Annotated in this window: 47 protein-coding genes, 1 tRNA gene and 1 riboswitch (1 of these 49 cut by a window edge); of the genes, 6 read left to right on the forward strand and 42 right to left on the reverse strand. The window is 28.9% G+C overall.

What is annotated here, in order from left to right:
- Positions 1 to 57: 57 nt before the first annotated feature.
- The 8 genes from grpE to gpr all read right to left on the reverse strand — a co-directional run bounded on the left by grpE (position 58) and on the right by gpr (position 8,850).
- Positions 58 to 681: a nucleotide exchange factor GrpE gene (gene grpE, locus L3B96_RS09265; protein ID WP_011968173.1), complete on the reverse strand. Its 624-nt coding sequence runs from the start codon at positions 679 to 681 to the stop codon at positions 58 to 60.
- A 37-nt stretch (positions 682 to 718) separates the two neighbouring features.
- The gene (gene hrcA / locus L3B96_RS09270; RefSeq protein ID WP_011968172.1) at positions 719 to 1,747 is read right to left on the reverse strand and encodes a heat-inducible transcriptional repressor HrcA; all 1,029 of its coding nucleotides are present in this window, start codon (positions 1,745 to 1,747) and stop codon (positions 719 to 721) included.
- Between the two features lie 238 nt (positions 1,748 to 1,985).
- Complete coding sequence (hemW, locus tag L3B96_RS09275; protein ID WP_238860508.1) at positions 1,986 to 3,113, reverse strand: radical SAM family heme chaperone HemW; 1,128 nt, start codon at positions 3,111 to 3,113, stop codon at positions 1,986 to 1,988.
- A gap of 216 nt (positions 3,114 to 3,329) precedes the next feature.
- Positions 3,330 to 3,770, reverse strand: a complete 441-nt coding sequence (locus tag L3B96_RS09280) for a hypothetical protein (RefSeq protein WP_023974010.1) — start codon at positions 3,768 to 3,770, stop codon at positions 3,330 to 3,332.
- Between the two features lie 171 nt (positions 3,771 to 3,941).
- On the reverse strand, positions 3,942 to 5,747 hold the full coding sequence (gene lepA, locus L3B96_RS09285; protein ID WP_023974011.1) for a translation elongation factor 4: 1,806 nt from the start codon (positions 5,745 to 5,747) through the stop codon (positions 3,942 to 3,944).
- A gap of 171 nt (positions 5,748 to 5,918) precedes the next feature.
- Positions 5,919 to 6,248, reverse strand: coding sequence for a hypothetical protein (locus L3B96_RS09290; RefSeq protein WP_011968168.1), 330 nt, complete (start codon positions 6,246 to 6,248; stop codon positions 5,919 to 5,921).
- A 338-nt stretch (positions 6,249 to 6,586) separates the two neighbouring features.
- Complete coding sequence (locus tag L3B96_RS09295; protein WP_038457171.1) at positions 6,587 to 7,660, reverse strand: stage II sporulation protein P; 1,074 nt, start codon at positions 7,658 to 7,660, stop codon at positions 6,587 to 6,589.
- A gap of 206 nt (positions 7,661 to 7,866) precedes the next feature.
- A complete protein-coding gene (gene gpr / locus L3B96_RS09300) occupies positions 7,867 to 8,850 on the reverse strand; it encodes a GPR endopeptidase (protein WP_023974013.1) in 984 nt (327 codons plus the stop codon).
- 172 nt (positions 8,851 to 9,022) lie between these two features.
- Between gpr and rpsT the strand changes: the two genes are divergently transcribed.
- On the forward strand, positions 9,023 to 9,286 hold the full coding sequence (gene rpsT / locus L3B96_RS09305; protein ID WP_011968165.1) for a 30S ribosomal protein S20: 264 nt from the start codon (positions 9,023 to 9,025) through the stop codon (positions 9,284 to 9,286).
- A gap of 52 nt (positions 9,287 to 9,338) precedes the next feature.
- Here the strand turns inward: rpsT and holA are convergent, their stop codons facing one another.
- From holA to polA, 20 genes are all read right to left on the reverse strand, one after another.
- Positions 9,339 to 10,373, reverse strand: a complete 1,035-nt coding sequence (gene holA, locus L3B96_RS09310; protein ID WP_011968164.1) for a DNA polymerase III subunit delta — start codon at positions 10,371 to 10,373, stop codon at positions 9,339 to 9,341.
- 60 nt (positions 10,374 to 10,433) lie between these two features.
- The gene (locus tag L3B96_RS09315) at positions 10,434 to 12,125 is read right to left on the reverse strand and encodes a ComEC/Rec2 family competence protein (protein WP_238860510.1); all 1,692 of its coding nucleotides are present in this window, start codon (positions 12,123 to 12,125) and stop codon (positions 10,434 to 10,436) included.
- Positions 12,126 to 12,129: 4 nt separating this feature from the next.
- On the reverse strand, positions 12,130 to 14,649 hold the full coding sequence (locus L3B96_RS09320) for a cation-transporting P-type ATPase (protein WP_171788797.1): 2,520 nt from the start codon (positions 14,647 to 14,649) through the stop codon (positions 12,130 to 12,132).
- Positions 14,650 to 14,883: 234 nt separating this feature from the next.
- On the reverse strand, positions 14,884 to 15,240 hold the full coding sequence (spoVAE, locus tag L3B96_RS09325; protein ID WP_011968161.1) for a stage V sporulation protein AE: 357 nt from the start codon (positions 15,238 to 15,240) through the stop codon (positions 14,884 to 14,886).
- Positions 15,241 to 15,312: 72 nt separating this feature from the next.
- The gene (gene spoVAD / locus L3B96_RS09330; protein WP_238860512.1) at positions 15,313 to 16,338 is read right to left on the reverse strand and encodes a stage V sporulation protein AD; all 1,026 of its coding nucleotides are present in this window, start codon (positions 16,336 to 16,338) and stop codon (positions 15,313 to 15,315) included.
- A gap of 96 nt (positions 16,339 to 16,434) precedes the next feature.
- Positions 16,435 to 16,902, reverse strand: coding sequence for a stage V sporulation protein AC (gene spoVAC / locus L3B96_RS09335; protein ID WP_023974018.1), 468 nt, complete (start codon positions 16,900 to 16,902; stop codon positions 16,435 to 16,437).
- 201 nt (positions 16,903 to 17,103) lie between these two features.
- Positions 17,104 to 17,859 carry an RNA polymerase sporulation sigma factor SigF gene (gene sigF, locus L3B96_RS09340; RefSeq protein WP_011968158.1) on the reverse strand — a complete coding sequence of 252 codons (756 nt, stop codon included), beginning with the start codon at positions 17,857 to 17,859 and terminating at the stop codon, positions 17,104 to 17,106.
- Positions 17,860 to 17,869: 10 nt separating this feature from the next.
- Complete coding sequence (gene spoIIAB / locus L3B96_RS09345; RefSeq protein WP_077838065.1) at positions 17,870 to 18,301, reverse strand: anti-sigma F factor; 432 nt, start codon at positions 18,299 to 18,301, stop codon at positions 17,870 to 17,872.
- Between the two features lie 14 nt (positions 18,302 to 18,315).
- Complete coding sequence (spoIIAA, locus tag L3B96_RS09350) at positions 18,316 to 18,651, reverse strand: anti-sigma F factor antagonist (protein WP_011968156.1); 336 nt, start codon at positions 18,649 to 18,651, stop codon at positions 18,316 to 18,318.
- 480 nt (positions 18,652 to 19,131) lie between these two features.
- Complete coding sequence (locus L3B96_RS09355; RefSeq protein WP_077829358.1) at positions 19,132 to 21,438, reverse strand: AAA family ATPase; 2,307 nt, start codon at positions 21,436 to 21,438, stop codon at positions 19,132 to 19,134.
- A 311-nt stretch (positions 21,439 to 21,749) separates the two neighbouring features.
- Complete coding sequence (locus L3B96_RS09360) at positions 21,750 to 22,250, reverse strand: TspO/MBR family protein (protein WP_077829357.1); 501 nt, start codon at positions 22,248 to 22,250, stop codon at positions 21,750 to 21,752.
- Between the two features lie 178 nt (positions 22,251 to 22,428).
- Positions 22,429 to 24,444 (reverse strand): HAMP domain-containing sensor histidine kinase, encoded by a 2,016-nt coding sequence (locus L3B96_RS09365; protein ID WP_238860514.1) that lies wholly within the window; start codon positions 24,442 to 24,444, stop codon positions 22,429 to 22,431.
- 2 nt (positions 24,445 to 24,446) lie between these two features.
- A complete protein-coding gene (locus L3B96_RS09370; RefSeq protein WP_238860516.1) occupies positions 24,447 to 26,357 on the reverse strand; it encodes a PAS domain-containing sensor histidine kinase in 1,911 nt (636 codons plus the stop codon).
- Positions 26,358 to 26,527: 170 nt separating this feature from the next.
- On the reverse strand, positions 26,528 to 28,819 hold the full coding sequence (locus L3B96_RS09375) for a YhgE/Pip domain-containing protein (RefSeq protein WP_238860518.1): 2,292 nt from the start codon (positions 28,817 to 28,819) through the stop codon (positions 26,528 to 26,530).
- Between the two features lie 34 nt (positions 28,820 to 28,853).
- Complete coding sequence (locus L3B96_RS09380; protein WP_238860520.1) at positions 28,854 to 31,151, reverse strand: YhgE/Pip domain-containing protein; 2,298 nt, start codon at positions 31,149 to 31,151, stop codon at positions 28,854 to 28,856.
- 287 nt (positions 31,152 to 31,438) lie between these two features.
- On the reverse strand, positions 31,439 to 33,148 hold the full coding sequence (locus L3B96_RS09385) for a methyl-accepting chemotaxis protein (protein ID WP_238860522.1): 1,710 nt from the start codon (positions 33,146 to 33,148) through the stop codon (positions 31,439 to 31,441).
- A gap of 397 nt (positions 33,149 to 33,545) precedes the next feature.
- Positions 33,546 to 33,631, reverse strand: a tRNA-Leu gene (locus L3B96_RS09390).
- A gap of 97 nt (positions 33,632 to 33,728) precedes the next feature.
- Positions 33,729 to 34,364 (reverse strand): lytic transglycosylase domain-containing protein, encoded by a 636-nt coding sequence (locus tag L3B96_RS09395; RefSeq protein WP_077829351.1) that lies wholly within the window; start codon positions 34,362 to 34,364, stop codon positions 33,729 to 33,731.
- A gap of 14 nt (positions 34,365 to 34,378) precedes the next feature.
- Positions 34,379 to 34,978 carry a dephospho-CoA kinase gene (gene coaE / locus L3B96_RS09400; protein WP_077829350.1) on the reverse strand — a complete coding sequence of 200 codons (600 nt, stop codon included), beginning with the start codon at positions 34,976 to 34,978 and terminating at the stop codon, positions 34,379 to 34,381.
- 36 nt (positions 34,979 to 35,014) lie between these two features.
- On the reverse strand, positions 35,015 to 37,618 hold the full coding sequence (polA, locus tag L3B96_RS09405; protein ID WP_238860524.1) for a DNA polymerase I: 2,604 nt from the start codon (positions 37,616 to 37,618) through the stop codon (positions 35,015 to 35,017).
- Between the two features lie 313 nt (positions 37,619 to 37,931).
- On the opposite strand from polA, the gene L3B96_RS09410 reads away from it, so the two are divergent.
- Positions 37,932 to 39,158: an aminopeptidase gene (locus L3B96_RS09410; protein WP_077829348.1), complete on the forward strand. Its 1,227-nt coding sequence runs from the start codon at positions 37,932 to 37,934 to the stop codon at positions 39,156 to 39,158.
- Positions 39,159 to 39,215: 57 nt separating this feature from the next.
- Here the strand turns inward: L3B96_RS09410 and L3B96_RS09415 are convergent, their stop codons facing one another.
- The 8 genes from L3B96_RS09415 to nadA form a co-directional block, all read right to left on the reverse strand.
- Positions 39,216 to 39,668, reverse strand: coding sequence for a DUF3284 domain-containing protein (locus L3B96_RS09415; protein WP_238860526.1), 453 nt, complete (start codon positions 39,666 to 39,668; stop codon positions 39,216 to 39,218).
- A 31-nt stretch (positions 39,669 to 39,699) separates the two neighbouring features.
- Positions 39,700 to 40,719, reverse strand: coding sequence for a tryptophan--tRNA ligase (gene trpS / locus L3B96_RS09420; RefSeq protein ID WP_023974030.1), 1,020 nt, complete (start codon positions 40,717 to 40,719; stop codon positions 39,700 to 39,702).
- Positions 40,720 to 40,749: 30 nt separating this feature from the next.
- Positions 40,750 to 40,995 (reverse strand): TIGR04540 family protein, encoded by a 246-nt coding sequence (locus L3B96_RS09425; protein WP_238860528.1) that lies wholly within the window; start codon positions 40,993 to 40,995, stop codon positions 40,750 to 40,752.
- 314 nt (positions 40,996 to 41,309) lie between these two features.
- On the reverse strand, positions 41,310 to 41,744 hold the full coding sequence (locus L3B96_RS09430; protein ID WP_011968140.1) for a universal stress protein: 435 nt from the start codon (positions 41,742 to 41,744) through the stop codon (positions 41,310 to 41,312).
- A 220-nt stretch (positions 41,745 to 41,964) separates the two neighbouring features.
- On the reverse strand, positions 41,965 to 42,699 hold the full coding sequence (locus L3B96_RS09435) for a 4Fe-4S binding protein (protein ID WP_023974031.1): 735 nt from the start codon (positions 42,697 to 42,699) through the stop codon (positions 41,965 to 41,967).
- Positions 42,700 to 42,874: 175 nt separating this feature from the next.
- Positions 42,875 to 43,720, reverse strand: coding sequence for a carboxylating nicotinate-nucleotide diphosphorylase (gene nadC / locus L3B96_RS09440; RefSeq protein ID WP_238860530.1), 846 nt, complete (start codon positions 43,718 to 43,720; stop codon positions 42,875 to 42,877).
- Positions 43,695 to 45,002 carry an L-aspartate oxidase gene (locus L3B96_RS09445; RefSeq protein ID WP_238860532.1) on the reverse strand — a complete coding sequence of 436 codons (1,308 nt, stop codon included), beginning with the start codon at positions 45,000 to 45,002 and terminating at the stop codon, positions 43,695 to 43,697. Before L3B96_RS09445 ends, nadC begins: the two co-directional genes overlap by 26 nt.
- 7 nt (positions 45,003 to 45,009) lie before the next feature.
- Positions 45,010 to 45,933: a quinolinate synthase NadA gene (nadA, locus tag L3B96_RS09450; RefSeq protein WP_343073083.1), complete on the reverse strand. Its 924-nt coding sequence runs from the start codon at positions 45,931 to 45,933 to the stop codon at positions 45,010 to 45,012.
- 223 nt (positions 45,934 to 46,156) lie between these two features.
- Here nadA and L3B96_RS09455 point away from each other — a divergent pair, with 223 nt between their 5' ends.
- The 4 genes from L3B96_RS09455 (at position 46,157) to L3B96_RS09470 (ending at position 50,108) form a co-directional block, all read left to right on the forward strand.
- Positions 46,157 to 46,525: a GntR family transcriptional regulator gene (locus tag L3B96_RS09455; protein WP_011968135.1), complete on the forward strand. Its 369-nt coding sequence runs from the start codon at positions 46,157 to 46,159 to the stop codon at positions 46,523 to 46,525.
- 74 nt (positions 46,526 to 46,599) lie between these two features.
- Positions 46,600 to 47,304, forward strand: coding sequence for an ABC transporter ATP-binding protein (locus L3B96_RS09460; RefSeq protein WP_238860555.1), 705 nt, complete (start codon positions 46,600 to 46,602; stop codon positions 47,302 to 47,304).
- Entirely contained in the window at positions 47,298 to 48,101 is an 804-nt protein-coding gene (locus L3B96_RS09465) for a hypothetical protein (RefSeq protein ID WP_017211749.1), read from the forward strand. The genes L3B96_RS09460 and L3B96_RS09465 overlap by 7 nt, the downstream gene beginning before the upstream one ends.
- Positions 48,102 to 48,357: 256 nt before the next feature.
- A riboswitch (Lysine riboswitch) is annotated at positions 48,358 to 48,532 on the forward strand.
- 151 nt (positions 48,533 to 48,683) lie between these two features.
- Positions 48,684 to 50,108, forward strand: a complete 1,425-nt coding sequence (locus tag L3B96_RS09470; protein ID WP_077829341.1) for an amino acid permease — start codon at positions 48,684 to 48,686, stop codon at positions 50,106 to 50,108.
- 135 nt (positions 50,109 to 50,243) lie between these two features.
- On the opposite strand, the gene L3B96_RS09475 is transcribed toward L3B96_RS09470, so the two are convergent.
- The 6 genes from L3B96_RS09475 to L3B96_RS09500 all read right to left on the reverse strand — a co-directional run.
- Entirely contained in the window at positions 50,244 to 52,082 is a 1,839-nt protein-coding gene (locus tag L3B96_RS09475; protein ID WP_011968131.1) for an APC family permease, read from the reverse strand.
- A gap of 297 nt (positions 52,083 to 52,379) precedes the next feature.
- Positions 52,380 to 54,017: a hydroxylamine reductase gene (hcp, locus tag L3B96_RS09480; RefSeq protein ID WP_238860536.1), complete on the reverse strand. Its 1,638-nt coding sequence runs from the start codon at positions 54,015 to 54,017 to the stop codon at positions 52,380 to 52,382.
- A gap of 491 nt (positions 54,018 to 54,508) precedes the next feature.
- Positions 54,509 to 55,474 (reverse strand): sulfite reductase subunit C, encoded by a 966-nt coding sequence (gene asrC, locus L3B96_RS09485; protein WP_017211747.1) that lies wholly within the window; start codon positions 55,472 to 55,474, stop codon positions 54,509 to 54,511.
- A 12-nt stretch (positions 55,475 to 55,486) separates the two neighbouring features.
- A complete protein-coding gene (gene asrB / locus L3B96_RS09490; RefSeq protein ID WP_171780064.1) occupies positions 55,487 to 56,281 on the reverse strand; it encodes an anaerobic sulfite reductase subunit AsrB in 795 nt (264 codons plus the stop codon).
- Positions 56,274 to 57,284 carry an anaerobic sulfite reductase subunit AsrA gene (asrA, locus tag L3B96_RS09495; RefSeq protein WP_238860539.1) on the reverse strand — a complete coding sequence of 337 codons (1,011 nt, stop codon included), beginning with the start codon at positions 57,282 to 57,284 and terminating at the stop codon, positions 56,274 to 56,276. Before asrA ends, asrB begins: the two co-directional genes overlap by 8 nt.
- A 12-nt stretch (positions 57,285 to 57,296) precedes the next feature.
- Positions 57,297 to 57,671 carry the end of a formate/nitrite transporter family protein gene (locus L3B96_RS09500; RefSeq protein WP_011968126.1) on the reverse strand. It continues 393 nt past the right edge of the window, so 375 of the gene's 768 nt are visible here — the last part of the coding sequence; its start codon lies off the right edge, out of view; the stop codon is at positions 57,297 to 57,299.

Below are 57,671 nucleotides of genomic sequence, written 5' to 3' on the forward strand. Positions count from 1 at the left end.
CAGTTTATTATTTTTGAATTCTATTTATATATCTTAATAAGAAACTTGTTCCTATTTCTAATTAGCAACTTTAACCATAGTATGTCTTATTATCTTATCATCTTTCTTATATCCCTTTTGGAAAACTTCTGCTACTACATTTTTACCTAATTCTTCATCTTCTATATGCATTACTGCATTATGAAGATTAGGATCAAATTCTCCAGTAGCATCTATTTCTTCAACACCAAGTTTTGCAAATGAATCTTTGCATCCCTTTATTGTCATTTCAATTCCTTTTTTCAAATCTTCAATACTACCATCAGCTGCAACAGCTCTTTCTAAATTGTCAAGAATAGGAACAATCTCTTTTAATACATCTACATATGCATCGCTATATATTCCTTCTTTTTCTTTAGCTGTTCTTTTTCTATAGTTATCATATTCAGCTGTTAATCTTAAAAGTCTATCTTTTGTCGCATCTAATTCTTCTCTCAATTTCTTATTTTCCTCTTCTTGATTTTTTACTAAATCTTCTTGATCTTCCTCTGCAGCTTCTATATTTTCTGAAGCCTCTTTGCTAGCTTCATTTGTTTCTGCTGCATCATTACTTTCTTGAGTCTCATTATCCTTTTCTGCTACTTCATCTGCAATTTCTTCTTTTTCTAGTTCTTCATTTTTAACATCTCTATTTTCTTCCATGTATCTAACACACACCTCTTCTCTTTAAATCTAACATCTATTTTGGATTGCTCAATATATTATTAAGCTCTTTTATAACTTCTGACATAATCATTATTACCTTTGAGTAATTAATCCTTCTAGGTCCAATTAATCCAATTTTCCCAATAGGCCTATCCTTAAAGGAATATTCAGCTGATATTATACTACAATCTCTAGCTTGTGGCTTGTAGTTTTCATCCCCTATACTGACTGTTATATTGTCTTGAGGATTAAACAGCTCCATCAAAGCTTCTTTATCATTCAAAAGCGATAGCATTTCTTTAGCTTTATCAATATCGTTATATTCAGGATAATTAAATATGTTGGTAGTTCCCTCCATGAATACTTCTGTAGAATCCGCCGAGTTTAGAGTCTCATATAAAATAGGCAATAAAGCATTGAATATTTCTTCATAGGCTCCTAGATCCTTTTTTAAGTTATTAATTACTTCTAAATTAATTTCTTGTATAGAAAGATTCACCAATCTATTATTTATAACTTCATTTATTCGTGTTAAAGTTTCAACTTCAGGAACTCTATTATTTAGCTTCATTATATGATTCTTTATGACACCAGTATCTGTTAAAAAAACTGATACTAAATTATGATCATCAACTTTAATCAGCTGAATTGACTTTATAAAGCTCCTTTTTACTGATGGTGTCTCAATTACACAAGTTAATTTAGTAAGTTCTGACAATAAGGCGCTAGTTTGCTTAACTATTTTATCTACTTCAAGCATTGCCGAATCGATTATATATTGTTTTATCCTTAGATCTTCTTCAACTGTTAGCATCTGATTATCCATGAGCTGATCAACATATAATCTATATCCCTTACTAGAAGGAATTCTTCCTGCAGAAGCATGAGGTTGTTCTAAGTATCCCATATCTTCAAGGTCAGCCATCTCATTCCTTATTGTTGCGGACCCAATACCTAAGTTATAGTTTTTAGCAATAGTTCTTGATCCTACAGGATCTCCTGTTCGAATATAGTCATTGATAATAGCTTGAAGTATTCTTATTTTTCTGTCATCAATACTCATAACCTCACCTCTTTTTGTTAGCACTCATTAACCTCGAGTGCTAATGACTATGTTTTTAATATATTATTTATGATGTTTTTTGTCAATTCTATTTATATTTATTATAGCTACCTAACGTTAATAATAAAGCAATTTTGTTAACTTAGCTCTTTATATCTCCTATTTTCTCCATTTTTATATGTAATATATTTTTATAATTGCGCTTAATCTTTCTTTAAACTTTTCATAAGAGAATCCATTAAGATAAAATGAAATCACTCATTACATAGTTTGATATTTCTATTCCATGCGAAGTTAGATATAGATTTCCCGAATTATTAATTAATAATCCTTTTTTAATATTTTTTTCAATAATTTCTCCATACACTTCATATATATCTTTATTAAATCGCTCTTTAAATTTCTCTACTTTTATCCCTTCAATCATCCTAAGCCCCATAAATAAAAATTCTTCCATATCATCTTTAATATCATTTACGTGAATTTCTTCAATTACACTTTCTTTATTATTTATTCTTTTAATATATTCCTTAATATTGTCTATATTTTTACTTCTTTTTTTATCTATAAATGAACTAGCAGACACCCCCATCCCTAAGTATTCATCACATTTCCAATAAACTTTATTATGAAAGCACTCTTTGCCTTTCTTTGAATAATTAGATATTTCATATTGATGATATCCATACCCGTTCAATATGTCTTTAGTTGTCAAATACATAATTCGTTCTTTATCCTCTTCAGGTAAATTCAACTTATCTTCTTCATATAATTTATAAAACCGAGTTCCTTCTTCTATAATCAAGCTATATGCAGATATGTGATCTAGTTCAAGTTCTGCTACTTTTCGCAAAGAACATTCCCAATCTTCAATAGTTTGATTAGGCAATCCAAACATCAAGTCTGCATTTATATTATTAAATCCTAGCTTTCTAGCAAGAAAATAATTTTCTTCAAATTCTTCATAGCTATGTATTCTTCCAATATCTTTTAATAAAGAGTTTTTTGTTGATTGTAATCCCATGCTAATTCTATTAACATTGTGTTCCTTCATAATATTTAGATTTTTTTCATTTAATGTACCTGGATTACACTCCACTGTGAACTCCAAATCATCCTTTAAATTCAATTTATTTAAAGTACCTAGTAGTTTTTCTAGACTTAAGTCATTCAAGTAGGATGGCGTTCCTCCTCCAATAAATATGCTACTTATTCTGTATTCTTTTCCTTTTTGTAATATTTCATTACTTAACGCTTCTATATATTCGTTCATTAATCCTTCTTTTCCTGAATAAGATGGAAAATCACAATAAAAACATTTCTGTTTACAAAAAGGAATATGTATATATAAAGATATATCCCTCATTAATTTTTCCTCCAATACATTATTAAATATTTTACTTGATAAAATAAAGCAAAAATAAAGAATGAATAACTAGAGGAGCATTTACCCTTCATTTAAACCTATAAGGTGTGTACACCTTTAATTTAAATTTCAATAGATATTCTCGCTTTTATCATTCATTCTTTATTATTTATTTTTAGATAATATACATCATACTTTTTTCATATCAAAAACTATCTATACTAATAATTTTTCTGCCTGTTCTTTTAATAAGGCAATTTTACTTTCTGCATCTACAACAGAGAAACCATACACATCAACAAAATTGTAAAAATAATTAGCAAATGCTATTCTCTTACTACGTGTTATACCCAATGCTTCACCTAGCTTTTCTAAAAGTTCAACTTCTTCTTCATTATATTCTCCATCAATAAGAGCAAGGCCTATTAATTCAAAATAAATAATATTTTTGCATCTATTAGACGAACCTTTTAGAGTTTCACATACAGAATTTAGATCTGATTCTGATATTTCACTTTCATTTATATTTAGCTCTTCTAGATAGTCATTGTAAAGATTTTTTTCTTCTTTCGCAAAAACATTGTCTGAATTTGCAAGGATTTTAACCAATTGCATAAATGCAATTCCTTCATTTTTCTTTAACTCATTTAAAAACATTCAAACCCCTCCCAAACCGGCATTAAAATAATTATTTGTATAATACTAATTAATATTATACAAATAATTCCTCAAAAATAATATATTTTTATTTTATACTTTTAGAATTACTATTTAAATAAATATAATTTACATGTATAAAGTATTCTATATTTATATTACTTATACTAACTAATCTACCTTTAATACCGCCATGAATGCTTCTTGTGGAACTTCAACAGAACCAACCTGTCTCATTCTCTTCTTTCCTTCTTTTTGCTTTTCAAGTAGTTTCTTCTTTCTTGAGATATCTCCACCATAACATTTAGCTAATACATCTTTTCTCATAGCTTTTACGGTTTCCCTTGCTATAATTTTAGATCCTACTGCTGCTTGAATTGGAATTTCAAATAATTGTCTTGGGATAATTTCTTTTAGCTTTTCAGCTATTCCTCTTCCTTTATGGTAAGCTCTCTCCTCTGGAACTATCATTGATAATGCATCAACTACATCCCCATTTAATAATATATCTAACTTAACTAATTTAGTTCTAATATATCCTTTAAATTCATAGTCTAAAGACGCATATCCTCTAGTTCTAGATTTTAATGTATCAAAGAAATCATATATAATTTCGTTCAATGGTATATCATAATTTACAACAGCTCTGGTTTCTTCTATATATTGCATATCTATGTATATACCTCTCCTATCTTGACACAGCTCCATAACTGCTCCAACATAGTCTTTTGGGGTTATTATAGATGCCTTAACTACTGGTTCCTCCATATAATCCACTTCTGTCAAAGGTGGTAGGTTAGTTGGATTTGTTATTTCTAATGTTTCTCCATCAGTTTTGATTACTTTATATATAACAGATGGTGCAGTAGTAATTATATCTAAATTAAATTCTCTTTCAACTCTTTCTTGAATTATTTCCATATGTAATAATCCTAAGAATCCACATCTAAATCCAAAACCTAAAGCAATAGATGTTTCTGGCTCAAAGCTTAATGCCGCATCATTTATTTGTAGCTTTTCAAGAGCTTCTCGTAATTCATCATACTTTGCTCCGTCAACTGGGTATATTCCTGAATAAACCATTGGTATAGCAGGTTTATAACCTGGAAGTGCTGTTTCGGTTGGCCTATTAGCTTCAGTTATAGTATCCCCAACTCTTGCGTCTCTAACATTCTTTATGGATGCTGTTACATATCCAACATCACCAGCACTTAACTCACTGATTGGAAGCACTCCTGGAGTAAACACTCCGACTTCAGTAACGTCATAAACTTTATTAGTAGCCATCAATTTAATTTTAGTTCCAATCTTTACTCTTCCGTCCATCACTCTAACTATACATACAACACCTTTATAACTATCGTAGTAAGAATCAAAAATTAATGCTTTTAAAGGAGCTTCTTCATCGCCATCAGGTGACGGTATAGTTTTAACAACACACTCTAATACATCACCTATATTAAGCCCTGTTTTAGCAGATATAGTAGGAGCTTCTTCTGCTGGAATTCCTATTACATCTTCAATTTCTTTCTTAACTTCATCGGGTCTTGCAGAAGGCAGATCAACTTTATTTATTACTGGTGCAATTTCCAAATCATTATCTAATGCTAAATAGCAATTAGCTAAAGTTTGGGCTTGAATACCTTGTGTTGCATCAACAACTAATATCGCTCCTTCGCAAGCTGCTAAACTTCTTGAAACTTCATAATTAAAATCTACATGTCCTGGAGTGTCAATTAAATTAAGAATGTATTCTTCACCATCGTCTCTTCTATATACAAGCCTCGCTGCTTGAGACTTTATTGTAATTCCTCTTTCTTTTTCTATCTCCATATTATCTAGAACTTGCTCTTCCATTTCCCTTTTAGTTAAGGTTCCTGTAGTTTCAAGTAATCTATCCGCAAGGGTTGATTTACCATGATCAATATGTGCTACAATTGAAAAATTTCTGATATGTTTTTGTCTTTCACTTTTCATACGCATAACTGTTATCCTTAACGAAAAACAGTCCTTTCACCCCCGTTATAATTAAATCAGCTAAATTATAACATATATCCATAAAGAAAGGCTATCAAAACTTTCCCTCAATGCTCTATGTCTAATATGCCTTATATATATTTTAAAATCAACTAAATAATTTAACTAATATTATGGTTTTATTCTTTCAATTATATCCTCTATTTTTTTAATAAAAGAAGATTGATTATTTATCCTAAAATCATTACTTCCTATCTTAACTAAAACATCTTTTTCAGATTCTTTATAAATTTTAAGAAATGAATTATCCTTGATAAAATTCGAGAAATCTTCTCCAAATTCATTGCTTACAAGTTTATAATTTTCATTAGTATTTCCAAGAGGAGATAATGCTTTAGTATTAATCATATCTATTTTAATTATTCCAATAAAAATAATGAATAATATAAAAATCATTGGTGATATTCTTCTTAAAATGTTACTTTTAATAATTTTCTTCAATGTCGAAACACCCTTTTTAATTTATTTTTTGATTTTTATTTAGATTCTTTCCATATAGCAAAACTATTATTCACCCTCAACTTTCTCATTCAAACAATCTACTCACCAATTATCTCAATATTATGTATTAATAAATTAAAATAAAGAAAAGACTAGGGATCTAAATTCTAGCTTTAGACTCCTAATCTTTCCTTTAATTTTTATCATCAAGATTATATTTAAATCTCAACTTGAAATATCTATTTAAATACTTAGTGCTAAAACTCAAACTTGCATGTTATCTAACTTTTCCTATGCACTCAATATAACTTCCAACCCTTTTCCATGTAACTTTATACTTATTTCTTATTTAAAACTTCCGCAATTACTCTAGCCATACATTCTGCCGTAACTTTTGACTCGTCTGGTGTATTAGTATGAGATCCTATTTCAAAAAGTAAACATCCATCGCTTTTACTTTGATTAAATGCATTTTTCCCTCTATGATATGTTAATATTTTTATAGGCAATCCTGGGAATAATTCAGATGTTTTATTAAATACTTTCTCTGTAAGCTCTTTATTTTTAGGATATCTCGTACTATTTTCAGCATTTACAAACATTATTTTAGATGCGCTCATTCCATCAACTTCTGTTGTTGTCGCAGCTTTATCTTCTACGGAATCTCTATGCAGATCTATAACCATTTTGAAATCTCCATATTGTTTTAAATATTTATCAACCACTTCTCCAGATCTTGTATAACTATCATTATAAGAAATACAATTATTGGTTTTATCATGTATAACTGAAATCCCATAATTCTCTTCTAATTCATTAGCAAGAACATCGCCTACTCCCACTACATTGGTATCTTCATTTAAACTATCTGGTTCTGATGCATTATAATTTTCTGTAGTATGACTATGATATATTAATACTTCTGGCTTAGATTTATCCAATGTCTTCTTTAAGCTAGGATCATATATTGGGGTATTCTTACTATCAGTGTTTACTTGTACTTTTGATATACTGTCTTCGCTTATTTGAAACGGATTAAAACTAAAATTAGTTTCAGTATTGCTAGAACTTTCTCCATCACCAAAGAAACTAAGTTCATTTTGAATTATTCCTTTATAGCTAAGATTATTTAATCCTAATACTTGAAAACAAACATTCTTTAATGAAAGTTTATTTTCAGCATAGGTTCCTTCATCATAAACTTGGGATTCTATTATCGGCATTCCTAAATTTAACAATTGAACATAGGCAAATGCTCCTCTTTCTTTGTTATTTTTTAAAACATTACCTAATCTTATGAAAAATACACCTATAATTAAAATGAGGATTATTAAGCCTATATTAATGTTAGGTTTTGCTTTTATCCTTTTATTAATTTCACCTTTTTTTCCTCTTCTGCTCATATATATCACGGTAATCCCCCCCTTGCCCTTTTTTATATTTATATTAACGGATTTACATAATTATTCTAATAAATATCATTCCATCTATTTAAAAATTAGAATAGATTAAAATATACATTGATAATCAATCTAAAATAAAAAGATCCCAAAATAATTCAAATTACTTTGAGATCTTTTCTTCTTATTCTAAATTTCAAGAAATAAATTATTAATAATCAACCCATAAACTTATTAATCTCATCCATATCCATATTAGGTTGGACTGCCATGTTTATCCCATTGGCTATTATTCTTGATAAAGAATTAACCATTAAATCAATGTCCTTAGGTGTAACTATCATATCCATACTTGCTTTTGATGACATCACTTCCTTAATGAGTCTTTCCTTCTCATTTTTATCAAGAGATTTTAACATTTTATAAAATTCATTTCCACTTGATGAATTATTTATTAATGAATCTATTACAGAGTCTATAGTATCATTAGCAATTGTTGTTGCATCTACAACTGTTGGAATTCCTACCGCAATAACCTTAACTCCTAAATTTTCTTCATTTATTTGTTTTCTATTATTGCCTACTCCTGCACCCGGCGATATTCCAGTATCTCCAATTTGAATTGTTGTGTTGACTCTTTCAACTCTTCTTGCAGCTAGAGCATCTATACATATCACTAGGTCTGGTTTAATTTTTTCCACAACGCCTTTAATTATTTCCACAGTTTCGATTCCTGTAACTCCAAGTACTCCAGGCGCTATAGAGCAAACAGGTCTTACAGACTCATCAATTGCTTCTGGCATAACTGTTTGTAAATGCCTAGTTACCATAATCTTTTCTGTCACTTTAGGACCTAAAGCATCTGGTGTCACTTGCCAGTTTCCAAGTCCTACAACTAATACTGTTTTCTCTGTATCAATCTTAATTAATCTTTGCAAAATCTCTGATACTACTTGTGAAACTCTATCCATAGTTTCACCATCATATGCTGTAAAGTCTGGCATTCCTATAGTTATATAATTTCCCTTTGGCTTTCCAATTTTTTTAGCACCTTCATCATTTTTTACCTTTACTGTAGTTACCTTAATATCATCATCACTTTCTTCTATAACTTCTATTCCATCTATATCTACTTCATCCTTGTGACTTTCTTTATAAATTTCTCTCGCTTCAAGTACTAAATCCGTTCTTACATTTATCATACCAACACCTCTTTATAAATTTACTCAGTCTTATTTTTCCTTTTTCTTTGAATTTAATACTTGAATTACATAACTTCTGATGCTATAATAAGGTTTGTTGAATATGAACTCGTACGCAGATTTCCCCAAAAACTGCAGAGACCCTATAAAAATTTAAGGGGGTGAATTAAGAATGGCAAATATAAAATCAGCAAAAAAGAGAATTAAAGTTACTGAAACTAAGACTTTAAAGAACAGAATGATTAAGTCTGCTTTAAAGACTACTATAAAGAAATTTGAAGCTGCTATAGAAGCTAAGAATAATGAAGAAGCTAAAGCTTTATTTACATCAGTTGTTAAGTCATTAGATATGGCTGCTACTAAGGGAGTTGTTCATAAAAATATGGCTGCTAGAAAGAAATCAAGATTAGCTGCTAAGTTAAACTCTATGGCATAATCTTAAAACCCATCTAAGTAGATGGGTTATTTTTTTATATTCTTAATAAATATTATTTTTTAACTGTAAGTGTATTTATTAAAAGGAATTCCATTTCCATATTCTTATCTATTCCAGTTGATTTTAACTTTGTTTCTGTATTAACGCAAAGCTTAATTAACTCTGATAACTGCTTTTCTGTGAATTTATTTGTCTGCATTATTAATTTTTCACAAACAAACTGCGGCAACCTATAGTCTGACATAAAATCATCTACTTTTTTTCCATTGCTAAGTTTTATCTTTATCTCATATAATCTCAAGAAATGCTTTTGAATAGCACTTATTATCAGCATATGCTGGTCTGATTTATATAAAATTTCCTTCATAGTATCTATAGCTTTATCAATTTTTTTTGTAGCTATTAATTCAACTAAATCAAAAGTATCATCCTCACTGGATTTTGAAATAAGTATATCAATATCCTCTTTTTTTATCTCTCTTTCACCACAATACGATATAAGCTTGTCAGCTTCTCTTTTTATAATGTCAAAATTATTATAGACTTTCTCACAGAAATAAGATAACTCAGTTCTTCCAATTTGTTTTCCCTTCTCTTTAAATACTTCCGATACTTTCTTTAAATATTTGTCCCTTTTTAATTTATCACAATATACTATTGTTAAGGATTTACCAATAGTAGCTAATTTCTTATTTTTATTTGGTCTATCTCTCTTATCATTCAATAAATAATACATTATTAATACTGTATATGGAGGTAAATTTGATATATAGCTCTTAATATCATTGTATATTTTAGTTCCTGACGAATCAGTTTTGTCCTGTAAAAAATTAGACCTATAAACAACCACAACTTTTTTTTCTCCCATGAATGGCATTGTTTCACACGCATTCATGATAGCATCAAAACTTGTATTCATTCCATCTATCCTTATTAAATTAAGATCCATAAATTCTTCAGCTATATTCTTTTTTATAATCAGACTTATTCCATCTTTAATAAATTCTTCATCTAACCCACAAAATATATATCCATTTTTTATATTTCCTTTTTCGATCTCTTGCTCATAAACTTCGTAATTAATCACTTTAATTTTCCTTTCGTATAAAATGTGCTTCTAATTTAATTCTAATATAAATCTATAAAACTATACTAATCTTCCATCTATTATAAATATGTTATTAGTGATCCTATCATTAAAATTTATTATATCATACTCTTCATGTTGAGTTTTATCACTTGTAACTTTTAATAGATATTTTTTAGTACCAGTATCTAGAACGTAATCTTTTCCTTTGAAACTTATTTTATAAATTCCATTCATAATAATCGTACTTCTCTGTCTAAAATATTTTGTTGCAAGTGCTGATTTAGAAAGTCTATTTAAATCAATTTGATTTTTATTGGACATTAGTATTCTATCACCTTTATAAGAAAATAAAATGGCACCTTCTTTATAATACCTTATACTTGGAATTGGACTATATATCTGAATTGTAATTATAAAAATAGCTATAAGAGGAAGATAAACAAACTTTTTATATCCTTTATTCACAAAGTAAGCACTAAACATTAAAAATAGATAGAAGAAAACTACATTTTCATTTCCATAAAACATTGGCAATGAAAAGTTCTCCATATAATTTAGAATACAATCAAACATATTTATTATTTTCAAGTTTATATAACTGCAAAAATCAAATAATTGAGTATAAGTATATGTCAATACCAATGCATTTCCTGTAATAACCATAAGATCTACAAATGGAGCCAAAATTAAGTTTCCAATAATAAAATTTGCTGAAAAATCCCTAAAAATTAAAATTAGATATGGTAACGTAAATATCTGAGCGCTTAATGTTAAACTTAATGCTTCTCTTAATTTAATGTTCAATTTATATAATGTATTGTTAAACTTCTTATTAAACATTGCTATTCCCAAAGTAGCTAAATAAGATAAGTGAAAAGATATATTAAAAATACTATAAGGTTCATAAAGAACCAAAAATGTTGCAGAGAAACACAGAGCAGAAATTGAATTATTATTTCTTTTTAAAATACGTCCACCTTCTACACATGCAAGCATTAAAAAAGACCTTATACTAGAATAATTGAGTCCTGTAAATACAACATATATCATAGTTACCAAAATTCCTAAATTTCTCCCAACAAAAATTCTTATAAAACCATATACTATAGCTACATGTAACCCTGAAACGCTTATGCTATGTATGATTCCAAAGTTTTTCATGTCATCTTTGTCTTCAAAATCTAAATAATCGCAATAACCAAAAGCAATTGATGATATTAGCCCTGCCTTTCTTGTTCCTAAATTTTCTTCTAACCGCAAATATATATTTCTTTTAATCTCATAAAGCTTTGTTATCAAGTCTCCATTAATCTTATACAATACTTTAGGCTCTACTTCCCCAACTATCCCATTATATCTATCTTGTATGTCATCAACTTTTCCTATAATTTCATATTTTTCACCTACGCTTAAATTCTTATCATTAGTTCTTATCGTAATACTCTTACCTTCATAGCTTCCTATAACACCATAATTGCTTATTTTTATTATCCTTACTTCGCCGTCTATTTTGCTTGGAATTTTATAATAGGAACAATTAATTAAAATTCCAACAACAAAAAAGATAATCATAATAACAAAGAAACTGAAACCACAATAATAAAATATGCATATAAAAAAGAAGGCTACAATGAATATTGTAAGCCCCCTAAATTCCTTATTCATTCCATAGAAAATACAACTAATTGCAAGCGTCAAAAATATGTATATTAGTGGATTTCCTACATCTCCTATTTTTTTAGAAAACATCAACTCACCTCATTAATGAGTTTTGCCACTTTCTAGCTAAAATTTCAAAGATTAATAAAAATATTATCGATGCTGCTATTTCTATTCCTATTATATCTCTAATTAATATTCCATTAATTAGAATCATACTAATTACGGCAATAATAATTACTAACAATGATATAACAGGCATAATCAATTCGTTAGAAAATTTTCTTATAGAAATATTGCTATTAAACAATGTAAATAATAAAATTCCAATTGATAATATAGTTAATGTCACTATCGCTGCTTCCTTATCACCAAGTTTGTAAATTGAAACCATTGTAATTATGCTTAGAACAAATGATCTAACTATCATTTCATTTCTAGTAATATCTCGCCCTTTTTTAAGTAATATTATTAATGATAATGGAATGAATAAAACTCCATTTATCGTTACCACATTTCCAAATTCTAAACTTCCAGTTTGTCCCATTATAATACTTCCTACTAAAGTTAGAAGTTCTGAGAATAGAGCAATGAAATATACTTTGAATCCTCTATCTATATTGCCATCAAATACTCTGGAAAAATCTCTTATTTTAAAGAACCCATCTAGGTAATTTTCTTTAATATATACATCTGATACCTTTTTTACAATTGTAGATGCTTTTCCCTTACCTATTCCTACGTTTGATAAGTTGAGTGCTGGAAGATCGCCTAACGTTTCACCAGTAGTTGCAACTTTATGGCCATCTTTTATAAATAATGAAACAATCTTTGATTTAATTTCTGGATTTACTCTGCAAAAAACCCTTACCCTACAAAGCAAATCCTTTAATTCTTGATGATTTAAAGAATCCAGTTCTATTCCTGCTACTACCTGATTATTATTCTTTATTATATTAGCCATTTTTGCATTTGTTATAGCACTTAATTTACTTTCTTCTGTAAATAATATTGGTACTATTGCTTTATCCTTAATTCGATTTATTGTATTTTCGAGATTCTCTTCAAGTGGATTTTCCAATCCAATTATTCCAACAAAGACCATGTTGCTTTCTATATTTTCAGATTTAGATGGTTCATAAGTAAAGTTTCTATACGCAAAACCTTCTGTTATTAACCCTTCTATAGATAAATTCATATCAACTTCCTTTATTTTTGCTTTGTATTCATCCGTAATCTCTTTCTCAATACCTTCTATCATGACATGTGTACATTGTTCTAAAACATCATCTACGTTTCCTCTAGTATTAGCTCTATATCTGTTATTAAATTTACTTACAACTGTAGAGAATCTTTTATCAGAATCCATAGGTATATCTAAAATTTTAGAATTCCTACTATCTATAGCAGCTTTGTAGATTTTTTTTCTAGCAGCATAACTTAGAAAAGCAAGCTCATCTAACTCTCCTTTTCCACTATCATCACTTGGATTATAAATAGCGTTATTACATACTAATGATATTTCAACTATCCTATCAAAGGTTGTCTCTTTTACATACGGATCTTCAGTTGATATCAAATTATCGTTAATAAATAGTTTTTTGACTATCATTTCTTTTTTGCTTATTGCACCAACTTTATCTAAAAATAAAATATTAACATCTTTAATTAAATTAAATACTGAAAAATTTATTATTTCTATATTTTCATTCCTAAAGCTTTTAATTATATTTTTAAAAACTAATTTCGCGATTATAGTAACTGGAAAACAACCAAGGGCAAATAAAGCTGTGCATATGTAATTTTTGTTTGCATCTTGTCCTGTATATACAAAATATGATCCTATAATTATAATTCCTAGGAAATAAATTAATAAATATCTTTCTAAAATTTTAGATATCATTGTCCCAAAATTATGTTTTCTATTACTTGCATACGTAAGCATGGTAAGCATTCTACCTAACTGAGTAGAATTACCAGTGGATATTACTATACCTAGTCCGCTACCTGATTTTATTATAGACCCTTTAAACAATATATTTTTCATATCTGTTAAAGAAAATATATTTCCTACTATCTTACTTTCAAATTTCTCCTTATAAAATGCTTCTCCTGTTATACTCTTTTCGTCAACTTTAATTTCATTAGCACTTATTATTCTTATATCTGCTGGAATAACAGAGTCTTTATTAATTTTTACTATATCGCCCATTACTAATTCTTCAGATTTTATAATTTTCTGGGCCCCATCTCTAATAACTACTGTATCTGCAGAATTCAGCCTTTCTAAAGCTCCAATTTCTTTATCTCTTTTTATAGTATGCATTACTATTAAAATTAAATTTAATAATAATATCAAGGCTGTTATTATACCAAATAAATAATGTTCAAATACGAATAAAATTATTGTAATTATCCAATTTATAATTATAGATTTTTGCTTTAAAGCATTTAGTATATGTTTATAAATTTTATTTCCACTTGGTAAATCAATCTTATTGGTCCCATATTTTAATCTTAATGCTTCACAATCATTTTCACTAAGTCCACTTTGAACATTACTATTTAGTAATTCAACTATTTGAGCCCAAGAGTTATTGCAGTATTTTTCCAAAAAAACCCCACCATTCTAATTACTTCATTAATAACTTCTTTATTATACTATATTTTTCATTTTTATATATATACATTCATTTATAGTATAATTATACGTTTAAAGACATTAAAAGGCAAAACTTTAATATCTTATATATATTTTCGATACATATTTATAAAAGTTAATTTTATTTAAGCATTTCTACTATAATAATCTTCATTGGGCTCAATTATTTTTCCATATTAAATTTATTTATTTTTTGGTTTTTGGATTAAAGATTAGTGCCATAAGATATCCAAAGAATATTGATGCTGTAATCCCTGCTGCAGCTCCTTTAATTCCACCTGTAAAAGCTCCTAATAATCCTATTTCATCTACCTCTTTTATTGCAGCTTTAGCTAATGCATTTCCAAAGCTCGGTAACGGAACTGTAGCTCCCGCTCCGCCAATAGAAACTAATTTATCATACCATCCAAAAGCACCTACTATAGCTCCAAGCACAACAAACACTACTAAGATTCTTCCTGGAGTTAATTTTGTGACGTCTATTAATATTTGACCTATAACGCAAATAATGCCACCAACTATGAATGCACTTATATAATTCATTCAATTTTCATTCCTTTCAAACAAAAGATTTTTATAATCTAATATCTCGTTTATTTATAAGTTTCCTCTTCCTTAATTTGAATTCATTTCAACAGCGACTGCATGTGCTATTCCTGGAATTGTCTCACCTTGAAGAGAAGACGTAGTGCTCATAAGTGCACCTGTAGAAACTAATAATACTCTTTTAATTTCCTTTTTCATAAGTTTTTTATATAAATAACCTGTAAAAACAACTGCTGAACATCCACAACCACTTCCACCTGACAATGTATTCTGCTTTTCATTATCAAATATAATTTCGCCGCAATCTATATGTTGATTTCTAATATTATATCCAAAGTCTTCAATTAATTTATCAGCAAGTTCTCTTCCTATTACACCTAAATCTCCTGTAGCTATAACATCATAATCTTCCGGTTTTCTTCCTGTATCCTTAAAATGATTTACAATTGTATCTGCCGCTGCTGGCGCCATAGCTGCTCCCATATTATTAGCATCTTTTTGCCCATAATCTTTAACTTTTCCTGTTGTCACATATGTTATTTCCGGATAATTCCCCTCATGTCCTAAAACCAATGCTCCTGATCCAGTCACTGTCCACTGAGCTGTGGCCGGTCTCTGAGATCCATATTCAAGCGGAAATCTGAACTGCCTTTCGGCTGAACTAAAATGTGAAGATGTAGCTGCAACCACGTATTTAGCAAATCCTCCATCCATAATTATTGACGCTAAACTCAAAGATTCTGACATAGTAGAACAAGCACCGTATAATCCAAAGAATGGAATACTGAATTCTCTAGCTGCAAAGCTTGATGAAATAATTTGGTTTAATAGGTCTCCTGAAAATAAATAATCTATATCTGTTTCTTTAAGGTTCCCTTTTTTTAAAGCTTGCGATATAGCTGTAAACATCATCTCGCTTTCGGCTTTTTCAAAACTTTCCTTTCCTAACATGTCATCGTTTAATATATCATCAAAATATTCACTTAGCGGTCCTTCCCCTTCTTTAGGGCCTACTATAGAATGCGTCGATATTATTTTGGGTGGATTATCTAATTTTACAGTTTGATTTCCTATCTTTTTATTCTTCATTTGCAAATTAATCACTCCTCTACATTTTTGAATTAAAAGCAACTCGATTATTTATCAAAAAAATACATATCCCCATCTTAAAATTCCAATTCCTTTTTTGATTTAAATTATTGCAATTATATAATAAATTATTCCTATTATTACTGATGTACCAATACCATATACCAATACTGGTCCCGCAATTGTAAACATTTTGGCTGCGACTCCAAATATAAATCCTTCTTTTTTAAACTCTATTGCTGGAGAAACTACAGCATTAGAAAACCCAGTTATCGGAACAACAGTACCAGCTCCACCAAAATTAGCCAATTTTGCATATACTCCAGTACCTGTTAACAAAGCTCCTAAAAATACCATTATAATAGGAACCATATTCATTATTTGTTCTTCTGCAATTCCAAATCCTGCTGCAATATTGTAAATCAATTGACCCACATCGCATATTAATCCTCCAACTAAAAACGCTTTTAAGCAATCTTTAAGTATCTTTGATTTTGGAATGGCTTCATTGGCCATATCATTATATTTTTGCTTTATGCTTTCTTCACTTACTTCTTTATTATTAGTCAAGATGATCACTCTCCTTTTTTACCTGTATATCTATCATTTGCAAAATTATTAAGATTAATCGTGTTATTTTTTGGCATATATTTTATAAAAAAATAGAATATATATTTGATCTAATTTAATAAAAAATTATACAAATACATATTCTATAATAACTCTTTTTTATGTTTATCATTTTTCTTACCAATGTGTAATTAGCAAATTTTATTCTTCTAATTTTTTCCGCATTTCAGCTAAAACCTTCTTTTCAATTCTCGATACCTGCACTTGGCTTATACCTAACATTTTAGCTACTTGAACTTGTGTTTTATCTTTAAAATAACGTAACATTATAATCTGCTTAGCTTTATTATCTAAACTATTTAATGCTTCTTTAAGAGCTATCTTTTCAATAAGATTTTCATCATCTGCACTTTTCTCACTTAGTTTATCTATTAAAAGAACTGGAGCTCCATCATCCTGATGTATTGTATCATATAAATATTGTAAGCTATTAGAAGATTCAATTGCAAATAAAATCTCCTCCTTATCAACATTTGCATAATCTGCAAGCTCTTCTATAGTAGGTGATCTCTTGAGCTTTTTTGTTAAAATCTCTTTCTGAAAATGTATCTTTCTAGCAAGGCTTTTAACATTACGACTTACCTTTATCATCCCATCATCTCTTAAAAATCTCTTTATTTCTCCTATAATCATAGGGACTGCATAAGTAGAGAACTTAACATTATAATTTAAGTCGAAATTATTAATAGCTTTAACTAACCCAATAGATCCTATTTGAAATATATCTTCATAATCATATCCTCTATTTAGAAATTTCTTACTTATAGATGACACCAATGGCAAATTCATTTCTATTAATGTATTCATAGCATCAGTATCGCCACTTCTTGCTAGAGCTAATAGCTTGGGATTCTTATCATAATTATAATCCTCTCGTTTTAAATCCTCTTTTTCCATCTTATTTCACCTAACTTACCACGTTAAATTTCTTCTTAATTACCACCTTTGTACCATTACCTTTTTCACTGTCAACCTCTAACGCATCCATAAATGTCTCCATTACAGTGAATCCCATACCAGATCTTTCCAAATCAGGTCTTGATGTATATAATGGCTCCATAGCTTGCTCTATGTTATCAATTCCAATTCCTTTATCAATAATCGCTATAGTTACTTGATCTTCATTAATTTCTGCTTCAATTCTAACTAATCCATCTTCTCTATTTTCATATCCATGTATTATAGAATTAGTAACTGCCTCAGACACTGCTGTTTTTACATCATTTATTTCATCAATTGTTGGATCTAATTGAGCAACAAAAGCTGCAACTGCAACTCTTGCAAAAGCTTCATTTTGAGATTTGCTTACAAATTCTATGCTCATTTTATTGTCAGACATGATAACCCCTCCATCTAAATGCACCTTACTGCTTCATCTACAGTATTATAATTTTTAATTAACTTGTACAATCCGGCCAGTTCAAAAATTCTATTAACATTCTTATTAGGTTCTGCAATACAAAGCATCCCCCCTTTGTTCGATAGTTTTTTATATCTACCCAAGACAGCTCCAATTCCTGAACTATCCATAAAAGTAACTCCTGAAAAATTTAAAATGACTTTTTCTATATTATCTCTATCTATCCTATCATCAATTTTTACTCTAACTTCCTCTGCACTATTATGATCTAGTTCACCACTAAGAGTAGTTATTAGAATATTTTTTTGTTTCTCAAATTTTAAATACATATTAATTAAGAATATCTCACATTGTAGTTTTAAACTTATATATTTAAGTTTTAAGATATTCTACATTCACCTCCTCTTTTCCCTCATTTCACCTTTTACCATATTTTAACATACTATTTTATTCAACGTCAAACTATTTATTACATTTTTTTCTATTTATTATAACTCATTATCTTAATTATCCGCCTATATCACACATATTAACGATATATAAAATAAAGATACCGATAATTAACTACACTACATAATTATCAAATATTAAATGAATATATTATTTTTGCTTAATGCATAAAAAATAGAAGATAATCCCGATATACTCATATAAATATATATCATAAGATCATCTTCTATTTTATTTTCTTATAGATAACCAAACTATAAGTTAGATTTATACTATGAAATATATCCCAACTAGAAATAAGTTCATATCTTAGTTGTGATATCTAACTTAAAGATTTGACTTATTAGATAAGCCAATAATTACTTTTTCTTTTTTCCACCCTTATATTTTAAAATTTCATTTTCTATTTCCTTAAAGAAACTTTTTACTGATTCTCCTTCATCAAGTATTAATACTTCAATAGCATCCTCTAAAGTTTCCATGGTATATATATGAAATTTTCCATTTCTAACATCATCTTCAACTTCATATCTTAATATTAATTCATCGGCATTTGTACTTGGAATTAAGACACCTTTTCCATCTGTTTTATCAATAATGCTGCAAACTCTATGGAATCCTTCAATTTTTTCATTGGCCCCACCAATTGCCTGAATTTCTCCAAACTGATTTATAGATCCAGTGACAGCAATATTTTGTCTTATTGGCCTCTTACTTAAAGCTGATAAAATACATATTATCTCTGCCACAGAAGCACTATCTCCTTCAAGCATTCCATAAGTCTGTTCAAAACTTAATTGAAAATCTACTGGCAATTTTTCATAAGGACTTATTAAATTACTTAATAATCCTCGCAATATTCCAATCGACTTTTCATGGATATTTCCACTCATTTTGCATTCTTTATGAACATCTATTATCCTTCCATCTCCTATATTTGATAAGCATGTTATCCTCATAGGCTTACCAAAACTATAGGATCCATTTCCAACTACAGAAAGCCCATTGATTATTCCTGTTTTTCTTCCGTTTACTGTTATCAATATTTTTTTACTTTTATAATTATCCATTATATCTTCCAAAATCTTTTCATCTTCATATGCTACATCAATTATATCTTGCTTTTCTATATTTTTTCTTTTATCTTCTTTTGCATTATTATTGGATAGATGCAGTAATTTATTTATATAATAATCATCTATAGATATTTTATTTCTTTGACCTGCGACCCTAGCAAGAAATTTAATCATTTCCTTAAGAGCATCATCTGTTATATTCAATAAGTTATCTTTTTTTATCTTTTCTTTTATTAATCCTTCAATAGAATTTTTAGTAATATCATTATATTTTAATTCGGTATCCGCTTCTATCCTGATTGGGAATATTTGTTTAAAATCTTCATCATTATCATATAATATCTGAAAACTCTCATAGTCTCCTATTAAAATAACCTTCAAATTAATAGGAATTGACTCTGGCTTTAATCCTGCGAGAGATATCATTTCTAAATAGCTCTTCGTATAATTATAGTTTATTTTGCCATGAATTAATGATTTCTTTAGATAGTAGTAGCTTACACCACTACTTATTAACGAACTTAATCTTAATATAAGACATCCTTCATTAGCCTTTAACAAACTACCAGCAGAAATCAAAGATATATCTGTACTATATCCCCCGTTATTGTTTCTATATTCAATGGTACCAATTAAGTTTCCAATAGTAGGATCTTCATCATAGATAACTCTCGGATGATCTATGGCGGAATTATCAACAATTACATTTACATTATAATTAGAGAATATATCTTTTAGACAATCTTCATCATCTTCCAAATTAATAGTATAACACTCAACTACTCTTTCTTCTATATCATCATACATTTGAAGAAGATATTTATAAACATCATCCTGGGAAATAAATTGTAATAATAAATCATCCTTATGACTCTGCATATTCTTTTTCAAAAAATCTTTGTATATACTTTTAAGTTTCTTAATCGATTTTATTTCAATATCTTTTAATGTCTCTAGAATTTCTTCTGCTTCTTTTTTTAATTTTGATGCTTGTTTTTCGATACTTTCTTGAGTGTTACTTTCGAGACTGTCATATTCATTTTGAGTCATCTCATTGCCTTCATCTTTCAAAGGAATAAACACAAATCCTCCGCTAGTTGCTTTAACATCAAAATTCTTATTTTTTGCTGAATCCATAAGTTTTGTTATATAATTATTCCTTTTTTCACTTATTTCTTCAATAATATCTTCCTTTTCCTCATCTGAAGAACTACTATAAAACTCTACTATGCATTCAAAGTATTTCTCTTTTATATCATCAATCATTTCTTTTAATATATTTCCTTTACCATTTGGTAAAAACAATGCAGTAGGATTTAGTTGTTCTTGTGATGTTACATAGCAAATGTCTTTTGGTGCAGGAAGCTTTTCATATATATTTTCAACACACTCTATTAGATTCTCTAGTTTCTCTTTTGAAAATGAATCTACGTAATATATATTGTATCCTTCTTTTTCAACACTCAAGCTCTTTTTAATTTTATTTAAAGTAGATGTAAATTCAGGTACTCTATTAATATTACTTTTTTTAATGCTATCTGTACACGAAGTACAAAAAATAATTTCATTTGGAGTTAATTCTTTCTTCATATCTTATCCCACTTTGAATCTATTATATACTTAATTAAAATATTTCAAAGCAGACCCCTCCCTAAATTGATAGTATATAATATTAATATTCTTTAAATGGCAAAATAGATATATTTTTTTATAAACTAAAACATAAATAATATTAAAAATCAGAATAAAATCACAGGCAACTGTGGAGCTAGAAGTTTTTTACACATCTGTCCCTTTCAAATCATGCAATAAAAATATAGCAGTAAATAAAAAAAATGATTACCTAGATATTAATCTTAGCAACCATCTTAAAAGTATTAATTACATGGAATATAAGCTCCTTACATTTCATTTAACATCCAAATAAAAAAATTCAACACTCCCGCATATATTAACCAAGCCAAATAAGGAATTAATAGAAATGCCTTATTTCCAATCTTTTCATAAAACCTCTTTATAGTTAAAATTACAAAGATAATCAAAATAATAAGTTCTAGAAATGCTAACGCATAAAGCTTAAACCCAAAGAAAATTATAGTCCATAAAAAATTTAATAATAGTTGTATAGCGTAAACAAATATTGCAGAGCTTACATCTACATTCTCATATTTCAAAATATATACTTTATATGAGCATATTCCCATAATTATATAAAGTATAGTCCACACAATCGGAAAAACCATTGCAGGTGGTGAAAAAGGTGGCTTAATTAAGCTTTCATATATTGATCTCATATTAGGAACTAATAATGTTGAAAGCCACCCTATTAAAAGTGGAATAATTATTGATGCAAACAATGGAATAATTCTTATCTTTTTTTTATTCCCTGACTTTTCTGACATAAATTATACACCTCAAATTTAAGTAATTAGTTTAACATAACTAATTTAATATATGTTTATTTATGTAAAACTATGATTAATTAATAAAACTATTTATTCAAATTGTAATTATTTTTAGTACCTACAAATTTATTAAATTCATGTCTACTTACTTCTTTAATTTCCTATTAAGTTAATTCTACTCAATATATATATCTGAAAACTCTATATCTATCTTTTCTTCTAATAAATTTGTTTCCCAATCTTCATTATTGAATTTATCTTCATACGATTGCTCAGCCATAGGCATAATTATGGTGAATTCATTTCCTCTATTATTTGATGTGAGCCGTATAGTTCCTTCTTGAAGTTCAACTAAGGCTTTAGTTAAAAATAAACCTAAACCGCTTCCTTCTTTTAGTCTATTAAAAGTTTTATTCAGTTTAGTGAATTTATCAAAAATATACGGAATGGTTTCTTTATCAATTTTCAAGCCATCATTTTTAACTTTTATAGCAATTTTGTTATACTTATCAAGCTCTACACTCACATTTATTCTCCCCCCTTGCTTTCCATATTTAACAGAATTAGAAAGAATATTCAACATAATTCTTGTTATCATTTCCTTATCACACTTAACATAGATTTCTTCTTCCTGTGCATCAAATGTCAAAGTATTATTTATTAATTTTATGTACTTATTAGACGCCATCGAAACCTCTTCTACGATGTTAACTATATTATGTATTTTTAAATTTGGAATTAGATATCCCTCTGAAATTTTATTAGCATCTATAAAATTATTAATAGTCCTTATTAGCCTTAAACAATTTTGTTTTATGATCTTTCTATTCTTATTTACTCCATCTAGATTATTTTCATTAAAATAAATTTGATTGACCTGCAATGCAGAAAATATAAGATTTATAGGCGTTTTTAGTTCATGAGAAATATTAGAGAAAAATTCTTTTTTTATTTCATCCTCTTGCAAATATTCTTCAAGAATTTCTCTCATCTTTTTATTTTCTTTAATTTCACTTATATCATGTATGTAAAGAATCTTGCTTATCTCATCTATGGAAGCCAAAAATATTTCAACTTCGAAATCAGTATGTTTCATTTTTATGCATGGGATATAATTGCCCGCTTTCTTAATATCTTCAAGTGTTATATCAAAATACATTTTTATAAAATCATTTATTTCTATTCCTAAGATCTCATCATTAGTTATGTTTAAAGTTTTTAATGTCCTCTTATTTATGTGTCGAAGTCTATCTAAGTAAAATAGAAATACACCTCCATAAATAGAATCAATTAGTTCATTATTCCTATCTCCACTCTTTTTGATCATTACACTTATTTCATTTAATATAGAATTCCTTTTCCTTAATATAGAGTTAAGTTCTTTCTTTGTTTTAGTTGCATTGCCTATATTATTATTAAGTTCTTTTAATGAACTATCCACTACTTTACTTATTATGTAATCATAAAATTTATATAAAGTAATACATTTAACAATTAATATAAATTCAGAAACTTTCACATAGCTCATATAAAGACATATAAATCCCAAATAATTAAATAATATAGAAAAAATATAAAATATTATTTGTCTAAATTCAGCAATGGTAAATTGTTTTCTTTTAGATAACATATCTTGTGCTGTAGATATGCACAAACCTATGCTTAACAAAACACTTATAGTAATGCTCCATATAAAAAATGATAGTTCATAAGGATTATGTATTCCATTTCCTCCATTAAAGCCAATACCAAGCATTATGATAATTACTATTTCGGATATACATATTACAAGACTCTTTCTATTATTATTTTTAACCAGGAGTCCTATTTTTATTATGCAATATTCTAAAGTAGCGTGCATGCTATAAAAAAGTATGAAGTAACTTTTAGGAATATCCTTAAATAACATTATTATCTCAGTAACATTTATAGCTAGTATCATAATAAGTATTAAATATATCACTTTGAATCTTGCTACAAAACCTTTACCGACAAACTTCCCCCTTATTATATACACATAAATAAACGCCAAAATCATAGATATTGCAATTATATTATTCAATAGCAAATAAAAATTAACATTATCAGTAAGAATAGAGCATAAAATTATTAGTACCGTTAAAAATGCATACTTCTGAATGTTTCTAATTTTTATCTTTATTTTGTCCAATGCTAAGAAACCATTATACATCTCTATATCCCTTTCCTAAATTCAATACTTACAGTTGTCCCTAAATTATTATTTCTTTTTATTTCGATTTTTCCGCCTTGTAGTTCAATTAATTGTTTTACTACAAAAAGCCCTATGCCTGTCCCACTTTTTCGGTCAGGATTACAATTTCCTCCAATTGAATATCTATTAAATGCTTCGTATATAAATTCTTCATCTATTCCAATTCCATTATCTTTTACAGATATATTGACCTTATCATCAAATTCGTTTACCACCACGCATATTTGTCCACCATCTTTAGTAAATTTCACAGCATTAGAAACTAAATTTAGAATTATTCTATACATAAATTCACGATCAATATCCAAGTAACACTCTTCAGTATTAGTATCAAAAATTAAATTTATATTATTTAACTTCACATATTCTACTAATGACATCACATTGTCCTCTATGACCTCAACTATGTTCATATTCTCTAATCTTGGCGTCAAATAATGGGAATTTATCTTTGAATTATCTATTAAATTGTTGGTTAATTTAATTAAAGAGATACAGTTTTGCTTAGATATATCATTATATTTCTTTAATATATCAAAGTCTTCTTTTTCAACATATATTTTTTCTACCTGCATTGCCGAATATATTACATTTATCGGAGTTTTCAAATCATGACTTATATTTGAAAGAAATTCTCTCCTAATACTTTCTTCAATTTGTTTATTCTCAACTTCTTTCCTTATTTCATCCACAAGAACTTTAGAAGTTCTATCTTTAATCAATAGCAATTTCCATGATACATTTTCATAATAAGGCAAAAATTCTGCCTTTATAAATTTTTTTTGATTTCCTATATAAAGAATTGCATCATAATCTTTATTTTCTGCATTATTATTTACAAAATCAATATAATTGCTTATTTTTTTATTTATTATTTCTCTTTTTTTTGAGATTCCCGAAATCTTTAAAAATTGTTTATTCACAAATAATATTCTATCATTATCTGCATTCAGAATTATAATTGGATGAGGCATGAACCTAAATAATGTTGAATATAAATACTCTTTACTTCTTAATAAATTTATTGAACTCTCTAACTTAGCATTTCCTAATTCTATTTCATTATTTAGTTCATCTAGTTCCCCATTTTTATCATTCAATGAACGTGATAAGGCCTTATATGGATCTTTAACCAACCTAGATATAATAAAATTCCAAAGCATTGTAAAGTTTGCAAAATGTATAACTTCAATTAATGCATCTTTTATATATTGGCTATTGTTAAATGCATATATATTAATTAAAAATATCAGAACCGTTGAGGATATGTAAACTTTTATGATACTCCATCCATGTTCCCTTAAGTAGTTTGATTTTTTTAAGTTCATAACTATTTTTATAAATGCTGGTATCTCAATAACCGTATATATAATTTTCACAAAGAGTATAGTCAAATTAGAAAAATAACTCAGTAAAGTACATGTAATAATTAAAATTAATATTCCGTAACTTTCTATCTTTAATTTTCTTCTTTCCAAATAATATTCAGTTAATACATAACTAGCAAAAGTTTCTATTAGTAATATGCTCTCTCTGCTTAAATTTATATAATTTTTAATTTCTATTAAGCTATTTGCATCATAAATTTTCATTATAAATCCAAACGATGATATAAATATCATTAATGAGAAAAATATTATTATTATCTTCGAAACATATCTTTTGTAAAATCTTCTCACTTGCTTTAATAATACAAATAAAATTATACTTAGGGTTATGTAATAAATTCTAAAAATTAAAGGTATATGTACACTAGCATCATTAACAATAAATTTTAATATAAAATATAAAAATATACTTATCATATAAATATATATGATTATAGATTTACTCATAACAAAATCATTTGATAGTCTTTTATACTTTTCCATTTTTCCCCCTATTTTATGAAACTATAACCTTATTATATCATTTTCTTCTATTATGCCACCTTACTTTTATAAATAAATGTATACAATTAATTTTTTGCAGAAAAAAATAGCCAGCAATCAGTTGTGTTGACTATTTATTCCAATTAATAATAATTTTATTTTAACAACTACTAATGTCTCAATATTCCACTCTTTTTTAATTTCTCCATAAAATTATTTGTAATACTGTTCATAAATCCTTTTAATAATATTCCAGCAATTAATGAAACAAACATGTATATAGACAAAACTGCTATGTCTTTAATCAATATTGAATACACTATTCCCGCCATAATCTGTCTCATACCACTAATTGCATATGTAAAAGGCAAAAAAGGAAACAATTTTTGAAAAAATACTGGTGCAACTTCAATCGGAAAGTTACCACTTGCTCCTGCCATCTGAAGTACTAATATTATAACAATTGCGGCTTTCCCTACATCATCTAGTATACTTGCTGCAGTATATATAACAATTACAAATATAATACTTACAAATATACTATAAAAAATATACATTATAGGATGAACTGCATAAACCTTTAGCATAATTAAGCTACCTATACTTGCAACTAATGCTTGGCATACTCCAACTGTCAAAAATAATAATAGTTTTCCTAAATACATTTCATATGGTTTAATTTTTGTTCCATCATCAAATTTAGGTGCTTCCAGCGATAATAAAGCCGATGCCAACAATCCCCCAACCCATAAGCAAAGTACTGTATAAAATGGAGTCGTAGCTGTGCCGTAATTAGGCCATGGAAATAATCTATTATCTTCTATTTCAACTGGACTCGCTACAAAATCACTTTGATTTTCCCAATTGCTTGTCATCATGTCTAATAATTCATCAATTTTATCTTCTTCATCCATGTCCTTGATTTTATCTGACAATTCATGAATCTTATTTTTAGCGTCTGGTAACCTGCTTTTTAAACTAGTTAATTCATCGTTAGTTAAGTTGGTTGCATCCTGTGAAACACTTAGCAATTTTTCTACTTCTGGTAATGTATTTCTCCCTTCATCAATAATAGATAAGCTATCATCTAAAACCTTTCTAGTTGAATTAATGCTCTTTTCTACTCCTGGTACAATTTCTGAATCATAGTTGTCTGTAATATCTGCCACCAAACTATGTACTTCATCTACAACTTTTATAATATCCTTAAGTGTTTGCACATTTAATTCATCATTATCTATTTTCTTAATTTCTTCATCCGATTTATCAGCTACTATTTGTAATTTATCTTCAATCGTATCTAGCTTATCAATATTATCTGAAATCACTTTACTTATATCTTTCAAATCATCTTGCATATTTTTTACTGAATTTAATTGTTTATCTAGTTTGTCTGTAATTAATTTTATCGAATCTATATTCGGAACATTATCACCAAATGAAGGTATTTTGATTTCTATATCACTTAATTTATCAATGAGTTTCTTTATATTTCTAAGTCTATATTTAACATTATTAATCGTCTCTTCTGTTGCAATAGCAGAATCCCTTACATTTAATAACACCTTTTTAGATACTTCTGGTAATACATTCTCATCTAGATTTTTAAGTTCTACACTTGAATTATCGAGTACATTTTCTGATTTTATTAGGTCCTGCTTTACTGTTGGAGAAATATCTGATAGTTTTCCCTGAGTATCATCTAAAACCGATTTACTATTATTTAAAAAATCACTTGATGAATCAATAGCATTAGATATTGTTGGAAGCATATCATTAGTTTTAGTTAACACATTTTTCAAATTAGCTGTTCCGTTGCTTGCATCATCTAAAAGTGTTTCGATTTCTGACACATTATCATCTAACTCATATATGTTATCAACTATTTTTCTAAGCTTAGGCCTGTTGTCCTGTATATCAACTCCTCTTTCGTTACATATCCTAAACAATATTCCTGAGACTGTCTTAATTACATTTTCGTCTAACTCATTTTTTACTGTTTTTATACCTGAATCTGTCATCTTGGGAGCAATCGCATTTTTCTTTTCATTTACTGTGTATATTAACTTTGGTTTATTAATATTTTTTTCTAACAATGTTGTAATGTCTTCAGAAAAGTTTTCTGGAATTTCAATTGTTGCATAATACTTTTCTAGTAGCAAACCTTGCTCCCCATTTTCCTTATCTGTAAAAACCCATCCTAATTTATCATTTTCCTTAAGTTTATCAACTAAATCTTCTCCTAAATTTATATTCTTGTCCTTAAATACAGTACCTTTATCCTCATTAATAATAGCAATCTTAATTCCAGCTGTATTGGAATAAGGGTCCCATGAAGCTTTTATATTTATCAATGAGTACATAGATGGAATAATTATCATTACCATAATCATAAGTCTTGCTACCCAGTTAGTACGTATTTTATTAATATCTCTTTTATATATTCTAAATATATTCTTCATAATTAATTCCCCTAGTATTGCAATATAGATTATTTTAACTACTCATTATTGAGCTTTCTTTTAATTTTTCAACAATATTTATTCTTTTTGCATTTATCGGTTCTTTAGCCAAAACTCCAATAATAATTGATCCTATCATAAACATAAATAATATAATGCTATCTTTAAATAATATTGAATATATTACTCCTGCCATAATTTGTCTAACCCCACTTATTGCATAGGTAAATGGAAGAAATGGAAATAGCTTTTGATATCCTGCCGGATTAACTTCTATTGGGAAATTGCCACTAGTTCCAGCAACTTGTATAACAAGCAATACCACACCTATGACTATTCCTCCATACCCAAAAAGACTAACAGCTGTATAAATTATGCAATTAAATACAACACTTATAAATATACAATAGAAGACAAACATTACTGGATGAACTGAATAAGAATGCAATATAAATAATGCTCCTAGGCTAGCTACTAAAGCTTGGCCTATTCCTATAAATAAAAATAACGATAGCCTTCCAAAATATTTCTCGTACTTATTTAATTCTTTATCATTTTCTATAGAATGTGACTCTGTTCCAATTAGGACTGATAATACATATCCCCCAATCCATAAGCAAAGAACTGTATAAAATGGCGTTACTGTAGATCCATAATTAGGCCATGGGAATAATCTATTATCCTGAATTTCTACAGGACTAGATAAAAAATCACTTTGAGCGTTCCAATCATTTGTTATCATATCTAATAATTCATCAATATCTTTCTTGTTATCTATTTTCTTAAGTCTCTGCGCAAGCTCATGTACATTGTCTCTTATATCTGGAAACTTCTCTTTTAATTTTTTTAATTCATCATTAGATAAATCTGCTGTATTCTTGAAAGTATTCAACATCTCTTGAACATCTGGCAAAGTTTTTTTTCCTTGAGCCGATAAGTTTAACCCAGTATCAATTATCTCGCTCATTGAGTCAAACCCCTTATTAATTGTTGGTACAATTTCTGAATCATAATTATCTGTTATATCAGAAACTAAATTATGCAAATCATCTAATACTTTTCTAGTATCTGTAAGATCCTGCGTGTCCAATATTTTATCTCCACTATTTAATTTATCAATATCTTTATTAGTTCTATCAATTAATTTATCAAGATTATTATCTATATTATCTAACCTATCTATAATTTTAGAAATTGTCCTACTCTCTTGCTTTAACAAATCTCTTTGATTTTCAATTACATCTGCTTGTTTATCAAAAACTTGCTGAAGCTTTTTTATTTCATCATAGCTTTGTAGTGAGTTGTCAATTGAAGGTTTAGGAATTTCTATTTCGCTAATCTTATCAATAGCTTTTTTTATGTTCTTCAATCTAGATTTAGCATCGCTAGCACTAGTCCTAATTGCTTTAGACGTATCTAATATCTGTAACAATGCTTTTTTTTCTACTTCTGGTGATATATTTTCATCAACATTTTTAAGCTCTGTCCCTATAATATCGAGCGTATTTTCACATTCAATAAGGTCTTCTTTAACTTTTGGAGATTCATTCTGCAAATCTCCTTGTGTTTCATTTAGAAAACTTTGTGTATTATTTAAAAATTCAGCAGTTTCATCAACAGTGTCTGCTGCAGTTGGTATAAGCTCATTTGTTTTTATCATTAACTCAGAAGCACTTATTGTTCCATTAATTGCTTCATCTAGCATTTTTTCAATTTCAGGCATATTATCATCTAATTTATATACTGAATCTATTATATTTCTAAGCTCAGATCTGTTATTTTGTATATCTATACCAACCTCATCACATAATCTGAACATTATTCCCGATATACTCTTTGCTATATTCTCATCTAATTGAGTTTTGACACTTTTTACACCTGCATCAGTTATTTTAGATGCAATAACATTTTTCTTCTCATTTACAGTATATATTAACTTAGGTTTTGTAACGTCTTTCTTAACTACAGTCGTAACATCCTCTGAAAAATCTTGTGGTATTTCAATCATTGCATAATACTTTTCATTTGTTAAACCATTTTTGGCAGTTTCTTTGTCTACAAATACCCATCCTAATTGATCATTTTCCTTGAGCTTATCAACTAATTCATCGCCTAAATTTATACTATGTTCTTTGTATACCGTTCCCTTATCTTCATTAACAATTGCAACTTCTATTCCCTTCGTATTAGAATATGGATCCCAGGATGCCTCAATATTTATTAATGAATATAAAGATGGTATTATCATTAAAACTACTACAACAAGCGCTGCCACCCAATTAGTAAATATATTCTTCATATCCCGTTTAAAAATATTTATTATATTCTTCATATTCAATGCTCCTGTCAGAAAATATTTCTTTGTATAGATTATATCACACAAAAATGACCAAGAGTCATTTTTTCTCCAATAATTATTTTCCGTACTTAAAACTTTATTTCTATTCTGGAGAAATTAACTATTATACATTTACCTATTCAATTAAGATGAGATGTATGATAAAAAAATAAAGAAAATGCCCTTAGCTATTATGCTAAAGGCTATAAAATTACTAATAGTTAATCAATTCTTATCTCTTCCTTCTATGTATCAGAATCTGAAATTAGCAATTACTTTTATTAAAATTTAAATGCAGATATTTTTTTAATTAATTTACTTGTACTCTCTTTAGATTCATTTATATTTAATATTATTTTATTAGTTTTCTCATTTATTTCGACTACCTTTTCTGCTATTTCAGTAGTTCCTTCCGCTCCATCTGTGGAAGCTTCTGCAACTTGATCTATTGTTTTTAAAATATCCTGTATGGATGCCAAAAGTTCCTCTGAAGTTGAGCTAAAGTCCGAAACTAAACTATTAACAAATTCTGCATCCTTGCTATATTTATCTGCGACTTCCATCATAGATTTATAATCATTATCTACGTTATTTGAAATAAATTTCAAAAGCTTACTTGAATTGCTTGATAAATCGCCTACAGATTCTGTAACTTTATCAGTAACATTCTTTATTTCAGTAACTACATTCTTAGATTCTTCTGCAAGTTTTCTTACCTCTTCTGCAACAACTGCAAATCCTTTTCCTGCATCACCTGCTCTAGCAGCTTCAATAGCAGCATTCAATGCCAACAAATCTGTTTGTGCGGCAATCTCGATTATAGATTCAGATAATATACTAATTCTAGCTACAATATGAGAGTTTTCAATAGCTTTTTCAAGACCTTCTTTTGTCTCTAAAAATATCGCCTTAGCTTTTTCTTGTGACTCGATTGTATTTTTCTTAACATTATCTGCACTCTTTTGTATTCCTTCAACTGATATTAATCCATCTTGAATTTTTTCCGAGATTCCCTCCACAGCTTTTTCAATTTCATGAGATGTTGCTAACATCTCCTCTGATGATGCAGCCGTTTCTTCCATTCCCGCAGCAATACCCTCTGTACTACTTGAAACCTCTTCTATTGTGCTTGATAGATTATCTATCTTACTATTTATATCATTATTTATATGTATAACATTTTCAGTACTCTCATTGACTTCACTAATTATTAATCTTAAGTTTGATATAAATTTATTTAAACTATTTGCAAGTCCAGCAATTTCATCCTTAGATTTAACTTTAATTTCTTGAGTTAGATCCCCACCTTTTTCTGCAAGTGCATCTAGCTCATTCTTTAAACTTTTTAGTGATGCTACTATTCCTTTAATAATCATAAATGAAATAATTATTGAAAGAATAATTAATACTGAAATAATTATTATCGATATATTCTTTACTTTTTGGTATATATCACTACCCTGCTTAGAAAAATCCGCTCCCATTTCTTGATTATACTTAGACAATTCATTCAATGATTCTGATGCTGAGCTAAAATATTTCTTTGCTTCTCCATTCATAATTTCCATAGCTTCATCAGTTCTTAAATCTCTACTCAAGCTTATAACTTTCTCATGCACCTTCAAATATTGGTTCCAATCATTTTTAGCTGTCTCAAATAATTGCTTATCTTTATCATCATAAAATGTTTTTTCATATTGTTGCATACTGCTTTGGATTTCACTATTCTTCGCTTCCATATCTTTTTCTTTTTGAGCCATTTCATTTTTGTCATTTGATATTATATGTTCATATTCCAGTATTCTAAAATCAGATGTCATCGTATTTATATTTCCTGATTGAATTAACCCAGGAATTAATTCTGTAGACATATTAGCTGAAACTGTATTGATCACACTTAAGTTATTAATTGAATATAAACTTAAAAGAACCATTGAAATAATAAGCATAGATATAAGTGACACTAATTTACCTTTAATCGATTTAAACATTAAAACCCACTCCCCCTTTAATTACATAATAAATATCCAATAAATTTATTTTGTATAAATACTTATTCGATGTTTTTTTACAAAAACCTTTTTAATTTCATTAAAATTTAATTTTTAACTATGATTACAATAATTATATTGTCGTTTCCTTAATTAACATTAAAAACTTTCTTGAATTCAATTCTATTATTTGTAATTTTAGAGGTTTAATTAGTCATGTAATAATATTATAAACAATGGTAAGATTTTAAAATAAAAAATATATTATGTATCCTAATACACGTTTTTTCAAAAAAATAACACATATGTAGCTATTCTTCATAACTAAATATGTGTTATATATAAGACCTTCGCCAAGTTACTAAAATAGCAAACTCAACGAAATTTATTCAAATTTTGGTGCAGGTGACGGGACTTGAACCCGTACGTCCATGTGAACACTACCCCCTCAAGATAGCGTGTCTGCCATTCCACCACACCTGCAAATATAAATTACTCATTTAATGATAATCTATTCTTATTTAAAATTCAAGTAATTTTCATAAAATATTTAAGTTAATTATTAGGCAGAGACTAATAATTAACTTAAGAAATGTACATTTAGGAAGCTTTTCATTAGATCAACTACCTTATCTGCCTCAAAATAATCGTCTTTTTTATCATAAAGATATTGATATATATGATAATATGTGTTTACCTTATCAACATATTTTTTTGTTTCTCCAAAAGGTATATAATCTACACTTTTTCCATCTGAAGAGTATTTTCTATTATCAAGCCATGATTGCACATTAGTTGGTCCTGCATTGTATGCTGCAATTGTTAGATCCATATCTTTATCAAAAGTATCATTCAAACGCCTAAGGTACCAGCATCCCATTTTAATATTATATTCTTCATTATATAGGTCTTCTTTAGTGAATGTATTATATCCCATTTCTTTCGCTGCCCATTGTCCAGTATCAACCGTTATTTGCATAAGACCTACTGCATTTTTATGTGAATGCGCATCATCATCAAATTTACTTTCAGTTTTTATAACTGCTAGTACTAGCAATGGATCTAGATTATACTGCGAACTGTACATATCAACATACTGCTGGTACTTATAAGGAAAAAACTTTTCTTTTATAATATATCTCGAACCTATGCCAATTGCTGCTACAATTACTACTAAGAATACTATTGCACAAAAGGTTTTTCTTAGAAACTTCATTATATTCTCCTTACTTAGCATATTAGTTTTATAAAATCAATAAAATCATAAACTTGCTTCTGCAATTCAATTAAATCAGTATTATTGTCAATAATAATATTCGCAAACTCTTTTTTTTCTTCCATAGACATTTGAGAATTTATTCTACTAACAGTTTCAACTTTAGTTAATTTATCTCTATTCATAACTCTTTGAATTTGAACTGAATTATCCGCATATACAAGTACAATATAATCCATTTCCTCATGCATATTATTTTCAATTAAAGTAGGAGCATCTATTATTACTATTTTTTCATTCTTTTGTTCGTACAATTTTATCTTTTCTTCAATTGATTGTTTAATATACGGCATAATTATACTTTCATATTTTATTCTTTGTTTAGGAAATCTGAATATGTGGTTTCCAAATTCTTTCCTTCTAAATTCACCTCTCCAGTCAAAGAAACCTGCTCCAAATTGTGCCCGAACCATTTCTAATATCTTTGGATTATTTTCAAGTACTTCTTTAGCTATAGCATCTGCATCTATTATTTTTAGTTCTTCTTTACTTAAAATATTTGATACAGTGCTTTTTCCGGTGCCGATTCCACCTGTTAAACCAATCTTAACCATTTTATAAAAACCACCTTTTTTTAATTCCACAATACATTATTTGGCATCGTACCATGTATCTCCAAAATTAACATCCACATCAAGTGCTACTTTTAACTTAATTGCATTTTCCATTTCATAAGCAACTAAATTTTTAACTTCTTCAAATTCGTCTTTTTTTACATTTAAAATAAGTTCATCGTGTACTTGAAGGATTAATTCACTTTTTAACTCTTTTTCATTTAATCTGTTATAAACATTTACCATTGCAAGCTTTATTATATCAGCTGCACTTCCTTGAATTGGTGCATTCATTGCCAATCTATCACCTAAAGCCTTAACTATCTTATTGGAAGATTTTATCTCAGGAATAAATCTTCTTCTATTTAAAATTGTCAATACATATCCCTTTTCTTTAGCTTCCTCTACAACATTTTCAAGATATTCTTTTATCTTAGGATATCTTTCTAAATATATAGACATGTATTCTTCTGCCTCTTTCTTTGTGATCTTTAAATCTTCTGCAAGACTAAACGCACTTATCCCATACACTATCCCAAAATTAACTGCTTTTGCTCTACTTCTCATAAGAGAAGTAACCTCTCCTACTGGGACTTTAAATACTTCCGAAGCAGTCTTTGTGTGAATATCACTATGATGCTCAAATGCATCTATCATATTTTCATCTCCAGCAATATGAGCCAATACCCTTAATTCTATTTGCGAATAGTCACATGAAACCAGTATATCAGTTTCTTCCATTGGTATAAATACTTTTCTTATTTCTCTACCCATTTCATATTTTATAGGAATATTTTGCAAATTAGGTTCTGTGCTTGATAGTCTTCCTGTTGTAGTCACAGTTTGATTGAAGTTTGAATGGATACGCCCATCTTCATCAACCACATTTTTTAAACCTTCTACATATGTAGAATTTATCTTTGTAATTTGCCTATAATACATTATTTTAGGTATTATATCATGCTTATTCATTAGCTTCTCTAAAACTTCTTGGTTAGTTGAATATCCAGTTTTTGTTTTCTTAATGACTGGCAAATCCAATTTTTCAAATAATATCTTTCCTAGTTGCTTAGGAGAACTAATATTAAATTCCTCATCCGCTAATTCATATATTTCTTTTTGTGTCTTATCAATTTCTTTTTTAAACTTAGTCTGTAGCTCATCTAACATACCTTGATTTATGTTAAATCCAATACTCTCCATGGATGAAAGCACATAAATTAATGGATGCTCCACTTCATAATAAAGTTGATCCATATTTTCCTTATGAAGATTTTCTTTTAATTTTTCATAAACCATAGGTAAGTAACTGCAAAGAATTGCCTTAATATTGCTGTCTTCACTGTTAGGATTATCACCAATATAATGATTAACAAGTTCTAGAATTTCATATTTACTCTTTGATGAATCAATTAAATAAGCTGCTATCGCAGTATCAAAATCAAATCCCTTTATTTCAATTTGATTTTTATTTAAAAATGTAACAAAGTTTTTTCCATCATGAATAACTTTTTTAACATTATCATCTTCCATAAGATTTTTTAAAACTTTTAAAGCTTCCTCACTATCCTTAGAACTTATGTCTTTGAAATCTATAATAGTACCCTTATTTTCTTCCCCGAATATTAAATATTCAAGTTTTAATTTAGAATATCTAGATGCATCAGTTAAAGTATAATCTATATAAATTCTATTTCTCATCTCTGAGAATAATGCTTTCATATCTTCAATTGTAGTAATATTTCTCACTTCAATGTTAGATTCTTCCTGAACTGTGTCATCATTAAATTTAGATAATATTGACTTCATCTCAAGTTTAATGAGCATCTTCTTAATTTCTAATATATTTTCTTTATTACTAGAACTTATATCTTCTAAATTTAATTCGATTGGAACTTCTCTCATAATTGTAGCTAATTTCTTAGAAAATATTGCTTGTTCAACATTATTTTCTAAATTTTCCTTAAGTTTTTTCCCTGAAATTTTATCTATATTTTTAATAACTTCTTCAACAGATCCATATTCCTTTATAAGCTTAAAAGCAGTCTTTTCTCCCACTCCTGGAACGCCTGGTATATTATCTGACTTATCTCCCATTAATCCTTTTACATCTATAAATTGCTCTGGAGTCACTTCAAACTCATCCATAAAGCTTTCTTTATCATAAACAGCAGTTTCACTGACACCTTTCTTAGTAATTATAATTTTAGTTTTTTCTGATGCTAGTTGAAGTGCATCACGATCTCCTGTAACTACAAATACTTCTGTATTATTGTCCTCAGCAAATTTTGATACTGTTCCAATCAAATCATCTGCCTCAAAGCCTTCAACTTCAAATATCTTAATTCCCATTAACTTAAATAGTTCTTTAATAATCGGGAATTGTTCCGCAAGTTCTGGCGGCATCTTATTCCTACCTGCTTTATATTCAGAATACTCTTTATGTCTAAAAGTTGGTGCTTTCAAATCAAAAGTAGCAATTATACTATCTGGATTAATTTCATCCTTCATTTTAAGTAGCATATTTATAAAACCATAAATGGCATTAGTATTTATTCCATCACTATTTGTAAGAGGAGGCAAAGCATAAAAAGCCCTATTCATAAGTGAATTTGAGTCTAAAACCAATAATTTTCTCATTAGAAACCTCCTGAAATTTAACATAAAAATTTACTCAACTAGAAATATTATTATCTACTTCAAGTCATTATTTAAACTCATTATACTATATTGTATAACTTAAAGTATATATGTATCTTGTTGTGTAATGAATTTATCTCATATTATTTCCATAATTATTAGTAATAATTCTTATTTTGTATATTCTTTATTTTACTATAGTAGATAACTTGCAAAAATTGTTATAATGTTAATTATAGATCGTAATTCCAAATGCAAAGTATTTTAAATTAACCAGTACTATAAAAATCTATTATGTAATGAGGTGATATAATTGTTAGATAACCTTTTATCTAAATATGCTAAACTTGCTATTATCAAAGGTGTAAATATACAAAAAGATGGACTTTTAGTTATAAATAGCCCTATTGAGTGTAGTAACTTTGCAAGGCTACTTGCGGATGAAGCCTATAAATCTGGTGCTTCTGATGTAGTTATAAATTATAATGATGAAAAATTCAATAAGATACGATTTAATAATTCTTCAAAGGAAATTCTTTCTATTACGCCAAAATTTGAAAAAGATAAATATGACTATTACGTAGAAAATAATGCAGCATTTTTGAGTATTTCCGCATCTGATCCAGATATTTTCAAAGATGTAGATTCGGATAAAATATCGGCATACCAAAAAGGCAGACGTACAGCCTTAGAGAAATATCATAGCGCATGTACTTCCAACAAAAATGCTTGGTGCATAGTTTCAATTCCAACTGAAAACTGGGCAAAAAAAGTCTTTAGTGAATCTAACTCATGTGAAGCAATTGAAAAATTATGGGATGCAATTTTTACTGTTATGAGACTTAAAGAATCCGATCCTATAGATGCATGGAATAAACACACTAACCTTCTTCATGATAAGGTATTAGAATTAAATTCCTATAAATTTAAATATCTTCATTTTACAAATTCTCTTGGAACTGACTTAAAAATAGGATTAGTTCAAGATCATATTTGGTGCGGGGGTGAGGATATAACACAAGATGGTCTGAGATTTATTGCTAATATGCCTACAGAAGAAGTTTATACTACCCCTAAATTGGATGACGTAAACGGAATTGTTTTTAGCTCAAAGCCTTTAAGCTATTGTGGAAATTTAATAAACAATTTTTCCTTAACATTTAAAAATGGTAAAGTTGTAGCTTGTTCTGCTGAAACTGGATTAGATATTTTAACTGAGCTTCTTAATACAGACGAAGGTTCAAGATATCTAGGTGAGGTTGCCTTAGTTCCATATAATTCTCCAATTTCAAATTCAAATATAATTTTTTATAATACATTATATGACGAAAATGCTTCATGCCATTTGGCTCTTGGTTCTTCATATCCTTGCTGTATAAAGAAAGGAGAAAAAATGACAAGAGAAGAATCAATTCTATCTGGTTCAAATGTATCGTTGATACATGTTGATTTTATGATAGGAACTAAAGATACAAATATAACTGGTATTACACCAGCTGGTGAAGAAATTAAAATTTTTAATAATGGTAATTGGTTTTAATATTTTTTAATAAAATAAAAATACAGGATTGATTTTACAACCCTGTATTTTTATTATTTATTTTTTAGGCTTGCTTCGTTCTTTATTATTAGCATATGTCTTCAATTCATTATTGAGAGCATCTACAATATTATTATACTTTGCCTTAAAGGCGCGCCTAGCCATAAATCTTTGAATCCATAATGACATATATCCAAAAAACTTATCTGTTGACTGTTCTTCTTCAAATACTAATTTGGTTGTGCCATCTTTTTGCCCTTTGAAATTATATGTTGATATACATGTTGTAAAATCAGTTGAGGTAGTAATTTGATATTTTTCATTTTTTGCATATCCTGTTATTTCAACTGTACATTCTACTGGATTAGGCCTACCAGTATTTATGCTCTTTTGAATCTTACATCCTGTCGCATCTTCTTCGTTAAAATCCGAAAAATCTTTCTTTGCATTTTTTATAAAAATATGGAACACATCTTCTACTGGATAATTTAATATTCCAATAGCTTTCATTTTGAATTCCCCCTCTAATGAATTTACTTTATTATTTTCCAGTAAAATATTCTATCCCTATTGCTTCTCGAACTTCTCTAAGAGTATTAGCTGCCACTTCTCTAGCCTTGTTACTACCATCCTTTAGCATTTTATATACTGCATCTATATCTTTTTCAAACTCAATTCTTCTATTTCTTATTGGTTCCAATTCAGCCTGTAAAATTTCATTTAAGTATTTTTTTACTTTTACATCACCAAGACCACCACGTTTATAATGCTCTTTCATTTCTTCAACAGCATTTTTATCAGTTGCAAATACATCTAGATAAGTAAATACAGTATTTCCTTCTATTTGCCCTGGATCTTCTACTCTTATATGATTAGGATCTGTATACATTGACATTACTTTTTTCTTAATTGTATCAGCATCATCAGATAGATAAATACAATTTCCTATTGACTTACTCATTTTAGCTTTTCCATCCGTTCCAGGTAATCTTCCTGCATTAGAACTTGGAAGTACTGCTTCTGGCTCAACTAGAACTTCTCCATATATAGAGTTAAAACTTCTAACGATTTCCCTTGTTTGCTCAATCATAGGCAGTTGATCTTCTCCAACTGGTACTGTGTCTGCTTTAAATGCTGTAATATCAGCTGCTTGACTTACTGGATAAATAAGAAACCCTGCCGGAATACTATTTTCAAAATTTTTCTGTTTTATTTCTTGCTTAACTGTTGGATTTCTTTCTAACCTTGATAAAGTAACAAGATTTAAGTAATGCATTGTTAATTCATTTAGTTCTGGTATCTGTGATTGTACAAATATATTTGATTTGCTTGGATCAATTCCAACTGCTAAATAATCGAGTGCAACTTCCGTTAAACTATTTCTTATCTTCTCAGGATTTCTTGCATTATCTGTTAAAGCCTGCTGATCTGCAATCATTATAAAACTTTCATATAAGCCTGATTCTTGAAGTACAACTCTATTTTTTAAAGAACCTATATAGTGTCCTATATGTAATTTACCTGTTGGTCTATCTCCTGTTAATATTACTTTCTTACCCATTCCAAATTCACTCCTAAACCTCAAAACTCATTAAACTTCTGACTTAGTTTTACTTTCAACTACTTTATTAATTACATCTACTCTTTTATCTCCTAAGACATTAGCTATCTTAACTGACATATTTTTTTCTTTATATATAGCTTCTCTATTAGCATCAACTATCTTCATAATTCTTTCTTCCATCTTTTCATGTGAAATTAGGTCATCATAATATGTATCCACAATGTCCTTTAAACATGTTGCTAATTCTCTTGGATTTCTATAAACTGCTCTCATTTCTTACTCCTTAAATATAACAAAATAATTTTTATATAATTTATATCAATTCAAAATTCTCATCCCTTATCTGAAAATTATGAACTAACCGCATGTATTAATATAAGTTAAAATAAATTCCACCTTAAAATTATTATTTAATATAAATCTTTAACTTAATGTTCCATAAATACTTATATTATAACAAATAAGTTTCGCTTTATTATATCATTATACATAGTAAAATTCTATATTCAAAAATAAAGACTACCTTAAAATGCAATTTTTAAGATAGCCTATAAAGTTCTAATTTTCAAACCTACTGATTAACTTGCTTATTTAATACTAATTGAAAAATCATTAGGCACTATCATTACAATACATTTGGCACGTTTGACAACATTAGTAGTTACTGAGCCAATCATTCGATTTAAACCTCTTTTAGTAGATTTAGTCATAACGATTACTCCTATATTTTCTTCGTTTGCTTTCTTTATTATTTCATCTCCTGGATATCCAAAAGTAAAATAAGTTTCTGTCTTATAATCTTTCATTTTTTCTTTAGCTGCTTGTAATATTTCTTCACCCAATTCTTGTGCAAATTTTATCTCATCAGCAACTATCATTTCATTTATCAGTACTAATTCTTTAACATTCATTATTATAATTTCAATTGAATCTTTATCGGGAAATATTTCTTTTACAAATTCTAAAGAATGCATACTTCTTTCTGTTCCGTCTATTGGTATTAACACTTTCCTTTTATTCATATATACTCCCCCTTAAATATCTCGATATTATAGTATTCTACACATTAGCAATAATATCCTCTATTTCACCTTAATGAATATATAATTTTTTGCTTATCTGTATAAATTCCCATTTCTAATTTAAGTATACCCTGAAATAATCATTTTTATAAATTTATAGGGCATATCTACATATAAAACTTTTTATATATGCAAATATACCCTTATTTTATTTATATTTTTATTCTATAATTTCTCCATTAGTAGAAATAGTTACTACTTGCCAAGGAATCATTTTATCACTTGCCTTTAATGCATTTTTCACAGCATTTTCTATTCCACCACAGCATGGAACTTCCATTCTTACAACAGTAACACTTTTTATATCATTCATCTTCAAAATTGTCGTTAGCTTTTCTGAATAATCTCCCTCATCTAGTTTTGGACATCCTATTAATGTAATTTTGTTTCTAATAAACTTATTATGAAAATCTCCATATGCATAGGCTGTACAATCTGCTGCTATAAGTAAATTAGCATTATTAAAATATGCTGCATTTGGAGAAACAAGTTTAATCTGCACAGGCCATTGATTCAATTGTGATACTATCTCACCCTCAGTTCTCGCATCCTTCACTTCAATCTTCTTATGGCTTAACATTCTGGATTGTGAACCTGGGCATCCAAATTGAATTGTTTGATTCTTGTTTAACTCTAATTTCTTTTGCTCAGTATTTCTTTTCTCCATGTTTATCTTTACAGCTTCTTCATCATAAGCAGCTGCTTCTCTCTCTTCGAAAGAAATAGCATTAGTTTCACATGAAGGAAGACAATCTCCAAGCCCGTCACAATAATCATCCCTTAATAATTTTGCCTTTCCATCTACTATACCTATAGCTCCTTCATGACAGGCACTTGCGCAGACACCACATCCGTTACATTTCTCTTCATCTATTTTAATAACTCTTCTTATCATAAAATTCTCCTCCTAAATCTCACACTCATTTAAATTCACTAATCATTAATTTTTGACCATACATTAATAATTGAAATATAGCATTTAAATAAATCAATTAACTTATAGAATTATTATAATAGAATGTTCATGTAAAATCCGTTTCATTTGATACAGAAATATTAATTATCAATTTTTAATTTTCTAACAATGTTAAGTTTTTTAAACTGAAGTCCAATATTTTAGCTGAGTGTGTTAATGCTCCTACAGATATGTAATCAACACCTATTTCAGCTATTTCTTTAATATTATTAAGTTCAACGTTTCCTGAGAACTCTATTATGGCTCTTTTTCCTATTATTTCAACTGCTTCTTTAGCTATCTCTAGATTCATATTGTCAAGCATTATTATATCTGCGCCTGCTAAAAGTGCTTCCTGTACCATTTCTAAATTTTCAGTTTCTACCTCTATTTTTCTAACAAATGAAGAATTCTTTCTAGTTAGCTCTATAGCCCTTTTTATTCCACCAGCCGCACTAATATGATTGTCTTTAATCATTATACCATCAGATAAATTAAATCTATGATTACATCCACCTCCAATCTTTACAGAATATTTCTCTAATATCCTTAAATTTGGTGTTGTTTTTCTTGTATCTAATAATTTTGCATTTGTGTGTTTTATTTCTTGTATAAATCTATTCGTTAATGTAGCTATTCCACTCATCCTTTGAAGTAAATTTAGAGCAATCCTTTCCCCAACTAATAAGCTTCTCGTATTACCTTTTAGAAAAGCAACTCTGTCTTTTACATGTGCATTATCTCCATCACGCTTATAAAATTCGATCTCCACATTTCCTAATAAATCAAATACTCTTCTAAATACTTCAAGGCCTGCAACTATGCCTTCTTCCTTGCAAATTAATTCTACTGTAGAGATATTTTCTTCTCCTATGATTGAATTTGTGGTTATGTCATCGCTTGGACAATCTTCAATAAGTGCATCTTTTATTATTTTATCTATAACTAAATAATTTATCATCTAACTTTCCACCCTTTTCTTTTATAGTTCTCACAGTTATCTCTTTATTTTCTTCTTGTAATTCATCCCATGATTTTTCTAATCTCTCCACAGGAAAAACCTTAATTTCCAAATAATCCACAATGTTGTTAATTGATATTGCAGCTCTTCTTGAAAATACAAGTCCTTCAAGTAATGAATTACTTGCGAGTCTGTTAGCACCATGTACTCCTGTACAGCTTGTCTCTCCAACTGCATATAGGCTTTTCATAGATGTTTTAGAATCCAAATCTACTTTTATTCCTCCCATAAAAAAATGCTGAGCTGGAGAAACCTTAATAAATTCTTTTGTTATATCTGTTCCTCTTTTTAAGCATTCCTCATAAATAGTTGAAAATCTATTTATTATATAATCTTTTCCCAAAAACCTTATATCTAAATTTACATAAGGTACTTCTGTCTCTTTTATCTGATTATATACTGCTTCTGATACCACATCCCTCGGCAAAAGCTCATTTATGAATCTTTCCCCTTTTATATTTGTAAGAATTCCACCTTCCCCTCTTAGAGATTCTGATATCAAAAATTTCCTCTTATTTTCACCTTCTTCATAAAATGCTGTCGGATGAATTTGAATATAATCCATATCCTTTAATTCTATACCGTGTCTTATTGCTGATGCTATTCCATCTCCTGTCAATATTCTCTGATTAGTTGAATTATTAAATAATCCACCTATGCCTCCAGTTGCCAATACAACAGCTTTTGCATAAACATTTATTTGCTCATCTTCTCTTATTAACATGGCTCCAATGCAATTATTTTCTTTTTCTATAATATCTACAAAATGAGTATTTTCATAAACACTTATATTTTCTCTCTTTTTCACTTTATCAATTAAAATTTTTGCAGCACTTTCTCCTGTATTATCCTTTGTATGGACTATCCTATTTACAGAATGAGCGCCTTCTTTTGTAAAGTTTAAACTTCCATCTTCATTTCTATCAAAAGCAATTCCCATTTCAATCAATGATTCTACGTTAACCATAGATTCATTAATTAAAGTTTCAACAGCCTCCAAATCATTTTTATATCTTCCTGCTTTTAAAGTATCCTCTATATATAGTGGAATATCCTCAACACCTTTTGCAACAGATATTCCCCCTTGTGCCAGATAAGTGTTACTACAAGTAATCTTATCTTTGCATACAATCAAGACATTTAAATCTTTCCTTAAATTTAATCCACAATAAAGACCTGATACCCCTGAACCTATTATTAGAACATCAACAAACTTATTCATATTTTTCCTAATTACTTCTAACATCTTGCGATGCAAGTAAATGCATATTTTCTAACGATTTTAACGCCTTTTTTCTAACATTTTCTTCTATAATCATTTCATTTTTCATATTCAATAAGGCATCATATAAATTTTCAAGGGTTGTCTTTTTCATGTCTTGGCAACATATTTTATCTCCTGGTATAAAGAAATTTTTATTAGGATTCTTTTTCTTTAATTCATGTAAAATCCCTTCTTCTGTCGCTATTATAAAATCGGTTCCTTCATCTTTAGTCGCATAATCTATTATTCCACTTGTACTCCCTATATAATCTGCAATATCTCTGATTTCCTTTGTGCATTCAGGATGGACTAATACTTTTGCATTTATATGCTTTTCTTTTTCAATCAATATATCTTCTCTGCTTACCTTATTATGGCACCTACAAAATCCATCCCATAATATGAACTCTTTTTCCGGGAAAAACTCCGATATATATTCACCTAGATTCCTATCAGGTAAAAACATAATCTTTTTATTAGATATCTTCTTTAATATTTTCAATGCACTTGAAGAAGTCACAGCTACATCACAATGAGCTTTCACATTACACGTTGAATTTATATAGCAAACTACATAAGCATCTGGATGCTTTTCCTTTAGTTCTAATAAAGCCTTGCCGCTTGCCATATCTGCCATAGAACATCCTGCACTAGGACATGGCATTAAAACAGTCTTATTCGGTGATAAAACTTTTGCACTCTCTGCCATAAATCTAACCCCGCAAAACATTATAACTTCCTCTTTGCAATCTCTAGCTATTTCACTTAAATAATAAGAATCTCCTACATAATCTGCTAAGTCTTGTATAATTCCTGGTTGGTAATAGTGTGCAAGAATAAGAGCATTCTTTTCTCTCTTTAACTTTAATATTTCTTTTGCTAAATCCATCGCCATGTTTATTTACACCTCTTTTAATTAATTTTACAGGTGTATATACACCATTGAAAATAATTATAACACCACAATTTTTAATATTCAACAGATTTCATTGCCTTATTTAACCTACAAAAAATCATTTTATTTTTCTTGACAGCTAAAAGTTATAGTTGTATTATTGTATTAACAACTTAGTACAACAATACAGTAGTACAATTTACGAAGGAGTGAGACTATGTCATGGGATTTTAATGACGATAGACCAATTTACATGCAGCTAATGGAACAAATACAACTTAGAATCGTTTCTGGCATATACAAAGCTGGTGAAAAATTGCCATCAGTTAGAGATATGGCAGGTGATGCAGCTGTTAATCCTAATACAATGCAGAAAGCATTAACAGAACTTGAGAGAACTGGTTTAGTATTTTCTCAAAGAACTAGTGGCAGATTTATTACGGAGGACGTTAATATGATTAAAAATATAAGAAATGGTTTAGCAAGAGATCAAATTGAAAAATTTCTTCACAATATGGAAAAAATAGGTTATACCAATCAAGAGACAATCCAACTTATAGAAATTATATCAAAGGAGATGAAATAATGGATAATGCTGATAATAAAACATTGTATAACTCTAGCGAAAGTGATACAATGTCTACTTTTACAAATAACAATATGGATAATGTCCCTATTTTAGAATGTAAAAATTTATTTAAAACCTATTCTAATACTGAGGCATTAAAAGGGATAAATCTAAAAATCAATCGTGGCAGAATTGTCGGACTTTTAGGTCCAAATGGCAGTGGTAAAAGCACACTAATAAAGTTGGCAAATGGTCTTTTAACTCCATCAAATGGAGAAATATTAATATCAGGAAATAAACCTGGAATTGAAACAAAGAAAATTGTTTCATATCTTCCAGAAAGGACTTATCTTAATGACTGGATGAGAGTTTCAGACATTATTAGCTTTTTTCAAGACTTCTACGATAATTTCAATCCTGAGAAAGCTTACAATATGTTATCAAAACTCAACATTAATCCCAACGATAAATTAAAAACTATGTCAAAAGGTACAAAAGAGAAAGTACAACTTATTTTAGTTATGAGTAGAGAGGCCGATTTATATTTATTAGATGAACCTATCGCAGGTGTTGATCCTGCTGCCAGAGATTATATTTTAAATACAATAATCACTAATTACAATGAAAATGCCACTATAATTATATCTACTCACCTTATTTCTGACATTGAAAGAATATTAGATGATGTAGTATTTATATCATATGGAAATATATTCTTAACTAAAAGTGTTGATGAAATAAGAGAAAATGAAGGCAAGAGTGTTGATGCTCTATTTAGGGAGGTATTTAGATGTTAGGAAAATTAATGAAGTATGAGGTGAAAGCAACTGGCAGAACCCTTATACCGCTATATTTAGTATTATTAGCATTTGCTATCATTAATAAAATTTTTATCGGAACTGGTCTATCCCATAAACTTCAAGGATTTGGTTCAATCCCATTTATACTAAGCATCTTTGGATACGGATGTACTATGGCTGCTGTATTCATAGTCACCTTTTTCATAATTATCCAAAGATTTTATAAAAATCTGCTTGGTGATGAAGGATATTTAATGAACACCCTTCCAGTGAGCACCATCACAAACATTACAAGCAAACTTTCAATTGCCACTTTTTGGACTATAATAAGTGGAATTGTAGCCATACTTTCAATAATTATTATGGCATTTGACCCTAGGGCTTTTGGTCAATTCTTTTCTGAAACTTTTAGGGCTCTTTCAGAAGGTTATGCTAAAATAGGAATACAAATTTATGTAATTATTATAGAATTATTAATTGCTATGATATTTCAGTTTGTAAAATTTATTAGTATGATTTATGCTTCTATATCAATTGGGCATATATTTAGTAAGCATAGAATTCTTTCATCTTTCGGGGCATTCATAATATTAAATTTAATTGCAGGTGCAATATCCTCATCTATTGGGATAGCTTTTTCATCCTCTAGACTGCCTGATTTACTAAGAAATATTGAATCTCTTTGGCCTATTAATTTATTTTTAATATCTATCACAGTATTTAATATAATCTTCATAATAGTTTATTTCATAATAACAAGCTATATATTAAAAAATAAATTAAATTTAGAATAAAAAATGCTATTTTAAATATATAATCTTAGTATGGTGCCAACTTGTATAAAAAGCTAAATACAAACACTAATTCTTACCAAGATAGTATATTTATTTATAAATATTAAAAAAGCGACTATTGAAATAATTTTCGATAGTCGCTTTTAATATGCAAATTTTTTAGTCATTTTCTATGCATTTTTATAAATTGTTAAATATTTTATATTGACTTATTCCTCATTTTATTACATAATTACATATAACTTAATAGGTAAATAACTAAGATAGAGGCGCGAAATTTAAGAGTATTATTATGGAGGTAAGCTCATTGAAGTAATAAGAAAGGAACTTTCGCCGAAGTAAATAGCTGATTGCTTTAATACTATTTGCTGGGCTTGTATAAAATATATACAAGACTGCCACAACTTATTTTGTGGAGAGCTATTTTTAATGTAAATGTCGATATTCGTCATATTTTTAAAATGTGTAACTTTCGTATTTATGTCATGAGTATGCTCTCATGGCTTTTTTTATTGTTTTAATTTTTATATTATCTTAGTTACTTGCTTATGGAAATTTAAAACCATAATGGAGGATAGAAAAATGAGTGAAGAAAATCACGAATTAAAGAGAAGTTTAAAAGCAAGACACTTAAACATGATAGCCATAGGCGGATCTATTGGTACCGGTATATTCCTTGCAATGGGTGATACTCTCCACCAAGCTGGTCCTGGTGGTGCATTAGTAGCTTATGCACTAGTAGGTATAATGGTATACTTTTTAATGACAAGCTTAGGAGAAATGGCAACTCATATGCCAATATCTGGTTCATTTAGCTCATATGCTAATAAATTTATTGATCCAGCTCTTGGATTTGCCCTTGGCTGGAACTACTGGTACAACTGGGCTATAACAATTGCAGCCGAAATGGTTGCCGGTGCTCTGTTAATGAAATACTGGTTTCCAGATGTAAATGCCCTATATTGGAGTATTTTATTTTTAGTGATTATAGTGGGATTAAATATCCTATCATCTAAGGCATATGGTGAATCAGAATACTGGTTTGCTGGAATTAAGGTTGTTACCGTTCTTATATTCATAGTAATTGGTGTTTTAATGATTGTAGGAATAATGGGTGGAGATAAAGTAGGATTTCACAATTTCACAATTGAAGATGGACCTTTTCATGGAGGAATCAAATCAATATTTTCTATTTTCTTAATCGCAGGTTTTTCATTTCAAGGCACTGAACTTATTGGGATTGCTGCAGGTGAAAGTGAAGATTCTGAGAAGAATATTCCAAAAGCTATAAAATCAATCTTTTGGAGAATATTAATATTTTACTTAGGTACAATTATTGTATTAGGAGCAATAATACCATTTACTGAGGCTGGTCTTGATACAAGCCCATTTACAATGGTATTTGAAAAAGCTGGTATTGCAGGTGCTGCTTCATTGATTAATGCAATCATATTAACTTCTGTATTATCTGCTGGTAACTCTGGTATGTATGCATCAAGTAGAATGCTTTATGCAATGGCTAAAGAAGGCATGGCTCCTAAAGCTTTTGCTAAAATAAATAAAAGAGGTGTACCTATAAATGCTGTACTTTTAACTACATTAATAGCTTCTGCTTGCTTTTTAACAGGTCTATATGCAGAGAGCACTGTTTATGTTTGGCTAGTTGCAGCATCTGGTCTTGCTGGATTTATAGCTTGGGTAGGTATCGCAATATGTCACTATCGATTTAGAAAAGCATATATTTATCAAGGAAGAGATTTAAATGAGTTAAAATATAGAGCTAGTTTATATCCATTTGGTCCGATATTAGCATTATTAATGTGTATTATTATAATAATAGGTCAAGGATATTCATACATTACTCCTGAGGCGATTGATTGGAATGGATTAATTGCAGCTTATATAGGACTTCCATTATTCTTGATCTTATACGTAGGTTATAAAATAAAGAATAAGTCTAAAGTTATTCCTTTAGATAAAGTTGATTTAGACTTTTCTGATAAATAGTAACACAAAGTAAGATCATACTTTTTAAGTTTAACTTTCACTTGAACTTTCTATTTTAGCTTTAAATATTATATTTCTCTGGAAATAAGAAGAGTATCTCAACTATTTTTGAGATACTCTTCTTTCTATATTATCCTATTCATTAATTATATAAGGTACAGTTACAATAACTACATTTCTCATCTTAAGTATAGATCTTCTTAAAAGTATTGATGTTTGATTATGAAGTGTCTGATGCCACCATTTATGTATAATAAATTGAGGCATTACTATTGTTATTACTTCGTGTTTCTTTAAGTGCTTATGTTTTTCTTCCACATACGCTAAAAGTTTTTCGTTAACATTTCTGTATGGCGCATTTTCTATGACCAATTGAGCTGCTATCCCAAGCTTATTATACTTTTCTATTAGTTTCTTTGTGACTTCTTCATCTGTACTAACATGATAAACTTCTATGTTCTCCCCAAGAGTTAAAGCGCAATTTAAACTCTTAATGAAAGATTTATTAATTGTTTGAACTGGCACAATAACATGTTTTGTTATTGCTTCTCTTACAATTAAACTCTCTAAACCTGTTTCTATTTTTAAGTTCTCTCTAACTTTAGTATAGTGTCTTCTAACTCTTAACATTCCTGTTACAAGTATCGGTATGCATACAAGCACAATCCATGCTCCATGCTTAAACTTCTCTACACCTATTATTATGCATGTTGCTGCTGTAACAGCTGCCCCTAACCCATTTATAAACGCTTTATGTCTCCAATGCCCTTCCTTGCTCTTAGTCCATTTTCTAAACATTCCAAATTGTGATAATGTGAATGATATAAATACACCAACCGCATATAAAGATAACAACATATGAGTACTACCATCTGCAATATAAACTAAAAGTGATGATACTAGAAATAACAATACTATTCCATTTGAAAAACTTAATCTAGTTCCCCTTTTCCCAAGTTGTCTTGGAACATATCCATCCTTAGCTAATATTGATAACAGTAGCGGCAAATCTGAAAATGCAGTATTAGCTGCAAGTGTAAGAATAATAGCTGTTGTAGCTTGTACTATAAAAAACATTAAACTGTTTTGTCCAAAAACTTGGATCGCTATTTGTGCTATTACTGTAATATCTTGACCTGGAACTGCTTTGTACATTGTTGAGAGGTATGATATCCCACCAAATATAATAAAAACAATACAAGCTAATGTTCCTAATACTATTTTCGCATTCTTCTGAGCTGGATTTTTAAAATTAGGTATTCCATCACTTACCGCTTCGATACCTGTCAAAGCAGTACATCCTGAAGAAAAGGCCTTTAGGAATAATAACAAAGTTAAATCTCCAGCTGCTTGTGGAACTACATATAATTGCTCTGGACTTTCTTTCAACACTAATACTTTGAATACTCCTGTTATTATCATTATTATTATTGATAATATAAATAAATATGTTGGTATTCCAAATAACTTAGATGAATCCCTTATTCCTCTAAGATTCCCTAATGTTATTAACCCTATTACAAAAATAGCTATTAACGGTTGATACGGCAACAAGGCTGGAATCGCTGATGTTATTGCAGCTGCTCCTGCACAGGTACTAACTGCAACAGTTAATAAATAATCAATTATTAATGATGACGCTGCCACCAATCCTGGAAGCTTACCTATATTTTCGCTCGCAACAATATACGATCCGCCCCCATGAGGAAAATTATCGATTATTTGTCTATATGAAAACACTATTATTCCTAATAAAACTGTAATTGCTATTGCTATTTCTATCATGGATCCATATGCACGCATACCAAGAATAGGTATAAGAACTAATAGTATTTCTTCACTTGCATAAGCTACCGATGAAATAGCATCACTTGATAATATTGGCAGCCCCCAAATAACACTAAATTTTTCTTCAGCTAATTCGTTAGTTTTAAGAGCTCTTCCAATCAATAATGATTGAATTTTTTTAAACATAATTCTTCCCCCATATTGTAAAAATTACTATGCAATTTCAACTTTATACAACAGGTAATAAAAAGGATTTTCTCCTCCTTTTTTATTACCTGCTATTACAACATACAGATTATATATCTATATATTATTGATGTAAATATATTTATTTTTATAAATACGTTTTCAATACAACTTTATTTTTAAATATTTTTCGACAGTACGATTTTGTCTTTACTACTTACTGTATTCTAACTAAAAAGAAAGAAGATAACTAGTTTCATACCAGCTATCTTCTTCTATTATTTATCTTATATTAATTTATCTTAAGAACATTGCCATATCATCTTCAACATTTGTAATTCCACCTATACCAAAGTTTTCTACTAAAACATTAACTACATTTGGTGAAAGGAATGCAGGAAGAGTTGGTCCTAAGTGAATATTCTTTACTCCTAAGTGTAATAGAGATAATAATACTATTACTGCTTTTTGTTCATACCATGCAATATTAAATGCTATTGGTAATTCATTTATATCTTCAAGACCGAATACTTCTTTAAGTTTCAATGCAATTACTGCTAATGAGTATGAATCATTACATTGTCCTGCATCTAAAACTCTTGGAATTCCACCTATGTCTCCTAAATCTAACTTGTTGTATTTATATTTTGCACAACCAGCTGTTAATATAACAGTATCTTTTGGAAGAGCTGCTGCAAAGTCTGTGTAGTATGATCTAGCTTTTTGTCTACCATCGCAACCTGCCATAACGAAGAATTTCTTAATTGCTCCAGTTTTTACTGCATCAACTACTTTATCAGCTAAAGCTAATACTTGGTTATGAGCAAATCCACCAACGATTTCTCCTTCTTCAATTTGAGTAGGTGCTGCACATCTCTTAGCTTGTTCAATAATTACAGAGAAATCTTTCTTTCCATTTTCATCAGCTGCAATATGAGAGCATCCTTCATAACCTGCTGATCCAGTAGTATATAATCTTCCTTTGTAACTATCTCTTGGAGGAACTATACAGTTTGTAGTCATAAGTATTGGTCCATTAAAGCTTTCAAATTCTTCTGGTTGTTTCCACCATGCATTTCCGTAGTTACCTACTAAGTGTGAGTATTTCTTTAAATGTGGATAGTAGTGAGCTGGTAACATTTCAGAATGTGTATACACATCTATTCCTGTTCCTTCTGTTTGAATTAATAGTTGTTCTAAGTCTTTTAAGTCATGTCCTGAAATTAATATTCCTGGATTTGTTCCAACTCCAATATTTACTTTTGTTATTTCTGGATTACCATAACTTTCTGTATTAGCTTTATCTAATAACGCCATCCCATCAACACCAACTTTTCCTGTTTCTAAAGTTAATGCTATATATTCATCTATTGTTACGTTGTTATTAGCAGTTAATGATAATGCTTTTTGCATAAATGCACATATATTTTCATCTTCATACCCTAAAGCATTTGCATGTTTCATGTATGCAGATAAACCTTTTAATCCATAAGTAATAAGTTCTCTTAAACTTCTGATGTCTTCATTTTCAGTAGCTAATACACCAACAGTCTCTGCTTTAGCTTCCATTTCTTCTCTTGTTTCTGCATTATATAACGCAGCTGCACTTAAGCTTTCTTTGTTAGCTAATTTTCCTAATAATTCTTCTTTTATTTTTAAAGTATCTTTTACTCTTCCATAAAATACTTCTTTATCAAAGTTAGCATTAGTTATAGTAGTGAAAAGATTCATTGTTACTGTAGTATTAATAGCTTGTGATACAACGATACCTTCTTCTCTAGCTTTTGTTGCAACTTCTGATAAACCTCTTGTTACATATATTAATAAGTCTTGCATTTTTGCTAGGTCTGGAGTCTTACCACACACACCTTTTACAGTACATCCTGTACATCCTGCTGCTTCTTGACATTGAAAACAAAACATTTTATTATCCATATTGAAATCTCCTCCACACACTTAATTTTTATCAAATAAATTTTTATAAATTTCTATATCAGTTAGGTACATTCCCTCGAATCACCTTATGAATCTATTTTACAATGAAATTATAAAATACTCTGTTTCATTTGTTACGACTCAGAAATCTTTTGAAATTATTTTTATAAATACATAAAAATAACCTAGAATCCATATATACTCTAAGTCACCATAAATTAAAGTTATGGTAATTACTTTAAATGATAGCAATACAAAGAAATAGAATACATATATGTGGAGCAGGCATTGAAAAATAAGCTGTTGGAATATCTTAATGGCAGGTTGTTTCACTTTTGCTTGTCCTGTGCTTGCCACAGGAGCATGCAGAAGTGATGCAACCTTCCATTTAGATATTATCAGCGAGATTTTTCATAGTCCTGAGGAACATATATGTATTCTATTTCGATTGTTCGTTTCCTCATTTTAAGTTCTTTGTGATACATTTAATTCTAGCAGAAATGTATTCCACTCCAATAAATACGTTCTTTGATGATAGTTTTTTCTGGGAATTCTACATCCTTTAATGCCCACTTTTTATATTCTTCAAATCCAACTCTATCAATTATATAACCAATATGCTCTTTTCCACCTGGAGCATCTTTGTCTATATATTCTTCAACAAATTTATAAGTATTTAATATTATTTTAATTATACTTTGCTCATCAGCCCAAATTAAGAAATCTTCTGCAAGACGAGGGTTCTTCTTACCTGATCTTCCCATAAGAACTAACTTATAATATTTTTCTTTGCTTCTTGTCCATGCTCCTGTAGGACATGCATTTGCACATTCACCACAACCAATACATTTTTCTTTATTTCTTACGATTTTATAGTTAATAGCTTCAAGTGCTCCTACTGATTTTTTCTTACAAGCTTTCACACATGCCATGCAACTTACACATCTATCAATATTATATTGTGGTTCTGTCATTCCAATTATCCCAAAGTCATGTGTTCTTGCTTTAATACAATCATTAGGACATCCTGTTAATGCGATTTTAAAATGTAAATCATTTGGGAAAATAGCTTTTTCTATTTTCTTTGCAAAATTAGTTGTATTATAATTAGCAAACGGACAAACATTGTTTCCAACACATGCTGATACATTTCTAGTTCCTGCAGCAGTATATCCTTTGCCTGGTATTTCTTGATTTATTTCTAATTTTTCAATAATTGGTTGTAACAATTCATTTACTTTATCCATATCCTCAAAGCTTATACCTGGTACTTCAAAACCTTGACGTGTTGTTATATGAACAGTTCCATCACCATACTTTTGTGATATTTCTTGTATCATTCCTAATAATTCCGCATCTAAATGCCCCCCAGGAACTCTAATTCTAGAGGCAGTTATCCCTCTTTTTTTAGTGACTCTAAAAGCATTTTTCTTGATTGCCTTTGTATTTAAATCCACAACTAACCCCTCCTAATCTATTAAGAATTTGCCTTTTGAATAATTAAAAACAGGACCATCTAAACAAATATAAGTATCATCTATTTTACAGTGTCCACACTTTCCGATTCCACAACACATTTTTCTTTCTTGTGAAATCCAAATATTATTTTCATCTATACCACGTTTTAAAAACTCTGCAACAGTAAACTTCATCATAATAGGAGGTCCTACTACAATAACTGCTGCATTATTAATATCCTTTATTAGTAAATCAGGAATATATTTTGTTACCATTCCAACATTGCCATTGTATCCTTCTTCTGCATTATCAACAGTTAGAATAAGATTTATATTACTTTTCCACATTTTAATATCATCTTTGAATAAAACGTCATTAGGAGATTTAAATCCTGCAATTAGAGTAAAGCTTTCTGCTTCATCTGCATTTTTTGCAAAGTAATCTACAACTCCTCTTACTGGAGAAAGACCTGTTCCCCCTGCAACAACTATTAATTCTTTTCCTTTGTAATTTTCAATATCAAAGCCATTACCATAAGGTCCTCTTAGAAATAATTTATCGCCAACATAATTATTAAATATTTCATTAGTTACTTTTCCAACACGTCTTATAGTTAAGTCTACAGTGCCCTCTCCAATACCACTTACTGAAATAGGTGCTTCACCAAACTTTGGTAATGAAACTTCAAAGAACTGTCCTGGTTTTACATCACCATTAAACTCCATTCGAAAAGTATATTCTATTTCTGTATGTTTAATTACTTCTTTAATTTCTGATAAAAAAGGAATATATTCATTTTTACTCATTGTCTGCCACCTCTTTCATACCATCTTTTAATTTGTTCACACAGTTAGAGAATGATATATATTCTGGGCAGATATCATCACATCTTCCACATCCCACACACATATGATATCCCCATTTCTTTTTATAGTCATATACTTTGTGTAGTACTTTAAAACGCATACGTTGTCCTTTATCTAACCTAAAACTATGTCCTCCAGCCATATTTGTATATCCATCTACATGGCAAGATGCCCATACTCTTCGTCTTTCACCTGCTTTACCATTATCAGTATAGAAGACATCCTGCATTGTAAAGCAAGTACATGTAGGACAAACAAAATTACATCTTCCGCAAGCAATACAACGAGCACTGTACTCTTTCCACATATCTGATTTCATAACATCTAAAGAAAGATTATCTGTTATCAAAACCTTTACACTATTTTCCGTTACAAAGTCTGGTTTAACATCTAAAGTTTCATCAACCTTAAATAGGTTTCCTAACTCCTCATCTTTAACATCTACATATACATTATCTCCATTTACTTTTAAGTATGCATTATATTCATCATTTTCATTTGTTTCCATACTTACACAAAAACAATTTTCAAATGAGTTTTCACATCCCATTAAAATAAATTTTGCATTTTCTCTTATTCTCTTATAATAATAATCTTCTTGTCCATTTCTTAAATAAATGTCATCCATACGTTTTACCGCATGTAAGTCACAGCTTCTTAAGAAAATGATAGCACCTTTTTTAGGAGCATCTGCTTCCTTTATGGAATCTTCTGTGAAATAGAAAAGTGTTTGAGATATAGGAAGTAATACTTCCTTATATGAATATTGGGCCTTTTGATCAAAAACTATATCATCTATTGTTTTTATTTCACCATAACGTACTCTATCAGTATCAGAGAAACTACCTTCACCTTCAAATAATTTTGGTGCATATACTACATATTCTTTTGATAAATCTTCGAATACTTTATTAATATCATTTTTGCTTAATTTATATCCCATCAGCTTACTCCTTTACTTCTTTTTTGAAATTATATAATAAGGTAGTGCTAGAAATACTGCTCCACCAATCATATTTCCAAGTGTTACTACACCTATGTTATACACATAACCCATAATGCTTACACTTGCAGCTCCCGGATTAAGTAATCCTATTGTCAAAAGAGTCATATTGGCAACACTATGTTCAAAACCTGCTGTTATAAATGCAAATAAACACCAAAATATCATAATAAGCTTAGCTGATTCACTTTTTAATTTAAAACTACACCATGTAGCTAAGCAGACTAGTATATTACAAAAAATCCCACGTACTAATAATGGTAGAAATGGTACACTCATTTTAGCTGCTGATGTTTTTGCAATAAATTCTCCAACGGGTCCAGCTGT

It is taken from the genome of Clostridium sp. YIM B02569 (assembly GCF_022320765.1).
GTDB classification, from domain to species: Bacteria; Bacillota; Clostridia; order Clostridiales; family Clostridiaceae; genus Clostridium; species Clostridium beijerinckii.

What these genes read in the sequence shown, in the direction of transcription:
- spoIIAB (WP_077838065.1), bottom strand. Translation starts at nt 18,301, where the DNA reads ATGTCTGACAATAAAATGAGCATAGAATTTGTAAGCAAATCTCAAAAT.
- lepA (WP_023974011.1), bottom strand. Translation starts at nt 5,747, where the DNA reads ATGAAAAGTGAAAGACAAAAACATATCAGAAATTTTTCAATTGTAGCA.
- L3B96_RS09375 (WP_238860518.1), bottom strand. Translation starts at nt 28,819, where the DNA reads ATGAAGAATATATTTAGAATATATAAAAGAGATATTAATAAAATACGT.
- nadA (WP_343073083.1), bottom strand. Translation starts at nt 45,933, where the DNA reads ATGGATTTAGCAAAAGAAATATTAAAGTTAAAGAGAGAAAAGAATGCT.
- L3B96_RS09395 (WP_077829351.1), bottom strand. Translation starts at nt 34,364, where the DNA reads ATGAAGTTTCTAAGAAAAACCTTTTGTGCAATAGTATTCTTAGTAGTA.
- L3B96_RS09355 (WP_077829358.1), bottom strand. Translation starts at nt 21,438, where the DNA reads ATGAAGAAAGAATTAACTCCAAATGAAATTATTTTTTGTACTTCGTGT.
- L3B96_RS09445 (WP_238860532.1), bottom strand. Translation starts at nt 45,002, where the DNA reads ATGAATAAGTTTGTTGATGTTCTAATAATAGGTTCAGGGGTATCAGGT.
- L3B96_RS09280 (WP_023974010.1), bottom strand. Translation starts at nt 3,770, where the DNA reads ATGTTTTTAAATGAGTTAAAGAAAAATGAAGGAATTGCATTTATGCAA.
- polA (WP_238860524.1), bottom strand. Translation starts at nt 37,618, where the DNA reads ATGAGAAAATTATTGGTTTTAGACTCAAATTCACTTATGAATAGGGCT.
- L3B96_RS09455 (WP_011968135.1), top strand. Translation starts at nt 46,157, where the DNA reads ATGTCATGGGATTTTAATGACGATAGACCAATTTACATGCAGCTAATG.
- L3B96_RS09465 (WP_017211749.1), top strand. Translation starts at nt 47,298, where the DNA reads ATGTTAGGAAAATTAATGAAGTATGAGGTGAAAGCAACTGGCAGAACC.
- L3B96_RS09315 (WP_238860510.1), bottom strand. Translation starts at nt 12,125, where the DNA reads ATGTTTTCTAAAAAAATAGGAGATGTAGGAAATCCACTAATATACATA.
- L3B96_RS09425 (WP_238860528.1), bottom strand. Translation starts at nt 40,995, where the DNA reads ATGAGAGCAGTTTATAGAAATCCAAGAGAATTAGCAACATGTTTAAAG.
- trpS (WP_023974030.1), bottom strand. Translation starts at nt 40,719, where the DNA reads ATGGGTAAGAAAGTAATATTAACAGGAGATAGACCAACAGGTAAATTA.
- spoVAE (WP_011968161.1), bottom strand. Translation starts at nt 15,240, where the DNA reads ATGAATTATATAAGTGCATTCATAGTTGGTGGCATTATTTGCGTTATA.
- gpr (WP_023974013.1), bottom strand. Translation starts at nt 8,850, where the DNA reads ATGATAAATGTAAGAACGGATTTAGTACTTGAAGCGAGAGAAATTTAT.
- rpsT (WP_011968165.1), top strand. Translation starts at nt 9,023, where the DNA reads ATGGCAAATATAAAATCAGCAAAAAAGAGAATTAAAGTTACTGAAACT.
- asrB (WP_171780064.1), bottom strand. Translation starts at nt 56,281, where the DNA reads ATGAGTAAAAATGAATATATTCCTTTTTTATCAGAAATTAAAGAAGTA.
- L3B96_RS09470 (WP_077829341.1), top strand. Translation starts at nt 48,684, where the DNA reads ATGAGTGAAGAAAATCACGAATTAAAGAGAAGTTTAAAAGCAAGACAC.
- L3B96_RS09435 (WP_023974031.1), bottom strand. Translation starts at nt 42,699, where the DNA reads ATGATAAGAAGAGTTATTAAAATAGATGAAGAGAAATGTAACGGATGT.
- L3B96_RS09430 (WP_011968140.1), bottom strand. Translation starts at nt 41,744, where the DNA reads ATGAATAAAAGGAAAGTGTTAATACCAATAGACGGAACAGAAAGAAGT.
- spoIIAA (WP_011968156.1), bottom strand. Translation starts at nt 18,651, where the DNA reads ATGTATTTAAAATTTGAGAAACAAAAAAATATTCTAATAACTACTCTT.
- grpE (WP_011968173.1), bottom strand. Translation starts at nt 681, where the DNA reads ATGGAAGAAAATAGAGATGTTAAAAATGAAGAACTAGAAAAAGAAGAA.
- hcp (WP_238860536.1), bottom strand. Translation starts at nt 54,017, where the DNA reads ATGGATAATAAAATGTTTTGTTTTCAATGTCAAGAAGCAGCAGGATGT.
- sigF (WP_011968158.1), bottom strand. Translation starts at nt 17,859, where the DNA reads ATGGAAAAAGAGGATTTAAAACGAGAGGATTATAATTATGATAAGAAT.
- hemW (WP_238860508.1), bottom strand. Translation starts at nt 3,113, where the DNA reads ATGAGGGATATATCTTTATATATACATATTCCTTTTTGTAAACAGAAA.
- L3B96_RS09360 (WP_077829357.1), bottom strand. Translation starts at nt 22,250, where the DNA reads ATGTCAGAAAAGTCAGGGAATAAAAAAAAGATAAGAATTATTCCATTG.
- L3B96_RS09365 (WP_238860514.1), bottom strand. Translation starts at nt 24,444, where the DNA reads ATGTATAATGGTTTCTTAGCATTGGACAAAATAAAGATAAAAATTAGA.
- nadC (WP_238860530.1), bottom strand. Translation starts at nt 43,720, where the DNA reads ATGATAAATTATTTAGTTATAGATAAAATAATAAAAGATGCACTTATT.
- L3B96_RS09385 (WP_238860522.1), bottom strand. Translation starts at nt 33,148, where the DNA reads ATGTTTAAATCGATTAAAGGTAAATTAGTGTCACTTATATCTATGCTT.
- L3B96_RS09460 (WP_238860555.1), top strand. Translation starts at nt 46,600, where the DNA reads ATGGATAATGTCCCTATTTTAGAATGTAAAAATTTATTTAAAACCTAT.
- L3B96_RS09370 (WP_238860516.1), bottom strand. Translation starts at nt 26,357, where the DNA reads ATGGAAAAGTATAAAAGACTATCAAATGATTTTGTTATGAGTAAATCT.
- L3B96_RS09415 (WP_238860526.1), bottom strand. Translation starts at nt 39,668, where the DNA reads ATGAAAGCTATTGGAATATTAAATTATCCAGTAGAAGATGTGTTCCAT.
- L3B96_RS09380 (WP_238860520.1), bottom strand. Translation starts at nt 31,151, where the DNA reads ATGAAGAATATAATAAATATTTTTAAACGGGATATGAAGAATATATTT.
- L3B96_RS09475 (WP_011968131.1), bottom strand. Translation starts at nt 52,082, where the DNA reads ATGTTTAAAAAAATTCAATCATTATTGATTGGAAGAGCTCTTAAAACT.
- asrA (WP_238860539.1), bottom strand. Translation starts at nt 57,284, where the DNA reads ATGGGATATAAATTAAGCAAAAATGATATTAATAAAGTATTCGAAGAT.
- coaE (WP_077829350.1), bottom strand. Translation starts at nt 34,978, where the DNA reads ATGGTTAAGATTGGTTTAACAGGTGGAATCGGCACCGGAAAAAGCACT.
- hrcA (WP_011968172.1), bottom strand. Translation starts at nt 1,747, where the DNA reads ATGAGTATTGATGACAGAAAAATAAGAATACTTCAAGCTATTATCAAT.